General features: G+C 49.8%; 53 protein-coding genes and 1 pseudogene (2 of these 54 cut by a window edge). 53 read left to right on the forward strand and 1 reads right to left on the reverse strand.

Going from position 1 to position 57,671, the window contains the following annotated elements; all coding sequences use genetic code 11:
- On the reverse strand, positions 1-1,393 hold the 5' portion of the coding sequence (locus H6B30_RS08440) for a tetratricopeptide repeat protein (RefSeq protein ID WP_205109542.1). Its footprint begins 287 nt before the window's first position; only the first 1,393 of its 1,680 coding nucleotides appear in the window; its start codon is at positions 1,391-1,393; its stop codon lies beyond the left edge, outside the window.
- 814 nt (positions 1,394-2,207) lie between these two features.
- Between H6B30_RS08440 and H6B30_RS08445 the strand changes: the two genes are divergently transcribed.
- The 53 genes and pseudogenes from H6B30_RS08445 to H6B30_RS08705 form a co-directional block, all read left to right on the forward strand.
- Positions 2,208-2,585, forward strand: coding sequence for a hypothetical protein (locus H6B30_RS08445; RefSeq protein ID WP_205109544.1), 378 nt, complete (start codon positions 2,208-2,210; stop codon positions 2,583-2,585).
- Between the two features lie 185 nt (positions 2,586-2,770).
- Complete coding sequence (locus H6B30_RS08450; RefSeq protein ID WP_205109545.1) at positions 2,771-4,507, forward strand: tetratricopeptide repeat protein; 1,737 nt, start codon at positions 2,771-2,773, stop codon at positions 4,505-4,507.
- Between the two features lie 62 nt (positions 4,508-4,569).
- A complete protein-coding gene (locus H6B30_RS08455) occupies positions 4,570-7,260 on the forward strand; it encodes a hypothetical protein (protein WP_205109547.1) in 2,691 nt (896 codons plus the stop codon).
- Between the two features lie 183 nt (positions 7,261-7,443).
- Positions 7,444-11,256: a carboxypeptidase-like regulatory domain-containing protein gene (locus H6B30_RS08460; RefSeq protein WP_205109549.1), complete on the forward strand. Its 3,813-nt coding sequence runs from the start codon at positions 7,444-7,446 to the stop codon at positions 11,254-11,256.
- Positions 11,257-11,701: 445 nt separating this feature from the next.
- A complete protein-coding gene (locus tag H6B30_RS08465; protein WP_338088965.1) occupies positions 11,702-12,835 on the forward strand; it encodes an O-antigen ligase family protein in 1,134 nt (377 codons plus the stop codon).
- A gap of 242 nt (positions 12,836-13,077) precedes the next feature.
- Entirely contained in the window at positions 13,078-13,659 is a 582-nt protein-coding gene (locus tag H6B30_RS08470) for a hypothetical protein (RefSeq protein ID WP_205109553.1), read from the forward strand.
- Positions 13,660-14,154: 495 nt separating this feature from the next.
- The gene (gene rpsL, locus H6B30_RS08475) at positions 14,155-14,535 is read left to right on the forward strand and encodes a 30S ribosomal protein S12 (RefSeq protein WP_205109555.1); all 381 of its coding nucleotides are present in this window, start codon (positions 14,155-14,157) and stop codon (positions 14,533-14,535) included.
- A 153-nt stretch (positions 14,536-14,688) separates the two neighbouring features.
- A complete protein-coding gene (rpsG, locus tag H6B30_RS08480; protein ID WP_205109556.1) occupies positions 14,689-15,165 on the forward strand; it encodes a 30S ribosomal protein S7 in 477 nt (158 codons plus the stop codon).
- 25 nt (positions 15,166-15,190) lie between these two features.
- Positions 15,191-17,308 carry an elongation factor G gene (gene fusA / locus H6B30_RS08485; protein ID WP_205109558.1) on the forward strand — a complete coding sequence of 706 codons (2,118 nt, stop codon included), beginning with the start codon at positions 15,191-15,193 and terminating at the stop codon, positions 17,306-17,308.
- A 94-nt stretch (positions 17,309-17,402) separates the two neighbouring features.
- Entirely contained in the window at positions 17,403-17,708 is a 306-nt protein-coding gene (gene rpsJ, locus H6B30_RS08490; RefSeq protein WP_072290385.1) for a 30S ribosomal protein S10, read from the forward strand.
- Between the two features lie 23 nt (positions 17,709-17,731).
- Positions 17,732-18,346, forward strand: a complete 615-nt coding sequence (gene rplC, locus H6B30_RS08495; protein WP_205109560.1) for a 50S ribosomal protein L3 — start codon at positions 17,732-17,734, stop codon at positions 18,344-18,346.
- Entirely contained in the window at positions 18,346-18,975 is a 630-nt protein-coding gene (gene rplD / locus H6B30_RS08500) for a 50S ribosomal protein L4 (RefSeq protein ID WP_205109562.1), read from the forward strand. The genes rplC and rplD overlap by 1 nt, the downstream gene beginning before the upstream one ends.
- Positions 18,976-18,990: 15 nt before the next feature.
- The gene (rplW, locus tag H6B30_RS08505) at positions 18,991-19,353 is read left to right on the forward strand and encodes a 50S ribosomal protein L23 (protein WP_205109563.1); all 363 of its coding nucleotides are present in this window, start codon (positions 18,991-18,993) and stop codon (positions 19,351-19,353) included.
- 5 nt (positions 19,354-19,358) lie between these two features.
- Positions 19,359-20,186, forward strand: coding sequence for a 50S ribosomal protein L2 (gene rplB, locus H6B30_RS08510; RefSeq protein WP_205109565.1), 828 nt, complete (start codon positions 19,359-19,361; stop codon positions 20,184-20,186).
- Between the two features lie 22 nt (positions 20,187-20,208).
- Entirely contained in the window at positions 20,209-20,475 is a 267-nt protein-coding gene (gene rpsS, locus H6B30_RS08515; RefSeq protein ID WP_205109567.1) for a 30S ribosomal protein S19, read from the forward strand.
- Between the two features lie 34 nt (positions 20,476-20,509).
- On the forward strand, positions 20,510-20,911 hold the full coding sequence (gene rplV / locus H6B30_RS08520) for a 50S ribosomal protein L22 (protein WP_205109569.1): 402 nt from the start codon (positions 20,510-20,512) through the stop codon (positions 20,909-20,911).
- An 8-nt stretch (positions 20,912-20,919) separates the two neighbouring features.
- The gene (rpsC, locus tag H6B30_RS08525; RefSeq protein WP_205109571.1) at positions 20,920-21,642 is read left to right on the forward strand and encodes a 30S ribosomal protein S3; all 723 of its coding nucleotides are present in this window, start codon (positions 20,920-20,922) and stop codon (positions 21,640-21,642) included.
- Positions 21,643-21,664: 22 nt separating this feature from the next.
- Positions 21,665-22,093, forward strand: a complete 429-nt coding sequence (gene rplP / locus H6B30_RS08530; RefSeq protein ID WP_205109573.1) for a 50S ribosomal protein L16 — start codon at positions 21,665-21,667, stop codon at positions 22,091-22,093.
- Positions 22,094-22,095: 2 nt separating this feature from the next.
- Positions 22,096-22,290: a 50S ribosomal protein L29 gene (rpmC, locus tag H6B30_RS08535; protein ID WP_205109575.1), complete on the forward strand. Its 195-nt coding sequence runs from the start codon at positions 22,096-22,098 to the stop codon at positions 22,288-22,290.
- A gap of 10 nt (positions 22,291-22,300) precedes the next feature.
- Positions 22,301-22,555: a 30S ribosomal protein S17 gene (rpsQ, locus tag H6B30_RS08540; protein ID WP_205109577.1), complete on the forward strand. Its 255-nt coding sequence runs from the start codon at positions 22,301-22,303 to the stop codon at positions 22,553-22,555.
- Positions 22,556-22,557: 2 nt separating this feature from the next.
- Entirely contained in the window at positions 22,558-22,923 is a 366-nt protein-coding gene (rplN, locus tag H6B30_RS08545; RefSeq protein WP_205109579.1) for a 50S ribosomal protein L14, read from the forward strand.
- A gap of 21 nt (positions 22,924-22,944) precedes the next feature.
- On the forward strand, positions 22,945-23,292 hold the full coding sequence (gene rplX / locus H6B30_RS08550; protein ID WP_205109580.1) for a 50S ribosomal protein L24: 348 nt from the start codon (positions 22,945-22,947) through the stop codon (positions 23,290-23,292).
- Entirely contained in the window at positions 23,292-23,846 is a 555-nt protein-coding gene (gene rplE / locus H6B30_RS08555; protein ID WP_205109582.1) for a 50S ribosomal protein L5, read from the forward strand. The genes rplX and rplE overlap by 1 nt, the downstream gene beginning before the upstream one ends.
- Positions 23,847-23,852: 6 nt before the next feature.
- Positions 23,853-24,155, forward strand: coding sequence for a 30S ribosomal protein S14 (rpsN, locus tag H6B30_RS08560; RefSeq protein ID WP_205109584.1), 303 nt, complete (start codon positions 23,853-23,855; stop codon positions 24,153-24,155).
- 68 nt (positions 24,156-24,223) lie between these two features.
- The gene (gene rpsH, locus H6B30_RS08565) at positions 24,224-24,619 is read left to right on the forward strand and encodes a 30S ribosomal protein S8 (RefSeq protein WP_205109586.1); all 396 of its coding nucleotides are present in this window, start codon (positions 24,224-24,226) and stop codon (positions 24,617-24,619) included.
- Positions 24,620-24,633: 14 nt separating this feature from the next.
- Entirely contained in the window at positions 24,634-25,200 is a 567-nt protein-coding gene (rplF, locus tag H6B30_RS08570; protein ID WP_205109588.1) for a 50S ribosomal protein L6, read from the forward strand.
- Positions 25,201-25,218: 18 nt separating this feature from the next.
- Positions 25,219-25,563: a 50S ribosomal protein L18 gene (rplR, locus tag H6B30_RS08575; RefSeq protein WP_205109590.1), complete on the forward strand. Its 345-nt coding sequence runs from the start codon at positions 25,219-25,221 to the stop codon at positions 25,561-25,563.
- A 6-nt stretch (positions 25,564-25,569) separates the two neighbouring features.
- Positions 25,570-26,082, forward strand: a complete 513-nt coding sequence (gene rpsE / locus H6B30_RS08580; protein WP_205109592.1) for a 30S ribosomal protein S5 — start codon at positions 25,570-25,572, stop codon at positions 26,080-26,082.
- A 12-nt stretch (positions 26,083-26,094) separates the two neighbouring features.
- The gene (rpmD, locus tag H6B30_RS08585) at positions 26,095-26,271 is read left to right on the forward strand and encodes a 50S ribosomal protein L30 (protein ID WP_205109594.1); all 177 of its coding nucleotides are present in this window, start codon (positions 26,095-26,097) and stop codon (positions 26,269-26,271) included.
- 28 nt (positions 26,272-26,299) lie between these two features.
- Positions 26,300-26,746 carry a 50S ribosomal protein L15 gene (gene rplO / locus H6B30_RS08590; RefSeq protein WP_205109595.1) on the forward strand — a complete coding sequence of 149 codons (447 nt, stop codon included), beginning with the start codon at positions 26,300-26,302 and terminating at the stop codon, positions 26,744-26,746.
- 4 nt (positions 26,747-26,750) lie between these two features.
- Positions 26,751-28,094, forward strand: coding sequence for a preprotein translocase subunit SecY (gene secY, locus H6B30_RS08595; protein ID WP_205109597.1), 1,344 nt, complete (start codon positions 26,751-26,753; stop codon positions 28,092-28,094).
- A gap of 13 nt (positions 28,095-28,107) precedes the next feature.
- Positions 28,108-28,908 (forward strand): type I methionyl aminopeptidase, encoded by an 801-nt coding sequence (map, locus tag H6B30_RS08600; protein WP_205109599.1) that lies wholly within the window; start codon positions 28,108-28,110, stop codon positions 28,906-28,908.
- A 1-nt stretch (position 28,909) separates the two neighbouring features.
- Positions 28,910-29,128: a translation initiation factor IF-1 gene (gene infA, locus H6B30_RS08605; RefSeq protein WP_004369550.1), complete on the forward strand. Its 219-nt coding sequence runs from the start codon at positions 28,910-28,912 to the stop codon at positions 29,126-29,128.
- Between the two features lie 15 nt (positions 29,129-29,143).
- The gene (rpmJ, locus tag H6B30_RS08610) at positions 29,144-29,260 is read left to right on the forward strand and encodes a 50S ribosomal protein L36 (RefSeq protein WP_006950529.1); all 117 of its coding nucleotides are present in this window, start codon (positions 29,144-29,146) and stop codon (positions 29,258-29,260) included.
- 39 nt (positions 29,261-29,299) lie between these two features.
- Positions 29,300-29,680: a 30S ribosomal protein S13 gene (rpsM, locus tag H6B30_RS08615; RefSeq protein WP_205109601.1), complete on the forward strand. Its 381-nt coding sequence runs from the start codon at positions 29,300-29,302 to the stop codon at positions 29,678-29,680.
- A 30-nt stretch (positions 29,681-29,710) separates the two neighbouring features.
- On the forward strand, positions 29,711-30,100 hold the full coding sequence (gene rpsK / locus H6B30_RS08620; protein ID WP_205109602.1) for a 30S ribosomal protein S11: 390 nt from the start codon (positions 29,711-29,713) through the stop codon (positions 30,098-30,100).
- A 37-nt stretch (positions 30,101-30,137) separates the two neighbouring features.
- Complete coding sequence (gene rpsD / locus H6B30_RS08625) at positions 30,138-30,743, forward strand: 30S ribosomal protein S4 (protein ID WP_205109604.1); 606 nt, start codon at positions 30,138-30,140, stop codon at positions 30,741-30,743.
- Positions 30,744-30,755: 12 nt separating this feature from the next.
- Positions 30,756-31,748 (forward strand): DNA-directed RNA polymerase subunit alpha, encoded by a 993-nt coding sequence (locus H6B30_RS08630; RefSeq protein WP_205109606.1) that lies wholly within the window; start codon positions 30,756-30,758, stop codon positions 31,746-31,748.
- A gap of 64 nt (positions 31,749-31,812) precedes the next feature.
- Positions 31,813-32,343, forward strand: coding sequence for a 50S ribosomal protein L17 (gene rplQ / locus H6B30_RS08635; protein WP_205109608.1), 531 nt, complete (start codon positions 31,813-31,815; stop codon positions 32,341-32,343).
- 858 nt (positions 32,344-33,201) lie between these two features.
- Positions 33,202-34,518, forward strand: a complete 1,317-nt coding sequence (locus H6B30_RS08640; RefSeq protein WP_205109610.1) for a retropepsin-like aspartic protease — start codon at positions 33,202-33,204, stop codon at positions 34,516-34,518.
- Between the two features lie 112 nt (positions 34,519-34,630).
- Positions 34,631-35,569 (forward strand): annotated as a pseudogene (locus H6B30_RS08645) (family 43 glycosylhydrolase); the annotation flags it as partial.
- A gap of 306 nt (positions 35,570-35,875) precedes the next feature.
- Complete coding sequence (locus tag H6B30_RS08650) at positions 35,876-37,141, forward strand: ATP-binding protein (RefSeq protein WP_205109614.1); 1,266 nt, start codon at positions 35,876-35,878, stop codon at positions 37,139-37,141.
- 29 nt (positions 37,142-37,170) lie between these two features.
- The gene (locus H6B30_RS08655; protein WP_205109616.1) at positions 37,171-37,314 is read left to right on the forward strand and encodes a hypothetical protein; all 144 of its coding nucleotides are present in this window, start codon (positions 37,171-37,173) and stop codon (positions 37,312-37,314) included.
- A gap of 21 nt (positions 37,315-37,335) precedes the next feature.
- Positions 37,336-40,053 (forward strand): AraC family transcriptional regulator, encoded by a 2,718-nt coding sequence (locus tag H6B30_RS08660; RefSeq protein WP_205109618.1) that lies wholly within the window; start codon positions 37,336-37,338, stop codon positions 40,051-40,053.
- Between the two features lie 606 nt (positions 40,054-40,659).
- Entirely contained in the window at positions 40,660-41,775 is a 1,116-nt protein-coding gene (locus tag H6B30_RS08665) for a glycoside hydrolase family 5 protein (protein WP_205109620.1), read from the forward strand.
- 29 nt (positions 41,776-41,804) lie between these two features.
- Positions 41,805-44,297 (forward strand): glycoside hydrolase family 94 protein, encoded by a 2,493-nt coding sequence (locus tag H6B30_RS08670; protein ID WP_205109623.1) that lies wholly within the window; start codon positions 41,805-41,807, stop codon positions 44,295-44,297.
- A gap of 34 nt (positions 44,298-44,331) precedes the next feature.
- The gene (locus H6B30_RS08675; RefSeq protein WP_205109625.1) at positions 44,332-45,717 is read left to right on the forward strand and encodes an MFS transporter; all 1,386 of its coding nucleotides are present in this window, start codon (positions 44,332-44,334) and stop codon (positions 45,715-45,717) included.
- Positions 45,718-45,908: 191 nt separating this feature from the next.
- Positions 45,909-47,108, forward strand: coding sequence for a glycoside hydrolase family 5 protein (locus H6B30_RS08680; RefSeq protein ID WP_205109627.1), 1,200 nt, complete (start codon positions 45,909-45,911; stop codon positions 47,106-47,108).
- 282 nt (positions 47,109-47,390) lie between these two features.
- Positions 47,391-50,567, forward strand: a complete 3,177-nt coding sequence (locus H6B30_RS08685) for a SusC/RagA family TonB-linked outer membrane protein (protein WP_205109629.1) — start codon at positions 47,391-47,393, stop codon at positions 50,565-50,567.
- Positions 50,568-50,581: 14 nt separating this feature from the next.
- Positions 50,582-52,333, forward strand: a complete 1,752-nt coding sequence (locus tag H6B30_RS08690; protein ID WP_239483771.1) for a SusD/RagB family nutrient-binding outer membrane lipoprotein — start codon at positions 50,582-50,584, stop codon at positions 52,331-52,333.
- 22 nt (positions 52,334-52,355) lie between these two features.
- Complete coding sequence (locus H6B30_RS08695; RefSeq protein ID WP_205109631.1) at positions 52,356-53,351, forward strand: hypothetical protein; 996 nt, start codon at positions 52,356-52,358, stop codon at positions 53,349-53,351.
- Between the two features lie 119 nt (positions 53,352-53,470).
- On the forward strand, positions 53,471-55,756 hold the full coding sequence (locus tag H6B30_RS08700) for a glycoside hydrolase family 3 C-terminal domain-containing protein (RefSeq protein ID WP_439116964.1): 2,286 nt from the start codon (positions 53,471-53,473) through the stop codon (positions 55,754-55,756).
- A gap of 11 nt (positions 55,757-55,767) precedes the next feature.
- A protein-coding gene (locus tag H6B30_RS08705) for a glycoside hydrolase family 3 N-terminal domain-containing protein (protein WP_205109633.1) crosses the window boundary here: on the forward strand, positions 55,768-57,671 show its 5' portion. It continues 466 nt past the right edge of the window; only the first 1,904 of its 2,370 coding nucleotides appear in the window; the start codon lies at positions 55,768-55,770; the stop codon falls past the right edge of the window.

Consider the following 57,671-nt stretch of genomic DNA (forward strand, 5'->3'; position numbering starts at 1 on the left):
ACATTTCTGCCAGGCATTGCCGGGCTTCGGGGGCTATGCCTTCGGCCCGGTTGGGGGCTTGCGCCATTGTTTCCTGCGGGCGTTCCTCCGGCTGCCCGGCCTTTGGGCCATCTTCGGCGTTGCCCTTGTTACTCTCGGCGGCCGCGTTCAATGTGTTGTACAATATATTTTTGAATTCGCTGTAATTGTCGATTATGGCCTGCAGTTCATGTTTGGCCTTCCTTATCTTTCTCTTAAACAAGGCATTTTGGGTGTACTGTTTCATTATTGATATGGCAATCAATGCAATGGCCACAATGGCTATGCAGATTATGCCATGCTTCAGCTTGGCAATTTGTTGCCTGTCTTTTTGCGCAATGTCGAATGTGGCCTGTATCTCGATGATGCTGTCAGCCTGGTTTCTTCTCGTTATAGAGTTGTTCAGGCTCATCATGCTGTCGCCCAACGCGGCAGCATCTTTGTATCGGCCTTGGCCCTGTTTCTCTTTCCTTATTTCTGCCATCATCATCATCTTATAGTTTGGCGTGGCCGTCTTTATGGCTTGCTTTATCATCGTGTCGGCTGTGGCCATGTCGCCCTTATTCTTGTAAGTTTTTGAGAGTATGTAGTAGGTGTCGTGTTTCGGCCTAAGGTTTATCGACATGTCGCCATACTTCTTTGCCTTTTCGAAGTCGCCTTTCACATTATATATATTGGCCAGCCCGCTGTAAATGTTTGCCTTGCCAAAAGAGTCTGTGTGTTCGATGTAAGGTATGCATTTCTCAATGTACGCTATTGCATTGGCCGTGTCTTTCAGGTTGCCGTATATGTCTGATGCTTGCATGTAGATTCCTGGTATTAGAAAAGCTTTGTCATACTTGATTTTTTCAGCATATATTAGCGCTTGTTTTATATATTTCAGGGCATATCTGTTTTCTCCAAGTCTCTTGTTGAAGTAAGCAAGGCTTGCATATATCTTGGCTTTTAGGGCGTCATCGCCTGTCTCTTTGGCTATGCCTGCGGCCTCGAGCAGGTTTCTTAAGGCATTTTTTGTTTCGTTTCTGTCATATTGTGTGCGTCCTTTGAAATACAATGATCGAGCCAATTTTTGCTTGTCGCCATTCTGCCTGTAGTGCTTTATGCTTATGTCTATCATCGAGTCATTGGGCAACACTTCGCCATTTCGGAAGCAGAGGTTTGTTTTCTGCAGGTTGTAATGGGCAATGTCTTCTTCTGATTTCAGGTCGCTTGGGGCTATTCGGCTCAATTCCGCACGGGCTGAGTCGTAGAGCTTTCTCTCCAAGAGAGAGTCTATTTGTGCCAGGCGCGCCTCGGATGTTCCTTGCGTGCATCCTGCCATTATGGCCAATATGGATATGAATGTGGTTAGTAATATTGTTCTGCCGAATCTCATTGTTTTATGTATTTTATGTTTTAAGTTGTGCAAAGTTAACTTATTTTTGTGTAATAAGCGTCTTTTCATGCAATAAAAATAGGGTAGCATCTTGATTTTCCCGTAGTCGCTTACAGGAGGAGTGCCGCATCTTGCGTTGCAGGGGCCACACATGGTTGCTGCCGACGATGCCGGCACGGTGACGAGGGCATGGTTCTAAGTGGTTTGCCTCGGGCTTTTGCGTAGCCATCTTTCAGTCACCGGCCTTGTTTTTTCAACCCAAATCGGCCATTAGATAACAAAGTGGTTTGATGCCGTTGCCAGGCAGATAGGCTGCCAACGTTGGCGAAAGCGTAGCGGGCTACGACGAGACAAAGCGGTTGGCAAGATGCCGACAAAAGCATTAAGGCACTTGGAAAGCCAAGATAGGATACTGTGACGTATCACTGGCGGCCTGATGGATGATGGGGGTTCAATCATCTTGCACGCTTTTCCGGGTTGTTTTCCAAATCCTCGTTGGTGGTGTGGCCCTTAGCACTCTCTATTCGCGCTTTGAAAAACGTGGCCGTTACTGCGCACAATCCGTTCGCAATCGATTTTCAAAGGCTGCTTATTGTTGATATTATTGATGGGTATGAAAAGTTTTTTTGTGACATTTTATCCTGTTTCTGGGCTTTTATGCCATGCGCCAATCTCTCAAAACCCCCGTAATTGCGGGATTTTTTGGCTGCAGGTGCACTTTTTTTATGTCACACCAAAATTTCTGCCTGTTGCAAAAGTCAGAAAAACGCCTTAACTTTGCATCGACAATTGAAACAAAAAAAACTATAAATTTATGATTACTAAAACAAGAATTTTGTCATTGGGCGTCGCGCTCTTGCCATGGCTGGCAATGCTTGCGTCCGCTGATCTTGAAGTGACCAAGTGGGGAGGTGATAACGATTATGATCGCGACCATGTAGGTGTAGTTCCTCCGGTTGACATAAAGACCGGTGAAGGTAAGTTTACGGTATTCTATAATGGCAGTGCTGATAAATCTCAGGTGGACATTATGGAGTCGGGCCGCGTGGTTTATTCAGATGTTGATAACGTGGCAGGCAAGGCAACCGTCACCTATATGATTCATAATGCTGCGCCCGGAGCTGATTACAGTGTGAGGGTTAAGGTGGGCGGACAGGTACGGGCCGTGGCAGAGCTGCCCGTTAACGAGTGATATGTCTTTACCATGAACATGCATAAATTGATATTATCACTTCTGCTTGCGTTGCCGCTGTGCGCCATGGGGGCGCGTGGCGGCATCGCCCCGGCAGGCGATTTGGGTGATGAGGTAGTGGCCAAAGTGTAGGTGTTTAAAATGAGAGCCTTACGATAATGTTACAGATATTTTACTAAAATAACATGAAGAAATTATTATCGTTGTTTTATCTTACCGTTTCCTTGCTAATGTCTGTACAAGCAAAAGGCATCGTTGGCAAGTGGTATTGCACCAATGCATATCTTGACAGCTTGGGGCTGGCTTATTATTATGGTGATTTGGATGGATATTGCAAGTTTGATAATGACGGTATGTTCACTGTTCGAATTAGCGGTGAGATGGTGTCTAGACGCTCAAGCGAGGCAAGTGCTGTTGGTGCGCTGAAAGCTCCAAAGTGGATGCGGTATAAATCGAAATACCAGACTTTGTTGATAAAGGTGAAAGGAACTTACAGGTTTGATGGCAGTACAATAACAACTGTTGTTGACACTGCTGACGTTCATGTATATATTAATACAGGGCTGGAATATCCGGAAGATCCTGATGCGGGCGCAAGCAGGGCTGAGTTTTATTGGAAGAACACCGAGAGGAATCTGTTTGATAAAGCAGAGAGGCATGCTGCCATTCAGGCTCAAATGATAAGGCGTGAAAAGATGGGGCTATGGACATGGAACAATCTGCCTGTGACGTTAGGAAACGGTGTAATGCAGGTAGGAGACTTAATGCGATTCACCAGAAAAAAGGAGAGGGGCTTTGGTATGGGTGAAGGCTCTGAAGTTGCCGGGCCACACCGTTACTCCACAAAAGAGGTATATGCTTCATCCCGCAGTGCACTGAAGATTCTAGATGATATTGGGAGTTCTGAAAAAGACAGAGCTTGGGCGGTGAAAATCCTAGAAAAGACAGTCGAAAAGGATTCGAGTGCATATTGGATGTTTCATCTTGGGGTGGCTTATGTCTTTGATAATTCAGTAAAACGTGATACAGCGAAGGCCGTAATGCTGTTGAGGAAAGCCGGGCAGACAGGATACGGCAAGGCATATAAAGTTCTTGGCGATATGTACAAGGACGGAAAAGGTGGCGTTTGTCAGGATGTCAGCAAAGCATATTATTATTACAGTCTAGGAGCGGATGTGCATGACAAGAACTGTATGTATTATAAGGGCTATATGCTGACTAAGGGTATTGGTTGCCGACAGAGCTACAGCGATGCCGTGCTTGCATTTTTGCCTGCCGCCAATTGGCCTGATGCAGAATCGCTATATATGCTCGGCGTGTTCCTACGTAACGGGTATGGCGTAGCAAAAGACTCATTGCTGGCAGTTAACAGCCTTCAGCGTGCTGCGCGCATGCATTGCCCTGAGGCTTCCGAGGAGTTGATGCGTCCGCACGAGGAGACGTACATGCACGATGTCTATGCCAATGCCCCCGGGTATTCTTACATCCCCGACAGCCTTCCCGACGTACGCCCTTCTGCAGTGGCCGTTGACTTGCCGGCCGGTGATTATCGGGGTTTCATCGCCACCTACGACTGGAGCGGCAAGTACATCCTTGATGAGCGCCCGTTTGCAATGACGTTAAACGGCGTGACTGGCGGCGGACTTTCTGGAACGTTGACGGTAGGTGACGAGTCGGCCAAGTTCTGCGGTACACTTTCCGGGGGCCGCCTGGTGTTCACCGAAGGTGGGCTGACCATGCCCGACCGCTATGTCCGCGGCGGCAAGCAGTATTACTACTTTGGCGACATGGCGCTCGAAGCCTGTGGCGGCAAGGTGCGTGGCAGGCTGAGCCTCAAGTCCCGTAGCCGGAAAGAGCCCGGCAACCCCATGTATTTCGAGCTTGTCGGCAATGCCTCCGGGGCATCGGCCGGCACGGAGTGATTGTCATTCACAAGCACCTGTATTATCTGTTGAATGTTCATTGAACCGAAAATAAAAATGCGATGAGTAGAGTTTACATTAAGGTTCTGGCCGTAGCCTTGTTTCTTGCAGCGGCGTCCGCAGGCCGTGCGAGTGGCGGTGGCGCAGGCTTGGCCGACAGCCTGCGCGGGCGTGTCGGCAACATCGGTGTGTTCAACCGCCTTTTCCCGCAGGAGAAGGCCTACCTTCACTTCGACAACACGGGCTACTTCCGCGGCGAGACGATGTGGTTCAGTGCCTACGTGGTGCGCACCGACCGCGGGCTCCTGTCGGACATGAGCCGTGTGCTCTACGTAGAGCTGCTCGACCCTACGGGCGAAGTGATAGAGACGCGCAAGGTGAGGCTTGACGGCGGGCGCGGGTCGGGTTCGATAAAGCTCGACAGGCTTCTGACGAGCGGCTTCTACGAGGTGCGTGCCTACACCCGCTACATGCTCAACTGGGATTCCGGGTGGGCCTTCTCGCGCGTCCTGCCAGTGTTCGACGCGCCCAAGGAGCCCGGCGACTACGGCCACCCGTCGATAGCCGTGCCCGACCACCGCAAGCGTCTTCCGAGCGTCAGGCAGGAGGACAGCGTTGGGCGCAGCGCTCTCAATGTCGACTTCTATCCCGAGGGCGGCCGGCTGGTGGCCGGGCTTGGGTCGCGCGTGGCCTTTGCCGTGACCGATGGCTCGGGCCGTCCGATTGACGCCGTTGGCACCCTCGTGCTTCCCGGCGGTCGCCATGTGTCGGTTCATACACTGCGCGAGGGCCGCGGCGTGTTCGACTACACGCCCTCCGCAGAGCCCGCCACGCTGCTCTTGACAGACGGTAAGGGCGCCCGCCACCGCTTCACGCTCCCCGCGGCCGATGCCGAAGGTTGCGTCATGTCGGTGGATGCCGTCGACAGCGACTACGTCTACGTGGACATCCGTCGCACGAGTGGCTTTGCCGTTCCGCTGGCCCTTGTTCTTGTCAACGGCGGCAACGTTGAGGGCAACGACATCATCGGCGGCGGAGAGCAGGCGGCCCGCCGCCGCTTCCCCAAGGCCGACATGTCGCCTGGCGTGAGCCAGCTGGCGCTTCTGCGCCCCGACGGTCGCATCGTGGCCGAGCGCATGGTGTTCGTCCATCCCCGCGGCGGTGTCGACACGGTGTCGGTGAATGCCGTTGGCGCTCTCTCTCCCTGCGGCAAGCTGAGGCTTGAGGCGCGCACTGTTCCCGGGACGACGTTCTCGGTGTCGGTGCGCGACGCAGCCGGCGATGTCAACGGCAGCGCGGGCGACGCGGCCACCTGGCTTCTGCTCACGTCAGACCTTCGCGGCTACATCCACCGCCCGGAATACTATCTCGAGTCCGACGACGAGGCCCACCGCCGCGCCGCCGACCTCCTGATGATGGTCCAGGGTTGGCGCCGCTACGACATCAGTCAGATGGACGGCACAGCCCGCTTCGAGAGGCGCCACCCCATAGAGGACGGCCTTTATCTCTACGGTGGCCTTCACCGCGTGAAGCGTAAGGACCCCCTTGGCGGGGTGCGGCTCACGGCCACTCTCTACAAACGCGACGGCAGCAACATGGGAGGCGTCGCCGTGACCGACAGCGCGGGGCGTTATGCCTTCAGGCTTCCCGACTGCGAGGGTGAGTGGGCCATGCTCCTCAACACGGCCACATCCAAAGGCAAGCCGCGCGACTACCGCGTGGCCATCGACCGCAACTTCTCGCCGGCAGCGCGTGCCCTTTCGCCGCAGGAGATGGATCGGCATGAGCATGTCGGGCGGCGGCCAAACGTACAGGCAGTGCGTGACTTTAGGATACTGGCGGGCGGACTGTCGATTGACGAGCGGGTGCACACGCTGAAGGAGGTGAAGGTGAAAGGTCGCCGCCCGTTTGACAACGCCCGCCCAGCGTGGGAGAATCAGCAGCGTGGCGCATTCAAGTCTTACCTGCGCTATGACTGCGACAAGGCGGCCGACGAGATATACGACCGCGGCGAGGAAACACCCGAGTTCATGGCGTGGCTGGCAGGCAAGAACAGTTTCTTCAGCGGTTCAACAGACTATATGGATGGTTTGAAACCAGAGTTGGAAGCAGATTTCGACGAGCAAAACAAGATAGGCGTGTCTCTTGTCACCAATGCGAAAGTGTATGTCTCTGCTGAACAAGAGCGTGGCAGTTACGATGAAAGGGCCATAGGCCATGTGCTCAACCTCCAGAACATAGGCCTGTCTTACAAGAATCGCCCTGTAGTATGGATACTCAACAACAACTTTTACTGCATATCGAGCGCCCCGGCGTCAATATCCTTGCGCGACATAAGGCACATATTCTATTGCTCTTCGGAGATGATGCCCTATTACCTTGACGAGGCCATGTCGGTGTTCATCTCTGAGGACGATGATATATGGAAGCACTATGTCCGCGTTTCCGGCCTTGAGGGCTACAGCCCGGTGACGGTATTCGTGTATTCCCACCATGTGTTTCCGCAAGGGGCTACCGGCCTGAGGCGCACGTTTTATGAAGGCTACAGCCGTGTTGAAACGTTCAGCATGCCCGACTACAGCGTTATGCCGAAGGAGGCCGACCACCGCCGCACGCTCTACTGGAACCCCGATGTGAAGGCCGACAGCCGCGGGCGTGCCACCATAGAGCTGTACAACAACTCGTCGTGCCGTAGCATAGTAGTGTCGGCGGAGGGCATGACGCCCGACGGGCGTGCCGTGGTGTACAAATGAGTTTGCGATTATGTCGAGATAAAGATGCTGCATAAGCTCTGAAACCTTCTCGCTGAAGGCAATAAGGCTTGCGTTTGATAGTTTTAGTATTAATTGTGTTGATGCCCAAATGTTTTGTGTATGAAGAAGCGAGTTGTTGTTTGTATAGTTTCCTGCCTGTCGTGTATTTTGCTAAATGCGCAGGTGGTACGTACATGTGAGTCTCGTGTGGTTGACGCCAATACCGGCGAGTCTTTGCCCATGGCCGCCGTGCGCTCCTCTGGCGGAGCGTCGACAGTTGCAAATGCCGACGGCTATTTCAAGCTGTCGGCACAATCTGCAGACAGTCTGACAGTGTCGTATGTCGGATATCGTTCTCAGACATTGCCGGTGGTCGGATTGAGTGATGTTGTGCGGCTTGTTCCCGGCAACGTGGTGATTGGGAATGTTGACGTGAGCCCGTTGGGCAAAAAGATGGATGGCATGGTTAAGGCGGCTGTGGAGCGCATGGAGGCCAACGCCGATGCGGCAAGCAACTTCTTTTACAGGCAGACGACGCGGGTGGATGGCAACATGACGAGCATGGTTGAGGCTTTCTTCAACGCCAAGTCTGCCTTCGCCGTGCGTGACTTGATGCTTATAACTGGCCGCTACTCAGACGATGAGGTGAATGGTAGCGTAAGGGGGCATTCGGCTAACCTGCTGGCCTTGTCGGAGCTTTGCATGGTGAGCAACGCCAACCGGCTTGACCTTACGGGCTTCGTCAGTCCTTTGCATTGGAACTACGCCAGGTTCTACGATTTGAGCTACAACATAATAGAGGAGGGTGGGCGCACTGTTTATGCCGTGCGCTTCACGCCAAAGGATGAATACAGCAAGTTGATGGCGTTTGATGGAACAGTTTACATGTCGCCCAGCAACAACGAGCTGTTGAGAGTTGATGGCCGGGTGCATAACGTAACGATATTGAGCAACTTCGGTGAAAGGTACGGCAAGGAAGTGAAGGCTGATGTGTGTATTTATGTTGATTATGACAGCTCGCCTGGCTTCAGCAACGTGAGGACGCTCAGGGTAGAGGCAGAATACAACAACAATGGCGCGACAGTGAACTTCTCTTCACTAATGTATAACGTGGGAAAAATGGCATTGGCCGGCGAGAAGAAAGCCCACCCGGCCACAGACCTGCGACGGCAGATAGACAGGATAGGCTATGACGCCGCCTTTTGGAAACGGACAGAGATAGTGAAGCGTACAAAGGCAGAGGAGTGGTTGGCGCTCCTGAAGAACACGGAGTCCGTAGGGCTGGGTGACGTGGCTGTTGATATGGGCCCGTCGGCAGTGTGCCGACTGAAGGGCTTCGTCAATGACATTGAGGCCTTCAACAGATTGTTCCCGCAGGAGAAAGTCTACCTGCACTTTGACAACACGGCATATTTCCGTGGCGAGACATTGTGGTTCAGCGCATATGTGGTGCGATGTGACAGGCAGAGGCTCACGGACATGAGCCGGGTGCTCTATGTTGAGCTGCTCGACCCTACGGGCGAAGTGATAGAGACGCGCAAGGTGAGGCTTGACGGCGGGCGCGGCTCCGGGTCGATAAAGCTCGACAATCTGCTCACTAGCGGCTTCTACGAGGTACGTGCATACACCCGCTACATGCTCAACTGGGATGCTGCATGGATGTTCTCGCGTGTGCTCCCAGTGTTTGACGCCCCACAAAAAGCGGGCGACTATGGGCATCCGTCTATCGATGAGGCAAGCCACCGCAAGCGCCTGCCAAGCGTCAGGCAGGAAGATAGTGTGGAGCGCATGTCGCTTAATGTCGACTTCTATCCTGAGAGCGGACGTCTTGTGGCCGGGTTGCCAACTCGTGTGGCCTTCGCCGTTACAGACAGAGACGGGCGGCCTATGGACACTGAAGGGGAGTTGTTGCTCGCCGACGGTAAGGTTGTTGCCGTGAATACATTGCGTGAGGGGCGGGGCGTGTTCGACTATACCCCGTCACAAGAACCTGCGACGCTAATATTGTCAGGCAAGGACGGTAGGAGGCGTGAGTTTGTGCTACCAGAAGCGAGCAAAGATGGCTGTGTGATGTCGGTTGACGCTACGGACGGTGATTATATTAATGTGGTGGTCAGGCGAAGCGATGGCTTTGCCGGGCCTTTGGCACTTGTGCTGGTCAGCGGCGGCAATGTTGATGCCACAGACATTATCGCCCCAACGGAGCGCACGGCCCGCCGCCGATTCTCTAAGGCCGACATGGCACCGGGCGTTAGCCAACTGGCAGTAATTTCGGAGGATGGGCATGTCGTGGCCGAGCGCATGGCATTCGTTTATCCACGGCAGGGCCTGGATAGCATATACATGAAGGCGGAAGGTGCGCTGTCGCCTTTCGGCAAGTTGACAATCGACATGATGACGCAGCCCGGGGCGACGTTCTCGGTGTCGGTGCGCGACGCGGCCGGCGATGTCAACGGCAGCGCGGGCGACGCGGCCACCTGGCTTCTGCTCACGTCAGACCTTCGCGGCTACATCCACCGCCCGGAATACTATCTCGAGTCCGACGACGAGGCCCACCGCCGCGCCGCCGACCTCCTGATGATGGTCCAGGGTTGGCGCCGCTACGACATCAGTCAGATGGACGGCACGGCCCGTTTCGAGAGGCGCCACCCCATAGAGGACGGACTCTATCTCAGCGGCAGGTTGTATCATTCGAAAACGCATGGCGGCGTGAACGGGGCGGAGCTTACGGCAACGCTCTATAACCGGGCAGGTGACTCTATGGATGGTACTGCCAGGACAGACTCGGCCGGAGACTACGTGTTCAGGCTTCCCGACTGCGACGGCGAGTGGACCCTGTTGATGAACGCGAAATATAATGGCGAGTCATCCGGGTGTCGTATAGGCATAGACCGGAATTTCTCGCCGTCGGCCCGATTGTTGTCACCGTTGGAGACTATGCGCTCTGAGGCATATTCGCTGGGGCTGTTGACGTCCATTCCAGGCTTTATGGACTCCTCGCTGGTAAGCCTGCCAATGGATGAGCGCACGCACATATTGAGGACTGTGGAGGTGGAAGGCAAACGGTTGTTTGAGGATGCCCGTGCCGCTTGGGAGAATGAGCAGCGAGGTGCATTCTGGTCTAACATCAGGTATGACTGTGGCAAGGCAGCCGACGAAATCTATGACCGAGGTGGAGAGATGCCCACGGTATTTGAGTGGCTGGCCGGAAAAAACAGTTTCTTTGCTGGGTCGGTCAGTGATATGGAGGGTATCACAACAGATGTCCCTGACTCATTGGAAAACGACCACGACCGTCGGGTGCGTGAAAAAAGTAAGAACTGGATCCCGTCTTCTTTGCTCCTTGACAATATCTCCGACCGCAGGCCCGGCGACGCAATATATTTTCAGGGAGATCGGTTTATAAAGGGGCCCAAGTACGTGGAACTGTTCTATAAGGAGAGAGACCTTGGGCATCAGCTTTTTGCGCAGACAAGTGGGCTGTCATATAAGAACAGGCCTGTGGTATGGATACTCAACAACGCGTTTTATACGGTGACGCAAACGTCAAAGTCTCTTGTCTATGAGGATTTCGACGTGGAGAATATTAATAGTCTTAACCACGAGATAATGCCTCAGTCACTTGAAGACTTCAAGTCTGTGTATATATCAGAAGATGACAATGTATGGAGGAAATACATCACGATACGTGACTTTGGCCGTCATTCGCCAGTGACGGTCTTTCTGTACAGCCGACATACGTTTCCAGTTAAGCACAAGGGGCAGCGTTGCACGTATTTTGAAGGCTACAGCCGTGTTGAAACGTTCAGCATGCCCGACTACAGCGTTATGCCGAAGGAGGCCGACCACCGCCGCACGCTCTACTGGAACCCCGATGTGAAGGCCGACAGCAGCGGGCGTGCCACCATAGAGTTGTACAACAACTCGTCGTGCCGTAGCATAGTAGTGTCGGCGGAGGGCATGACGCCCGACGGGCGTGCCGTGGTGTACAAATGAGTTTGCGATTATGTCGAGATTTGGATATATAGTTTCATTCGTCTGTTGTGCTCTTGTATTGGGCGCATCTGTGTTCACCGTCTGTGCAGAGTTTCCTGACGCGATGATAGAGCCTAAATGGTATGCGACGGGTGTTGCATTTATATTCGTAGGCATCGTTTGGGCTGTAGTGGGTATGGTGAGGCCATCGGTTGTTCGTTTTGAACAAGTGTGGAGTGGCTTCGAGGCAGCCTGTGTTGTCGTATGTGCTTTGCAGGCAGTGATGTACCTGATGCAGACAGCTGGGTTGATTGTGTCTTATGGCCGTTTTTCAGCGGGGAGTTTCGACAATGTAGCTGGACTGGCATCGTGCCTGGGCATAAGTCTGCCGATAGGGATGAGGTGGCTTATGGATGTTCGGCGTTCAAAGAGATTGGCGGTGATGGTATGTAAGGCGCTTTGTGTCATGGCGATAGTGGTGTCGGAATCCCGTACCGGTTTAATGTGTATAGCTGTTTGGGCTTTGCTTGAATTGCCGTGTCGTCGAGGGCAGAAAGTGATTGGAGGCGTTGCAGCAATGGCTTTGTTCATTGTGCTTGCGGTGTTTGTAAAGACAGATTCGAGTATAGGCCGGTGGTTCATAGCCGGGCGTACAATGGATTTGATAGCAGGGAGCCCGTGGCTTGGTCACGGCAGTGGTGGCTTTGATGCCCGCTATATGGACGTACAGGCTGATTGGCTGGCTGCCAACCCGGGCAGCCGGTATGCCGTGTTGGCCGACAATGTAAGGCATCCGCTCAACGAGTGGTTGCTGTTGGCCGTTGATTACGGAGTTCTTGGGGTATGTGTGGCTATAGGCGCCGTTGTCCTGACGGTTGCTTATGCCCGTAGGCATCCATCGGCAAGCAGTGGCACAGGACTTAATGTGATAGCTTGTGCGGGAGTGTTCTCATTGTTTTCATATCCGTTGCTTTATCCTTTTACGTGGCTGTTGCTCATGATGGCTGTGGTGGTTGTGTTCGGCCATGCATTGTCGCATCATGCGAGGGCGTTGTATGTAATGTTGCTGATTGTGCTTCCGGTGTGTGGAGTCGGCCTTTGCCGGAACTTGGAACTTGCACTGGAGCTGCGTGAAGTGCAAGGCAAAGCCATGCTTGGCCTTTCAGAACGCATGATGCCGAGGTATGAAAGACTTTATCAGAAACTGAAAGGCGACGCCCGCTTCCTGTACAATTATGCCGTAGAGCAATACGAGGCGGGGCGATACCGGCCTGCGTTGAACACGGCTCGCGAGTGTGGCAGCCTTGTATCATGCTATGATTTGTGCCTGCTGGAAGGCGACATCCGTAGCGCGTTGAAAGACTATGGCGGTGCCGATTCATGTTACAACCGTGCCCATTGGATGGTCCCGTCTCGTTTTGTCCCGCTTTATGAGCGGTTCAATGTTGCAATTGAGCGTGGCGACACGGTTTCGGCGCATTGTTTGGCCGGTGAGATATTGGCTAAGCCGGTTAAGGTTCGTTCTCTTGAGACAGATGAAATAATCGACGACGTAGGCAAGCGTGCTCTCGGCAGGGCTGACATAATGCAAGGGGAGTAGGAGGCTAACGGCTTTCTGCTTGTTCGGCGATGTTAATTTGCCGAGGGGTAAACAATAAATATTATTTAAGGTTTTACCGGGTAAATATAAACTCCTAAATTTGTTGACAACCAATAACTGATAAAGGTTTGGGTTGTCGGCAGGATTATAAAGAGGCAGCAATGACTTTTCTGACATCTGCCAATGACCGCGATGCCAATTCATTGTATATGCTTGGGCTTTGTAGCAGAAACGGGTATGGATTGGCAAAGGATTCTGCTGCCGCACTCTTTTGCCTTCAGCGTGCTGCGCGCATGCATTGCCCTGAGGCTTCCGAGGAGTTGATGCGTCCGCACGAGGAGATGTACATGCACGATGTCTATGCCAATGCCCCCGGGTATTCTTACACCCCCGACAGCCTTCCCGACGTACGCCCTTCTGCAGTGGCCGTTGACTTGCCGGCCGGTGATTATCGGGGTTTCATCGTCACCTACGACTGGAGCGGCAAGTACATCCTTGATGAGCGCCCGTTTGCAATGACGTTAAACGGCGTGACGGGCGGCGGACTTTCGGGAATGCTGACGGTAGGTGACGAGTCGGCCAAGTTCTGCGGTACACTTTCCAGGGGCCGCCTGGTGTTCACCGAAGGTGGCCTGACCATGCCCGACCGCTATGTCCGCGGCGGCAAGCAGTATTACTACTTTGGCGACATGGCGCTCGAAGCCTGTGGCGGCAAGGTGCGTGGCAGGCTGAGCCTCAAGTCCCGTAGCCGGAAAGAGCCCGGTAACCCCATGTATTTCGAGCTTGTCGGCAATGCTTCCGGGACATCGGCCGGCACGGAGTGATTGTCATTCACAAGCACCTGTATTGTCTGTTGAATGTTCATTGAACCGAAATAATGCGAAGATTATAGTTCATGTGTTAAAGATTTGGCGTTAACAATCACCTACTAGACAGTTGCTTGCTAACTGTTTGTCATTCAGCGGGTTGCCAAATGTGCCGTTCTTATCTGGCGGTTGCAATCAGCCTTTTCGGTTCTCTTCTGCCAATGGGATTACAGCAGCCTTGTTCTTCCCGATGCCGTCCATGGTGTCCGTAAAGTCGTGTTTCGGTGTCTTAAACCCAGAAGTTCAACGAATATATTGATGCTTTGAACAATGCTGATAGTTAAAAAATATTATTTATGTATAAAATCGTAAAGATTGCTCGCCTGTTAATTGATGTATATTAGGCAGTTTGGAAAAAAGTTAGTATCTTTGCACCCCAAAAAGGGCAAACAGCCCATATTTCAAAACGTTGACAATAATAACAATACATATAATATTTAAAAAACAACAACAATGCCTACAATTCAACAATTGGTAAGAAAAGGCAGGAATGTGCTTGCAGACAAGAGCAAGTCGCCGGCTTTGGACTCATGTCCTCAGCGCCGTGGCGTTTGCGTCCGTGTCTACACCACAACTCCCAAGAAGCCTAATTCGGCAATGCGTAAGGTTGCCCGTGTGCGTTTGACCAACCAGAAAGAAGTTAACTCCTACATCCCCGGCGAAGGGCACAACCTGCAGGAGCACTCTATCGTACTCGTTCGTGGCGGTCGTGTGAAGGACCTTCCCGGTGTTCGCTATCACATTGTGCGTGGTACGCTTGATACCGCAGGTGTAGCCAACCGAACACAGCGCCGTTCAAAGTATGGTGCAAAACGTCCTAAGGCAAAGAAATAACCGGTGCGTAACCGCTGAAGGAAAAAGGACAAAGACATTTTTTTAGATTAGTTTTGCTGGAGAATTGTTATTAAAGGTTGAGTAAATGCCCGAGAGCGGGCGTTGAAGAACAAAGAAACAGCCCCATGCAGAATAAATTTCGTTAAAAACAAAATGAGAAAAGCAAAACCAAAGAAGCGTGTGATCCTGCCGGATCCCGTTTACAATGACCAGAAGGTCTCTAAGTTTGTGAATCATCTGATGTATGACGGCAAGAAGAATACCTCATACCAGATTTTCTATCATGCACTTGATGTCGTAAAGGCAAAGATGAGCAACGAGGAGAAGTCGGCACTCGAGATTTGGAAGAGCGCCCTGGACAACATCACCCCGCAGGTGGAGGTGAAGAGCCGCCGCATCGGTGGTGCCACGTTCCAGGTGCCCACGGAAATCCGTCCCGAGCGCAAGGAGAGCATCTCCATGAAGAACATGATTGCCTTTGCACGCAAGCGCAGTGGAAAGTCGATGGCCGAGAAGCTCGCCGCAGAGATAATGGACGCTTTCAACAGTCAGGGCGGAGCCTTCAAGCGCAAGGAAGACATGCACCGTATGGCAGAGGCTAACCGCGCATTCGCTCACTTCAGATTCTAAACAATAGCATAAAGGTAAAAAGACAATGGCAAACCGCGATTTACATTTGACGCGCAACATCGGCATCATGGCGCATATTGATGCCGGAAAGACCACGACGTCGGAGCGCATCCTGTTCTACACCGGCAAGACCCACAAGATTGGTGAGGTGCATGACGGTGCCGCTACGATGGACTGGATGGCCCAGGAGCAGGAGCGTGGTATAACTATTACCTCTGCTGCTACCACCTGCAATTGGAAGTGGGGTGGCAATGAGTATAAGATCAACCTCATCGACACTCCGGGACACGTTGACTTCACCGCAGAGGTTGAGCGCTCGCTCCGTGTGCTCGACGGTGCTGTGGCCACTTATTCTGCTGCCGATGGCGTGCAGCCCCAGTCGGAGACTGTGTGGCGCCAGGCTGACAAGTATAATGTGCCGCGTATCGGTTATGTAAACAAGATGGACCGCTCTGGAGCCGATTTCTTCGAGACTGTTCAGCAGATGAAGGATATCCTCGGAGCCAATCCTGTTGTTATGCAGGTGCCTATTGGTGCTGAAGAGAACTTCAAAGGCGTTGTAGACCTGATCAAGATGAAGGCCATCCTGTGGCACGACGAGACCATGGGCGCAGAGTATTCCATCGAGGAGATACCTGCCGACCTTAAGGACGAGTGCGACGAGTGGCGCAACAAGCTCCTTGAGGCTGCTGCCGAGTATGACGAGGCCATCATGGAGAAGTATTTCGACGACCCCAACACAATCACCGAGGACGAGATCATCGCTGCCATACGCAAGGGTACTGTATCGATGGCCTGCACCCCGATGATATGCGGTTCTTCATACAAGAACAAGGGCGTTCAGCCGTTGCTCGACTATGTTTGCGCTTTCCTGCCGTCGCCCCTCGACACCGAGAACATCGTGGGCACCAATCCTGAGACAGGTGAGGAAGAGGATCGCAAGCCTTCTGAGGACGCTCCTACTGCAGCCCTCGCATTCAAGATTGCCACCGACCCCTACATGGGACGCCTCGTGTTCTTCCGCGTTTATTCCGGCAAGGTGTGCGCAGGCTCATACGTGCTGAACACACGTTCCGGCAAGAAGGAGCGCGTGAGCCGCCTGTTCCAGATGAACTCCAACAAGGAAATACCCATGGAGTCTATCGATGCCGGCGACATTGGTGCAGGAGTTGGATTCAAGGACATACGTACAGGCGACACCTTGTGCGAAGAGGCTCACCCCATCGTGCTGGAGTCTATGACCTTCCCCGACACTGTGATATCCATCGCAGTGGAGCCCAAGAGCCAGGCAGACATCGCCAAGCTCGACAACGGCCTTGCCAAGCTGGCCGAGGAGGATCCTACGTTCACCGTGCGTACCGACGAGCAGAGTGGCCAGACCATCATCTCGGGTATGGGTGAGCTTCACCTCGACATCATCATCGACCGTCTGAAGCGTGAGTTCAAGGTAGAGTGCAACCAGGGTAAGCCCCAGGTTAACTACAAGGAAGCCATCACCAAGACTGTCAACCTGCGTGAGGTTTACAAGAAGCAGAGCGGCGGTCGTGGTAAGTTTGCCGATATCATTGTCAACATCGGCCCGGTAGACGAGGACTTCAAGGAGGGCGGATTGCAGTTCGTCAACGAGGTTAAGGGTGGTAATATTCCCAAGGAATTCATCCCCTCGGTGCAGAAGGGCTTCGAGAACGCCATGAAGAACGGTGTGCTTGGCGGCTATCCGATGGACAGCATGAAGGTGACGCTGCTCGACGGTTCGTTCCACCCGGTAGACTCAGACCAGCTTTCGTTTGAGCTCGCAGCAATCAATGCCTACAAGAATGGTTGCGTAAAGGCAGGCCCTGTGCTCATGGAGCCCATCATGAAGCTCGAGGTAATCACTCCCGAGGAGAACATGGGTGACGTGATCGGCGACCTCAACAAGCGCCGTGGCCAGGTTGAAGGCATGGACGAGGCTCGCAGTGGCGCACGCGTGGTAAAGGCAATGGTGCCCCTGTCAGAGATGTTCGGATACGTGACAGCTCTGCGTACCATCACCTCCGGTCGCGCAACCAGCTCGATGGAGTACGACCATCATGCGCCTCTCTCAAGCTCTATTGCAAAGGCTGTGCTTGAAGAAGTGAAGGGACGCGCCGACCTGGTGTAATTATATAGACATAACTGAGAGTGCAGGGCTGTTTAGCGAATGACTCTTAAGCAGCTCGGCACTCTCACTACACAAACATAACAAACAAACAATAATGAGTCAGAAAATCAGAATCAAGCTGAAGTCGTACGACCACAAGCTCGTAGACAAGTCAGCAGAGAAAATTGTGAAGGCAGTAAAGGCCACAGGGGCAATCATCAGCGGCCCTATTCCATTGCCTACCCACAAGCGCATTTACACTGTCAACCGCAGTACGTTCGTTAACAAGAAGTCACGCGAGCAGTTCCAGCTCTCAGACTACAAGCGTCTGATTGACATCTACAGCTCTACTGCAAAGACTGTTGACGCGTTGATGAAGCTGGAGTTGCCCAGCGGTGTTGAGGTAGAAATCAAAGTATAGTACTGTTTTAATATTAAATTGAAATGCCAGGATTAATTGGAAGAAAAATCGGAATGACATCCGTTTTCAGTGCCGACGGCAAGAATGTGCCGTGCACTGTTATCGAAGCTGGTCCTTGTGTTGTTACTCAAGTGAAGACCGTTGAGAAAGACGGTTACAAGGCTGTTCAGTTGGGCTTCGCCGAGGCAAAGGAGAAGAATACCTCCAAGCCTATGATGGGCGTGTTCAAGAAGGCCGGTACAACACCTAAGCGCCACTTGGCCGAGTTCAAGTTTGACGAGGAGTATAACCTCGGTGACACCATTACGGTTGACATCTTCAACGACGTACAGTTCGTTGATGTTGTCGGGACATCAAAGGGTAAAGGTTTCCAGGGCGTAATCAAGCGCCACGGCTTTGGCGGTGTAGGCCAGAGCACCCACGGTCAGGACGACCGCGCCCGCAAGCCGGGTTCTATCGGAGCCTGCTCTTATCCCGCAAAGGTGTTCAAGGGCTTGCGCATGGCCGGACACATGGGTAACGAGAGGGTGACCACCCAGAATCTGAGAGTTTTGAAAGTGATACCGGAACATAACCTTATCCTTGTAAAGGGTAGTGTTGCTGGTTATAATGGTTCAACCGTATTAATTGAGAAATAATGGAAATTAACGTATTAAATATCAATGGCCAGGAGACCGGGAGAAAGGTTACGTTAAACGAGGGCATCTTCGGAATTGAACCTAATGACCATGTCATTTATCTGGATGTGAAGCAATATCTTGCCAACCAGCGCCAGGGCACGGCCAAGTCAAAGGAGAGGAGCGAGGTTTCCGGCTCAACCCGCAAGCTCGGTCGCCAGAAAGGTGGCGGCGGTGCACGTCGTGGTGACATCAACTCTCCGCTGCTCGTTGGTGGTGGTCGTGTGTTCGGTCCGAAGCCCCGTGACTACGGTTTCAAGCTGAATAAAAAAGTAAAGAATCTTGCTCGCAAGAGTGCTCTGTCTTACAAGGCACAAGAGAATGCAATATTGGTAGTAGAGGATTTCCAAATGGAAGCCCCTAAGACTAAAGAGTTTATAAATATTGCTAAAAATCTCAAAGTTGACGGTAAGAAAGCCCTTTATCTTTTGCCGGATGTGAATAAAAACGTATATTTGTCAGCTCGCAACTTGCAGCGCGTCGAAGTTATGCTTGCCGCATCACTCAATACGTATAAAGTTTTGAACGCAGATGTGCTGGTTATCACCGAGAATTCGCTCAAGGAGATTGACGGTATCTTAAACAAATAAAGGAGACAACGGAATATGGCATTTATTATAAAACCTTTGGTCACTGAGAAGATGACCAAGATTACAGACAAGTCTTCTGTGGATAGAACTTATACTCCGAAGGCGGGCAAGAACAAGGGCCAGCAGGTGACCAAGAAGGCCACCCCCAAGTATGGCTTCATCGTTAAGCCTGAGGCCAGCAAGATTGACATACAGAAAGAAATCGAGGCCCTGTATAACGTTACCGTAATTGGCGTGAACACAATGCGCTATTCAGGTAAGCGTTCTGCACGTTATACGAAGGCTGGTCTTGTGAAAGGCCAGCGCAATGCGTATAAGAAGGCAATCGTCACTCTGAAGGAGGGTGATACCATAGATTTTTATAGCAATATACAATAATACAAATGGCAGTACGTAAGTTTAAACCGGTTACTCCGGGTCAAAGACACAAGATTATTGGCACGTTCGAGGAAATTACTGCATCCGTGCCAGAGAAGTCTCTCGTTTACGGTAAGCGTTCTACCGGCGGTCGAAACAACACCGGTAAGATGACCATGCGCTACAGAGGTGGCGGTCACAAGAGGAAGTTCCGTTTCATCGACTTCAAGCGGGAGAAGGATGGTGTTCCAGCAGTTGTAAAGACAATAGAGTACGATCCGAACCGCTCGGCTCGCATCGCCCTGTTGTACTACGCTGATGGTGAAAAGCGTTATATTATTGCTCCTAATGGACTGCAAGTCGGAACGACAGTGATGTCGGGTGCAGAGGCAGCGCCAGAGATTGGCAACTGTCTCCCGCTCGCAAACATTCCTGTGGGTACTGTGATCCACAACATCGAGCTTCGCCCTGGCCAGGGTGCCCTGCTCGTGCGTTCCGCAGGAAATTTCGCTCAGTTGACTTCACGTGATGGCAGCTACTGCGTAGTTAAGCTGCCTTCTGGCGAGACTCGCCTGATTCTTAGCGCTTGCAAGGCTACTGTGGGTAGCGTCGGCAATTCTGACCACGCCCTCGAGCAGTCTGGCAAGGCAGGCCGCTCTCGCTGGCTTGGCCGTCGTCCTCACAACCGTGGTGTTGTGATGAATCCTCATGATCACCCGATGGGTGGTGGTGAAGGCCGTCAGTCAGGAGGACACCCGCGCTCACGCAAGGGCTTGTATGCTAAGGGTCTTAAGACACGCTCGCCCAAGAAGCTTTCTAATAAGTACATTATCGAAAGAGCCAATAAGAAGTAATCACGTTAACTAAGTGTAAATTATGAGTCGTTCATTAAAAAAAGGTCCGTATATCAACGTTGCACTCGAGAAGAAGATTCTTGCCATGAACGAGAGTGGCAAGAAGAGTGTCGTTAAGACGTGGGCCAGGGCTTCAATGATTTCCCCCGATTTCGTGGGGCATACCGTTGCAGTCCACAACGGAAATAAATTCATTCCTGTTTACATTACCGAGAACATGGTTGGCCACAAGCTGGGCGAATTCTCACCCACACGTCGCTTCGGTGGTCATGCTGGTAATAAGAAATAGCAGGTTATCCACAAGAAAATAAAAGAAAACAATAATGGGAGCAAGAAAACATATTAAGGCTGAAGAAAGAAAGGCAGCCCTTAAAACACAGTATTTTGCAAAGCTGAAAGGCGTTCCCTCCTCTCCCCGCAAGATGCGCTACGTGGTAGACCTTGTGCGTGGCATGGAGGTTAACCGCGCCTTAGGCGTACTCAGGTTCACCAAGAAGGCCGCAGCTGCTGACGTTGAGAAACTTCTCCGTTCTGCCATTGCCAACTGGGAGGCCAAAAACGACCGTAAGGCTGAGGATGGTGAGCTTTTCATTACTAAGATCTTCGTTGACGAAGGTGTTACCTTGAAGCGCATGAGACCGGCACCTCAGGGCCGTGGTTACAGGATTCGCAAGCGTTCCAATCATGTGACTCTGTATGTAGACTCTAAAACTAATGATAAATAACAAGTAGAATGGGACAGAAAGTTAATCCGATAAGCAACCGTCTCGGTATAGTTAGAGGTTGGGATTCAAATTGGTTTGGAGGCAAGGACTTCGGAGACAACCTCGTGGAGGACATGAAAATCCGCAAGTACCTTAACGAGCGCCTTGCCAAGGCAAGCGTGTCTCGCATTGTCATCGAACGCACACTTAAGCTGGTGACCATTACTATTTGCACTGCCCGCCCGGGTATTGTCATTGGTAAGGGAGGACAGGATGTTGACAAGCTCAAGGAAGAGCTCAAGAAGCTTTATGACAAGGAGATTCAAATCAACATCTTTGAGGTTAAGAAACCCGAGCTCGATGCAACAATCGTAGCAAACAACATAGCCCGTCAGGTGGAGGGTAAGATTGCTTACCGCCGTGCCATCAAGATGGCCATTGCCAATACGATGCGTGCCGGAGCAGAGGGTATCAAGGTTCAGATTACCGGACGTCTTAACGGTGCAGAGATGGCACGCAAGGAGATGTACAAGGAGGGTCGCACCCCGTTGCACACATTCCGTGCCGATATCGATTTCTGCCAGGCCGAGGCCCTTACTAAGGTTGGCCTCTTAGGCATTAAGGTTTGGATTTGCCGTGGCGAGCTTTACGGCAAGCAGGATGTTTCGCCCAACTTCACGCAGGAGAAAGGCAACAGCCGCTCAAACGGTAGCAATGGTGGCAGGAAGTTCCGTAATAAGAAGAGTAAGTAATTGTTAAAAGTTAGAAGCTATCATGTTACAACCTAAGAGAGTAAAATATAGAAGACCCCAAGATGGCCGTGGCAACAAAGGCAACGCCCACAGGGGTACACAGCTGGCTTTCGGCTCTTTCGGCATCAAGACCCTTGAGGCCAAGTGGCTCGACAGCCGCCAGATAGAGGCAGCCCGTGTTGCTGTCAACCGCTACATGCAGCGTGAAGGTCAGGTTTGGATTCGCATATTCCCGGACAAACCTATCACTCGCAAGCCTGCAGATGTGCGTATGGGTAAGGGAAAGGGAGACCCCGCAGGATGGGTTGCCCCTGTAACTCCCGGTCGTATCCTCTTTGAAGTCGAGGGCGTTTCTTTTGAAGTTGCCAAGGAGGCCCTGCGCCTCGCAGCCCAGAAGTTGCCTGTAAAGACGAAGTTTGTTGTTAGACGTGATTACGATAAAAACGCTTGATTATGAAGGTTAAAGAAGTAAGAGAGTTGGAGACCAAAGACCTGGCCGAAAGATTGGAGACAGAAATTGCCAAGTACAATCAGATGAAGTTGAATCATTCAATCAGCCCGCTTGAGAATCCATCAGAGATTAAGATGACACGTCGTAACATCGCGCGCATGAAGACCATTCTGCGCGAAAGAGAACTCAACAAATAATTAGGGCCAGATGGAAAGAAATTTAAGAAAGACAAGACAGGGTGTAGTGATAAGCGCCAAGATGCAGAAGACTATCGTTATCGCATCTAAATTCAAGGAGAAGCACCCTATTTATGGTAAGTTCGTCCAGAAGACAAAGAAGTATCACGTGCATGACGAGAACAGCGAGGCCAATGTCGGCGATACCGTACTCATCATGGAGACCCGTCCTCTGAGCAAGACGAAGAGATGGAGATTAGTTCAAATAGTAGAAAAAGCTAAGTAATTATGATACAGGCAGAAACAAGACTTACAGTGTGTGACAATAGCGGTGCCCGTGAAGCTCTTTGCATCCGCGTGCTCGGTGGAACTGGCCGCCGTTATGCCAGTGTGGGCGACGTTATCGTTGTAGCTGTCAAGAATGTCATTCCTTCAAGTGAACTGAAAAAGGGTGCAGTATCTAAGGCTTTGGTAGTACGCACAAAGAAAGAGATTCGTCGTGCAGACGGGTCATACATCCGCTTCGACGACAATGCTTGTGTGTTGCTCAACAATGCAGGCGAAATCCGCGGAAGCCGTATCTTTGGCCCTGTAGCCCGCGAATTGCGTGCCGTCAACATGAAAGTCGTTTCTTTGGCACCAGAGGTTCTTTAACAATAAAAATTGCGACAAGAGATGAATAAGTTTAAAATAAAGAAAAACGATATGGTGCTTGTCTTGTCGGGCAACGACAAGGATGTCAAGGGCTCTAACGGCAAGTACCCCGCTCCTCACAAGGTGCTTAAGGTGCTCGTAAAGGAGCAGCGGGCCATTGTTGAGGGCGTGAACATGGTATCAAAGAGCACGAAGCCTTCAGCAAAGCACCCTCAGGGTGGCATTATCAAGCAGGAGGCTCCGATACATATCTCAAACCTCAGCTTGGTTGACCCCAAGAGCGGTGAGCCCACTCGCGTGGCCATCAAGAGGACAGAGGATGGTAAGAAAGTCCGTATCGCAAAAAAGTCTGGGGAGGAAATTAAGTAATGAATACAGCACAACTAAAGAAAACCTATATAGAGGAGATAGCCCCTGCTCTCAAGAAGCAGTTCAGCTATTCTTCCACTATGCAGATTCCTGTATTGAAGAAGATTGTCATCAACCAGGGATTGGGAGATGCAACTCAGGACAAGAAAATCATCGAAGTGGCAGTAAACGAGATTACCGCCATCACCGGACAGAAGGCTGTAGCAACATATTCTAAGAAGGATATCGCCAACTTCAAGCTCCGCAAGAAGATGCCTATCGGTGTCATGGTTACTCTCCGCCGCGAGCGCATGTACGAGTTCCTCGAGAAGCTCGTAAGGGTGGCTCTGCCCCGTATCCGCGACTTCAAGGGCATTGACAGCAAGTTCGATGGCCGTGGCAATTACACCCTCGGAATCCAGGAGCAGATTATTTTCCCGGAGATAAACATTGATGCAGTAGATCGCCTTCAGGGTATGAACATCACTTTCGTTACCTCTGCAAAGACAGACGAAGAGGGGTATGCTCTGCTCAAGGCTTTTGGCCTGCCGTTCAAGAACGCTAAAAACGATTAAAAAGATATGGCAAAAGAATCAATGAAAGCCCGCGAGGTTAAGCGTGCCAAGCTCGTTGCCCGTTATGCAGAGAAGCGCGCTGCCCTCAAGAAAATCATTGCGACAACCGATGATGCAGCTGAGGCATACGAGGCAGCTCGCAAGTTGCAGAGCATCCCAAAGAACGCTAACCCTATCCGTTTGCACAACCGTTGCAAGATAACGGGCCGTCCGAAGGGATACATGCGCCAGTTCGGCCTCTCTCGTATACAATTCCGTGAGATGGCTTCCAAGGGCTTGATACCCGGTGTGAAGAAGGCCAGCTGGTAAATATGGCAGACTACAGATTTTAGTTTTTAATATTGTCGGGGAAGGCCCGATTAATTAAACAAACATTTATGACAGATCCAATAGCAGATTATCTGACGAGGTTGAGAAACGCAATCATGGCTCACCACCGTGTTGTTGAAGTACCGGCTTCAAACTTGAAGAAGGAAATCACCAAGATCCTCTTCGAGAAGGGTTACATCTTGAACTACAAGTTTATTGAGGATGGCCCACAGGGAACAATCAAGGTTGCCTTGAAGTATGACCCCACAACGAAGGCAAGCGCCATCAAGTGCCTTAAGAGGGTGTCGACACCGGGTTTGCGCAAGTACACCGGTTACAAGGAAATGCCGAGAGTTATTAATGGATTAGGTATAGCTATCTTATCTACATCCAAGGGTGTAATGACAGACAAGGAGGCTTCCACTCTCAAGATTGGCGGCGAGGTTCTTTGTTATGTATATTAATTGGAGGATTGAATATGTCAAGAATAGGTAAATTGCCAATTAGCATCCCTGCGGGTGTTACAGTAACCCTCAACAACGGGGTTGTCAACGTGAAGGGCCCGAAGGGCGAGCTTTCGCAGAAGGTAGACTCTTCTATAATCGTGAAGGTTGCCGATGGCCACGTGACTTTTGAGATTGACGAGAACAATCCTGTCAACTACAAGCAGAAGCAGGCGTTCCACGGCCTCTATCGTGCACTTGTCAACAACATGGTTGTAGGTGTGAGCGAGGGCTACAAGAAGGTGCTCGAGCTCGTAGGTGTTGGTTATCGTGTTTCAAACCAAGGTAACATCATAGAGTTCTCTCTCGGTTACACCCACCCCATCTTCATTCAGCTCCCCAATGAGGTGAAGGTTGAGACTAAGTCAGAAAGAAACCAGAATCCTATCGTCATTCTTGAGTCTTGCGACAAAGCGTTGCTGGGTCTTATCTGTGCAAAAATTCGTTCTTTCCGTATGCCTGAGCCTTACAAAGGAAAAGGTGTTCTGTTCCAGGGTGAAGTTATCCGCAGGAAGTCTGGCAAGACTGCTGCCGCTAAGTAACTTTAATTAATTACGATTATGACAACAAAGAAGATAGAAAGACGAATTAAGATCAAGTACAGAATTCGCAAAAAGGTATTTGGCACCGATGAGCGTCCTCGCTTGAGCGTTTTCCGCAGCAACAAGCAGATATACGCTCAGGTAATCAACGACAACGAAGGCAAGACCATCGTCGCAGCCTCTTCGTTGGGCCTTGAGGCAATGCCAAAGATTCAGCAGGCAGAGAAGGTTGGTGAGCTCATTGCAAAGAAGGCAATCGAGGCTGGTGTTACAGCAGTTGTCTTCGACCGTAATGGCTACCTCTATCATGGGCGTGTAAAGCAACTTGCTGATGCAGCGCGTAAAGGTGGACTTAATTTTTAAACGATTATGGCAATGAACAAAGTTAAAGTAAATAGTGACGTTGAGTTAAAAGACAGGTTGGTTGCTATTAACCGTGTCACCAAGGTGACAAAGGGTGGTCGCACCTTTACTTTCGCAGCCATTGTCGTTGTTGGTGACGGCAACGGCATCATCGGATGTGGCCTTGGAAAGGCTGGTGAGGTAACCGCAGCCATTGCCAAGGGCGTTGAGGCAGCCAAGAAGAACCTCGTTAAGGTGACATTGCTTAGGGGCACCATCCCTCATGAGATAGATGCACGTTTCGGTGGTGCTGATGTGTTCTTGCGTCCGGCAGCAGCCGGTACCGGTCTTGTGGCCGGAGGTGCCATGCGCGCCGTTCTTGAGAGCGTAGGCGTAAAGGACGTGCTTGCCAAGTCTAAGGGGTCTTCCAATCCCCACAACTTGGTCAAGGCAACGATTCTTGCCCTGAGCCAGCTTAGGGATGCATATACCATCGCAGGTACACGTGGCATTAGCATGGAGAAAGTATTTAGAGGATAAGGAGATTTTTGTATGGCAACAATTAAGATAAAGCAGATTAAAAGCAAAATTGGTGCTCCTGCAGACCAGAAGAGAACACTTGCTGCATTAGGCTTGCACAAGATTTCGCAGGTGGTTGAAAAGGAAGACTCTCCTTCGCTCCGCGGAATGATACGCAAGGTTCATCACTTGGTGACCGTTATTGACTAATTTTTCAAACTTAAAAAACGATTCGAAAATGAAGCTACATAATTTAACGCCGGCAGCTGGTTCCACTCATTCCCGTCGCAGGATTGGCCGTGGACCGGGCTCTGGCCTGGGTGGCACCTCTACCCGTGGCCACAAGGGAGCGAAAGCACGCTCTGGCTACAAGAGGAAGATTGGTTTCGAAGGTGGTCAGATGCCTTTGCAGCGTCGTGTGCCTAAGTTCGGATTCAAGAACATCAATCACAAGGAGTACCTCGCTGTAAACCTCCAGACACTCCAGCAGTTGGCAGAGGAGAAATCTCTCACCAAGATTGGGCTGGCTGAACTCGTAGAGGCAGGCATCACCAACGGCAAGAAACTTGTCAAGATCCTTGGCAAAGGCGAACTGACTGCTAAAATAGACGTTGAAGCAAATGCATTCTCAAAAACAGCTGAGGAAGCAATAAAAGCAGTAGGTGGTAACGCAACAATAATCTGAGGAAATGAAGAAGTTAATTGAGACACTACAGAACATTTGGAAGATTGAGGACTTGCGTCAGCGCATTCTCATCACTCTTCTCTTTACGGCTATTTACCGTTTCGGCTCATTCGTTGTACTTCCAGGTATAAACCCGGCCATGTTGGATAAACTACAGTCGCAAACCCAGGGGGGCTTGATGTCGCTTCTGGATATGTTCTCTGGTGGTGCATTTTCCAATGCTTCAATCTTTGCGTTGGGAATAATGCCTTACATCTCAGCTTCTATCGTTATGCAGCTTCTTGCTGTCGCTGTGCCTTATTTCCAAAAGATGCAGCGTGAGGGAGAAAGTGGTCGCAAGAAGATCAGTATGTACACTCGGTGGCTTACGGTGGCAATATTGCTATTCCAAGCCCCGAGTTACCTCATAAATCTTAAGATGCAGGCTGGAAGTGCCCTTGCTACGGGCATTTCCTGGTCTGTTTTCATCATCCCGGCCACTATTATCCTCGCTGCGGGAAGTATGTTCATCCTTTGGTTGGGTGAGCGCATTACAGATAAGGGTATAGGCAATGGTATCTCCCTGATAATCATGATAGGTATCATAGCGCGTTTGCCCCAGGCTTTCATCCAGGAAGTCAGCTCGCGCTTCACTGCCATCACCGGTGGCGGCCTTGTCATGTTCCTCATTGAGATACTCATTCTCTATGCAGTTGTTTGCGCATCTATTGTCTTGGTGCAGGGAACTCGCAAGATCCCTGTACAGTATGCAAAGCGTATTGTTGGCAACAAGCAGTATGGTGGTGCCCGTCAGTACATTCCCCTGAAGTTGTTCGCAGCCAATGTGATGCCTATCATTTTTGCTCAGGCTCTGATGTTCATTCCGTTGGCAATCGTGCAATACTCGACGCCCGAGAACTCCAGTTGGTTTGTGCGTTCCTTGATGGATCACCGCAGCTTGCTGTACAACGTGGTTTTTGCGGTGCTCATCATCGCTTTTACCTATTTCTACACGGCTATTACCTTGAATCCTACACAGATGGCTGAAGACATGAAGCGCAACAATGGCTTCATACCCGGCGTTAAGCCCGGTAAGGACACTGCCGAGTATATCGACACGGTGATGTCTCGCATCACCTTCCCCGGTTCGCTGTTCATCGCTTTCATTGCCATCATGCCGGCACTCGCAGGATTGCTTAATGTGCAGGATGCATTCTCGCAGTTCTTTGGCGGTACTTCTCTATTGATTCTCATAGGCGTTGTTCTCGACACCTTGCAGCAGATAGAGAGCCATTTGCTCATGCGCCACTACGACGGCCTGCTCAACTCGGGCCGCATCCATGGCCGTGGCGGTGTTTCCGCATATTGATAAGGACTTCGTGATGAATATATTTCTGAAGACTGAGGATGAAATAGAGCTTATGCGCCAAGCGAACCTGCTCGTGGGCAGGACGCTTGGCGAATTGGCGAAGCATATCAAGCCCGGTGTTTCAACACTGCAGCTGGACAAGGTAGCCAACGAGTTCATTTGCGACAATGGTGCTGTGCCTACGTTCAAGGGGTTTCCCAATCCGTTTGGCCCGCCATTTCCGGCCAGCATCTGCACATCTGTCAACGATGTCGTGGTTCATGGCATTCCCGACGCCGCCACAGTTTTGAAGGATGGTGACATCATTTCAATAGACTGTGGAGTGTTGCTCAACGGTTTCAACGGCGACTCTTGCTATACCTTCTGTGTAGGCGAGGTTGCCCCCGAGGTAAGGCAGTTGCTGAAGGTCACGAAAGAGTCTCTTTACATAGGTATCGAGGCTGCAATGGCCGGGAGGCATGTGGGCGACATTGGATGTGCAATCCAAGACTATTGCCAGAGCTTCGGTTACGGAATAGTCAGAGAGCTCACCGGCCATGGGATAGGCCGCGAGATGCACGAAGACCCAAAGATACCCAATTACGGTGGAAGGGGTCGAGGCATCATGCTGAAGTCGGGGATGTGCATAGCCATCGAGCCGATGGTGACGATGGGAAACAGGGCCATAGGCATCATGCCCGACAAGTGGACAATAAAGACGCTTGACGGACGCCCAGCCGCCCACTTTGAGCATACAATAGCCATACGCAAAGGCAAGGCAGACATTTTATCATCATTCGAAGAAGTAGAACGTTTAGAAGGCAAATTATATTGATATGGCAAAACAATCCGCTATAGAACAAGACGGGACAATCATCGAGTCGCTCTCTAATGCAATGTTCCGTGTTGAATTGGAGAATGGGGTGCAGATAATTGCCCACATCTCGGGCAAGATGCGAATGCACTACATCAAGATTCTTCCCGGCGACAAAGTAAAGGTAGAGATGAGCCCTTACGATTTGACAAAAGGCAGAATCGTATTCAGATACAAATAATCATTAGGCATAAATATGAAGACAAGAGCATCATTGAAGAAGCGCACCCCCGACTGCAAGATTGTGCGTCGCAAGGGTCGCCTGTTCGTTATCAACAAGAAAAACCCCAAGTACAAGTTGCGTCAGGGTTAATTAAGACATCAAACATTTATCTATTTTATTTATTAACAAATGGCAATAAGAATTGTTGGAGTAGATTTGCCCCAGGACAAGCGTGGCGAAATCGCATTGACTTATATCTACGGTATAGGTCGAAGTAGTTCAGCAAAGATATTGGATAAGGCAGGCGTCAGCCGCGACCTGAAGGTCAGCGAGTGGACAGACGACCAGGCAGCCAAAATCCGTGAAATCATCGGCGCTGAGTACAAAGTGGAAGGTGATCTCCGTTCAGAGATCCAGTTGAACATCAAGCGTCTGATGGACATTGGTTGCTACAGGGGAATCCGTCACCGTCTCGGTCTTCCTGTTCGCGGTCAGAGCACTAAGAATAATGCTCGTACCCGTAAGGGAAAGAAGAAGACTGTTGCAAACAAGAAGAAGGCCACTAAATAATTAATAGTAAGTAATTAAGAATTTGGAATCATGGCAAAGAAAACAGTCACTTCAAAGAAAAGGAACGTAAAGGTTGACGCGATAGGTCAGCTTCATGTACATAGCTCGTTCAACAACATCATCGTCTCTTTGGCCAACAGCGAGGGCCAGGTTATCTCATGGTCTTCAGCCGGAAAGATGGGCTTCCGCGGTTCAAAGAAGAACACCCCGTATGCAGCCCAGATGGCAGCTGAGGATTGTGCCAAGGTTGCCTACGACCTCGGTCTGCGCAAGGTAAAGGCTTATGTCAAGGGTCCGGGTAACGGCCGTGAGTCAGCCATCCGTGCCATCCACGGTGCCGGCATAGAGGTGATGGAGATAGTAGATGTTACTCCGCTGCCGCACAATGGCTGCCGTCCTCCGAAGAGAAGAAGAGTATAGTCAACGAGCAATGTAGAACTTATTAGCATTAGATATTATGGCAAGATATATTGGACCGAAATCAAGGATTGCGCGTCGTTTTGGAGAGCCCATCTTCGGCGCAGACAAAGTTTTGTCTAGGAGAAACTTCCCTCCTGGACAGCATGGCAACAGCCGTCGCAGGAAGACTTCCGAGTATGGCGTCATGCTGGCAGAGAAGCAGAAAGCCAAGTATACATACGGAGTGCTTGAGCGCCAGTTCCGCAATATGTTTGAGAAGGCTGCCCGTGCTGAGGGCATCACCGGTGAGGTGTTGCTCCAGAACCTGGAGAGCCGTCTCGACAACATTGTGTTCCGTCTGGGCATTGCCCCGACTCGCGCTGCTGCACGCCAGCTCGTTGGCCACAAGCACATAACGGTAGACGGACAGGTTGTCAACATACCTTCTTACTCCGTTAAGCCCGGCCAGATTGTGGCTGTTCGCGAGAAGTCAAAGTCACTCGAGGTCATCGAGGCTGCCCTTGCCGGTTTTAACCACAGCAAGTACCCCTGGCTCGAATGGGATGAGAACATCAAGGGAGGCAAGTATCTGCACAAGCCCGACCGTGCCGACATCCCCGAGAACATTAAGGAGCAGTTAATCGTTGAGTTGTACTCTAAATAAATCATTGAATTAATGGCGATATTAGCATTTCAAAAACCTGATAAAGTCGTAATGCTGGAGGCTACGGACAAGTTCGGCAAGTTCGAATTCCGTCCATTGGAGCCCGGCTTCGGCGTGACCATAGGTAACGCCCTGCGCCGCATTCTTCTTTCATCGCTTGAGGGCTATGCTGTCAACACTGTCCGCATTGCGGGGGTGGAGCACGAGTTCTCGTCAGTGCCCGGTGTCAAGGAAGACGTGACCAACATTATCTTGAATCTCAAGCAAGTGAGGTTCAAGCAAGTAGTAGAAGAATTCGAGAACGAAAAAGTTAGCATCACGGTTGAGAATTCCACCGAGTTTAAGGCCGGCGATATAGGCAAGTATCTGACTGGATTTGAAGTGTTAAACCCAGATTTGGTGATTTGTCATTTAGACTCAAAAGCTTCAATGCAGATTGACCTTACCATTAACAAAGGTCGTGGATATGTGCCCGCCGACGAGAACCGGGAGTTCTGCACCGATGTGAACGTAATTCCAATCGATTCTATTTACACCCCGATCCGTAACGTCAAGTATTCCGTTGAGCCCTATCGTGTCGAGCAGAAGACCGACTACGACAAGCTCATCCTTGAAGTGTCTACGGATGGTTCCATTCACCCGAAGGATGCCCTTAAGGAGGCCGCAAAGATTCTCATCTATCACTTCATGCTCTTCTCCGACGAGAAGATAACGTTGGAGAACACCGACGTTGACGGCAATCAGGAGTTTGATGAGGAAGTGCTGCACATGCGCCAGTTGCTCAAGACGCGCCTTGTTGACATGAACCTCAGCGTGCGCGCGCTCAACTGCCTCAAGGCAGCCGATGTCGAGACGCTCGGCGACCTTGTGCAGTACAACAAGACCGACCTGCTCAAGTTCCGCAACTTCGGCAAGAAATCGCTCACCGAGCTTGATGATTTGCTCGAGAGTCTGAATCTGTCGTTTGGAACCGATATTTCCAAGTATAAGTTAGACAAGGAATGACAGTCGTCCGGGTGACTTCCAAGGTGCCCGACACTGCTTCCACTTGAAAAAGTAAACAAACAAAATGAGACATAACAAGAAATTCAATCATTTGAGTCGTACTGCAGACCACCGTCATGCCATGCTTGCAAACATGACTATTTCGCTGATCATGCACAAAAGAATCACTACGACTCTCGCCAAGGCTAAGGCTCTGAAGAAGTATGCCGAGCCCCTTATCACTCGTTGCAAGGACGACTCAACCCATTCGCGCCGCGTGGTGTTCAGCCACCTGCAGAACAAGGAAGCTCTCAAGGAGCTCTTTGGGCCGGTTGCCGCTAAGGTTGGCGACCGTCCGGGAGGATACACCCGTATCATCAAGCTTGGGTTCCGTAAGGGTGATGGAGCCGAAATATGCTTCATCGAGCTTGTAGACTTCGATGAGAACATGGCTAAGACAGCCGGCAAGAAGAAGGCTACCCGCCGTTCTCGTCGCTCTGCCAAGGCTGAGGCACCTGCTGCCGAGGCTGCAGCCGAGACTGTTGAGGCAACAGAGGCTCCTGCCGCCGAGACTGCCGAGGCTCCTGCCAAGGACGAGGCTCCCAAGGCTGAATAACTTGAGGCTTACAACTCACAATAGCACCCGGGCAATTTCATTTGTCCGGGTGTTTTTGTTTGCTTAATGAATTGTTGTTGTTTATGGTCAGTCTCAAAATCCGGCTGCAAATTCCGGGACACCCGATAAACATAGGGGGCTTAAGCGTACTGGGAGTTAGGAAGTTAAGAATTAAGAATTAAAAAAGGGCTACGCTATGATAGCCAATGCTATTGTCCTCTAACTCCTTGTAACACCTTCTAACTTCCTCTAACTCCATTGTACACAAAGACTATTGTCTTAACTCCTTTATTCCCTAACTCCTTTATTCCCTAACTCCTTTACTCCTTTTACTCCCTAACTCCTTAACTCCCTAACTCCTTAACTCCTAAATAGCCACCTGGATTTATCCGGTGAGCCCAAATTCCCCTTTTGCAAACAGTTTTGGAGGCATTAATCGCGAGTTTCTCCATCTCATTAAATCATCTTGCCTGTTTCGTTTCTTTAAAGAGCGCATGCCGCGCTATGGCTACAAATATCTCTAAACCGAAGACGATGACTGCAACTATTATCAGACACTTGGCTTGAACCTCATCCACAAAGGATTTTTCGGGCAATACAATTATGGACTGCCGATGAAAGACTTGAATGTCTGATACATGATTTAGAATTAAGGAGGGGATTTTTCCTCTCCTCTTCTCATTATATACTGATAAATCATGGATTTACAAGAAAAAACACTATCTTTGCGAAAGTAATCAAGCGTTCTGTAACATATACGGTGGAAACATCTCACAAGTGGAGCATTCCAGACACAGGTGCTTTGACAATTTTATGCGGCATTTCCTGAGATTTTGTACGAATCAAATTTTTCCGAGTATGAAGAAAATAGCTTTTATTTTAATATTAGTCTTGTCATGTATTGCTACAAAAGCCCAAACCATAGATGAGCGTATAGGTGCGGCGATTAATTCGTCGGCCAATTTCGGTCTATACGACATATATTACAATGCTCAGAAAGATTCGATAGATCCTTTTCTGGAAGTGTTTTCACGGTGTTTGATTGGCAACCGTTTCAATCGCCCTGACATTTCCATTCCGGCCTTTGATGAACTCCTGAAAAAACAATCAGATCGTCTTGACCTGAACTTGCTTCTTCAAAGTTCTGTTATGTATTCAATGGATTTGAGCCGTGTAGGTAAGAATGAAGAAGCATACAACCTGATGTCCGCTGTCTTGTCTTCTGCTTACCAAATGGTAGATTCTGTGAGTCTTTCTCCGTATGCAGATATGATGGATCGATACAAAGCTCTTACAAAGTATTCGCCATATAGTATTTCTATTTCCGGTGAAAAAGGTATTGCTCCGTTTGATACTATTCGTGCGGGGAAGCCTGACAGCAAACAATATCTGATGCAAATTACCGAAGCCGCAATAAACGGCCATCCTGCGAATATAACATTTGATACCGGAGCCGGAGTTAATGTTATAACCGATTCGTTGGCAAATGCCTATGGCTTGGAATTGCTTGATGCCAATGTTGCGGCAACTGGAGTTGCATCGTCTGCCGGACGATATGCTGTTGCCAAAGAATTGAAGTTGGGGAACATTACAGTCAAAGATATGCCGTTTTATGTTATCGACATACGCAGCCACCATGAAGAAGCAGACAGGTACATAAATGTTTTTGAATTGATTGTAGGCAGCGAACTGATGCTTCAACTAAAAGATGTTACACTAGACTTCTCGGCAAAAGAAATACAGGTTCCTCTTATCACATCCGCCCCCTCCAACGTGAGGCCTAATATGAGCTTTTCGTCGGACATGAACCTTCTTACTGCTGCCGAGACCAACCAACAGCCCATGCTAATAAAACTTGACAGCGGCGATTCTTCATACGGACGGCTTAATAAGGCGTTTTTTGAAGCTAACAAGGATTATCTCACATCACAATGTCAGAGCGACACAGTAAATCAGGCTGGTGTCGGGGGCGTGTGGTCGGTACTTTGCTATAAATTGCAGGATGCGATACTGACTATTGGTGGTAATACGGTTAAATTGCCGTCGATTCAAGTGCAGACCGAACAACAAGAAAATCATTATATGGATGACAACAACCTCGGCCTGATGAGTATGATGCTATTCCGTAAAGTACGCTTTAATCTTGTTGATATGGTTTTCTCGACCGAATTGTGAATAAGTCCATATTTCTTGTTTGATTGCCAGTTTTCTAATTTGAGCGGATTTGCTACATCCACCAATGGGAAACTGATGGAAATACATAAATCCTCACTTTATATTATTGGTAATGAAAAAGCTGGCTATTGTTTTTCTTCTTTCTGTTTTCATGCTTCCGTTGCGCGGCAGCGACTCCATTGGCGGTTTCCCCCGTGCCATATTGCCGGGCGACTTTGCAGACCCGACGATTGTTCGCGATGGTGAAGACTATTACATGACTCATTCGGCGTTCAGTTATGCCCCGGGATTACTCGTTTGGCATTCGCGCGACCTGCTGTCTTGGGAGCCTGTCTGCCGTGTGCCCGGCTCGGGCTATGCCCCCGACCTCATAAAGTACGATGGCAAGTTCTATATCTATTACCCTGCCCATGGCACCAACTATGTGACTTGGGCCACCGACATAAAGGGCCCTTGGAGCAAGCCCATTGACTTGAAGGTGGGTGACATCGCCCCCGGTCATGTAGTCGACAGCCTCGGCAACCGTTACCTCCACCTCTCCGGCGGCACCATGGTCGAGCTGTCTCGCGACGGCCTTTCCACCATTGGCGAGCGCCACAAGGTTTACGAAGGATGGCAGTATCCGGAAGACTGGGAAGTGGAATGCTTCTGCCTCGAGTCGCCCAAGCTCACATTTCAAAACGGATATTTCTATATGACAAGTGCCGAAGGCGGCACCGCAGGGCCCACCACGAGCCACATGGCCGTGTCGGCGCGCTCACGTTCGGCTGTAGGCCCGTGGGAAAACTCGCCTTACAATCCCGTTGTGCATACCTACAGTGCCTCCGAACGGTGGTGGTCGAAGGGGCATGCATCCATCATCGACGACGTTAACGGCAACTGGTGGATAGTGTACCATGCTTACCAGAAAGGACTTCACACCCTCGGGCGCAGCACACTCATAGAGCCAATAGAATGGACTGCCGACGGATGGTTTCGCACCAAGCCTTCAGCCAAGCCCATATCCCGGAATCAGCCCGTTGTGTTCTCCACGCCGTCCGACACCTTCAAAGCCTTGTTCAGTATTCCTGACAGTTGTATATCCTGATTTTTTATGGATATTGTTCGTTTCCGCCTTTCTGAGGATGCGTATATTTCTCTTTGTATCTTGCTTGCAGTACAAGACGGTAGATGTTCCTCTCAACTGGGGCAATTCAGAAAAGACATATTACAGTTTTCCACCTCTTTACAACGGATATATGCGGAGGCATTTCTCAATGATATTGTACTGTAGCTGCATTCAACTGATAAACTTTTCCAATATTTGTTTGGTTTTATTCCAAAAATACTGTACTTTTGCAGTAAAGCAGGAATAAAAATGGACAAGAATAAATACATTAAACGTGAGTCATATCTCAACAAATTGGTTATCAGACGAGATAACGGAGAGGTCAAAATAATAACCGGTCCTCGAAGATGCGGAAAATCATGGCTTCTGAGCCACATATACAAGGATTATCTATTAGAGCAAGGGGTATCTCCCGACAATATCATCATGTTAGACTTTGACAGGGATGATGACAAATATGATTTCAACATACTTGATTCAAGGGCAGTAAAAGAGCATATCTACTCTCGGATAAAAAATGAGAACGAGAATTACTACATCTTTCTTGATGAGATTCAAGAACTTGATAACTTTGAGCGGCTTGTAAACGGTTTAAACAGCCATGACAATATAGATGTCTATGTGACGGGTAGCAATTCTCGTTTCCTGTCTCATGATATACGTACGATATTTCGTGGCAGAGGCAATGAGATAAGGGTGTTTCCTTTGTCTTTCAGGGAATACTGCCAAGAGATAACGGATATTCGCGAGGCATGGATGATGTATTCCACATTCGGGGGTATGCCACAGCTTCTCCATTACAACGACAACGAGCAGAGAATAAACTATCTTCAGAACTTGTGGGAAAAAACATATCTCGACGATGTAGTGGAACGTAACAATGTAAGAAACGAACTTGCGATTTCCCGGCTTGCTACCTCATTATGCAGTTCTATTGGTTCACTCACAAATCCTGCACGGATTGCCAATACGCTTGAATCGGTACAGAAAATGAAGATAGATTCAAAAACTGTATCATCCTATATTGACTATCTTGAAAATGCCTTCTTGTTTGAAAGTGCTGAGAGGTACGATGTAAAGGGACGGCGTTATTACGAAACCAATAAAAAATATTACTGCATTGACATTGGTCTTAGAAACGCACGCCTGAATTTCCGGCAACAGGAACCGACACACATCATGGAGAATGTGCTGTATAACCACCTTCGTATACTTGGCTATCTTGTGGATGTCGGGATTGTGGAATCACGTGAAATGAAAAACGGAAAGGCATCTTACTCGCAACGCGAAATTGACTTTGTTGCCAACAAAGGCAGTCAACGATATTATATCCAGTCGGCATATTCAATTTTTTCAGAAGAAAAGCGAGAACAGGAACTTGCGTCGCTATTGAAAGTTTCCGATTCATTCAAAAAGATTGTCGTTGTCGGTGATGAGATAATGCCTTATTCCGATGACAATGGGATATATTTTACAGGGTTATTTGATTTTCTGTTAAAAGATGATTGGCAGTAATCAGGCTGACATAACAACTCGAAACAAGCATGAAAATAGTGAACTTATTTAAAAAGATCAGGACACTTCCAGTTAGAGATGATACAATTACTTTTTATGATAAGCTACATCCATGCGGTTGGAGCAGGCTTTTGGCTGCGAAAGTACTCCTTATATTAATAATAATGTCGTAGCAACCGGTCATTGCAGCAGCTTTGCGTGTAGGCGACTTTACGTTCTCTCATCTGGGTCTGGCGGATGGATTAAACAGCCAACGCATCTATTCGCTTAAACAGACGGAGGATGGAGCCGTGTGGTTGACGACACAAAGTTTTGTGGCCCGATACAACGGGGTCAGCATAGAGAACTTTAATTTGGAGGGTAATACCGGTGAGTATAACTGTTTTGTCCAATCGGCCGACAACAGTGTGTTGCAAGTGTTTGATGCCGGTGGATGCATATATGAATATAATCCGGTGCAAAACCATTTTGATGTTGTAGCTGACGTTGCTGCTTTTTTCAAGAATGACAACCAGCTCAATGATGTGTATAGGGACGGCGACACTTATTGGTTGGCAATGAGCGGAGGCGTTTATATGCTTCGCAATGGGAAGATTGTCACGGTAGGTTCCAATGTATATGCAAGTTGTATCATCCGCGGGTCGAAAGGCATTTTACTCTTTGGCACACGTCAGGGTGTAAAGTCATTGAGCCGTAATCACAAGGCTCTTATTTCTTATTTGCCGTATGACGTCGTAAGTGGGCACTATGACGCGGACACCAAACAACTTTGGCTTGGCACATACGAGCAGGGGCTTATAATTGCAGACGGAAAAGGTGTGTGTACATCAATGGACGGAATACCTCATAATCCCGTTCGCAGCATTGTCGACTATGACAGTAATACGATGCTGGTGGGGGTTGACGGCTTCGGCGTGTATCAGGCTTCACGCTTACCCTCAGCTAAAAATAAAGCCTCACTGCTGTTCAATGCCAATGAGGGAGAGCATGGCGTGCTTCACGGCAATGGCATTTACGCAGTGCTTGTTGATGCCTGGAAAGACATATTCATAGGTTCTTATTCGGGAGGCATAGACATTGCGCGGCCCGTCGGTAACGCCGTTACCGTTTATATGCATCAGCCGAATAAGCCGACATTGGTTAACGACCATGTCAACTGTGTGGCACAGCTGTCACCATCGACTTTGGCGATGGGTACTGACGGCGGTATCAGTGTATTAAACACCACCACAGGTGAGTGGCGTCATATTGCGCGGAACATCGTAGTGCTTTCGTTGTGTCCCAAGCAGGACAGCGGAGGGCTTTTGGCTGCAACTTATGGCAACGGCATGTGTGAAATCAGCACCAACGGAGAGGTAAGGGAGTTGTATGGTACTAACGTTCTGGAAGACAGCCATATCCAGGATTTGTTGTTTGACAGGAATGGCCATCTTTGGATTGGTTGCCAAGATACACGACTTGTTGAAGTAGTACAAGGAAAATTCCTATATTACCCTGTGGAAAACGTGGAGTCTCTTGCCCTCTTGCCCGACGGCCGTATAGCGGCGGGTACAATAAACGGGCTCTTTATTGTGACTCCGGGTCAGAAAGCGGTAAAGGAACTGCCTTATTCCCCGTCATCAACCGACCAAGTTAACCGTTATGTGCTTGACCTCTTTATTTATGATGAACGCTACATAAATATCGCCACTAATGGCGGAGGACTGTATGTGTATGACCTCCGCACGGGGAAATGCCGGCAGTTTACCATGAAAAACGGCCTGCCTTCAAACGTCGTCACAAGCGTCACGCAAGACGAACTCGGACGCCTGTGGTTCGCTACTGACAGGGGATTGTCGTTCTCATACCCTGGCAGTCTTGACAAAATCATTTCAGTAAACTATCATTATGGAGCCCAACGCGAGTATTCACAGGGCGCAGCCTTCAATTTACAAGACGGAAAACTCCTTTTCGGGAGCGTAGAAGGTGCTGTCGTCATAGACCCGCACTACGTGCAGGAACACAATTACACGGCCAAATTGCGTTTCAAGGGAATTAGTTGCAATGATGATTCTGTAGAGTTCAACGGGCAAGTGGCCAAAATGTTGGGTGAAAGGAAACTGAAACTGTCATACCAACAGCGTACATTTGAGTTGTATATTGAAAGCATAAACTTGCGCTGCCAATTTGATATTGCTTATCAATACAAGGTCGGGGATGGCAGTTGGAGCCAGCTCTCGACACAGCAATACATCAGGTTCGTCAATCTTGAGCCTGGCACACACCCTCTTACTGTCCGCGCGGTAAGCAAAGCCAACCGAATTGTACTTGATGAACAGAAGCTTACAATCATTATCGGCAGGCCTTGGTGGAATTCGTGGTGGATGTGGTGTGTCTACATCGCTTTAATCGCATTGCTGTTCTACGGGGCTTTATGGACATACGGCCTGCACACCCGGTATATGCGCCTTGTGGTAAACTCTGTGGGCAGCGGCAATGAAAAAGATTTGCAGGCTTCACTGCCTGAGCAAAAACAAGATAAGGCCGTGCAGCTTATTTCTGCAAATAAGGAGCTGCAACTTGACGGAAACAAAGACGACACCGCCGCAACTGCCGAGAAAGAAAATACGGCTTTCGTTGACATTGTGACAAAACTTATTCTCGACAACATCTCTGATTCAGGCTTCACTATTGACCGCTTGTGCAAGGAAATGGCGATGAGCCGCACGATGTTTTATGTGAAACTGAAGTCATACACTGGCAAATCACCTCAGGAATTTATCCGTATAGTGCGTCTTGAGCGTGCCGCAGTCTTGCTGCGCTCTGGACACTACGTCAGTAAAGTAGCCGATGAAGTTGGTTTCGACAACGCCAAGTATTTCAGCACTGCGTTCAAAAAATATTTCGGTGTCTCTCCGTCAAAATATAAGTAAAACATTTTTTGATTAAAAGGCGGATACTTGCCCACCCGCCCATATAGCCATACGCTTACAGCGACTAATCTCTCTGGCTTTCCGTTTTGTGCCTTTTCAGGGCACAAAACGATACGTATTGCGCTCTAACAGGTGCCCTTTCATGGCGTAATACGGCATCTTTTACAACTCGCACGTTAACATACGGACAATCAAAGGATATTTGAAGCGCCTTTCATCAGTATGTATGCAAGCATGGGCGGAACGCTGACATCTCTTAAATTCAACAACCGCATTGCCCTGTCTCTTGCGGGAAAAGGTTTGATTTCTCGTGAAATAAGGTTTGTTTTCTGACGAAAAACACCTATTAAACTTTTATCAAGAGATAGCGAACCCGCTTTTATGTAACATTTTACTTACTTTGCAACATATCTAAAACAGCTGATTAAATAACCATGAGAACAAATTTTGAGGCTTTACCGGCTGTCGCCGCTGGTGTTTGCCGTAACGTCGTGCCACGCCCGGCACGGCAGTCCGCCAGACGGCAAAGCCGCATCAGCAATCCTTCCGCGGCAGGACAGGGCTGGAACAGAATAATGGAATTTTATGAACCAAACAATTATAATTATGCGAAAGACAATAATTCTCGCAGCCGCAGTCCTGGCTATGGCATTTTCTTCTATTGCCTCGACTGCGCAGACTGTAAACAACTTTACCATTAAACGCGGTACAAACATCAGCCACTGGCTCTCGCAAACTCCCGAGCGCGGAGAGGCACGCCGCCAGCACATCAAGGAAGAGGATTTTGCACGCCTTGAGGAACTCGGATTCGACTTTGTGCGCATTCCAATCGACGAGGAGCAGTTCTGGGACGAGCAGGGCAACAAGCTGCCCGAAGCGTGGCAACTGCTCACGCAAGCCCTGAATTGGGCCGGGAAGCACCACTTGCGTACCATAGTGGACATGCACATCATCCGATTTCATGATTTCAATGCTGTCAACGAGGGCAGAACCAACGTACTCTTCACGTCAGACAAGGCCCAGCAGGATCTTATAAATATGTGGTACCAGTTGTCCGACGCGCTCAAGGCTTACAGCGTTGACTCCGTGGCCTACGAGCTGATGAACGAGCCGGTGGCCGATGAGCATGAGCAGTGGAACAAGCTGATTTTCAAGGCACATAAAGCTCTCAGAGAGCGTGAGCCGCAGCGCACGCTGGTCATCGGCTCAAACATGTGGCAGGCCACGTGGACATTCAAGTACCTGCGCATACCCGAGGGAGACAAGAACATCGTTCTTTCGTTCCATTATTATGAGCCGCAGGCACTTACACACTATGGCGCGCCCTGGACGCCGGTAGGCGGCTACCGAGGCAAACTCACTTATCCGGGACGCCTCATCTCGCAGGCCGATTATGACGCCGCTCCTGACAGCCTGAAGCCCGTACTGAAAAAATACACCGGCGTATGGAACCGCGAGCGCATAGCCCAGGACTTCCGTGACGCCATAGCCGTGGCAAAAAAATACGGCGTGCAGCTCTATTGCGGAGAATGGGGCGTCTATGAACCGGTTGACCGTGAGCTGGCTTATAAGTGGACAAAAGATATGCTGTGGGTGTTCGACAAGTACAACATTGCATGGGCATCATGGTGTTACGACAACGACTTCGGCTTCTGGGACCAGAAAACCCAATCGTTCAAGGACCGCCCGCTTGTGGAACTCCTGACGGGAAAAAAGAAATAACTTAACCAACTTTCTTACAAAACAGAACAATGAAAAAGACATACGGACATTTCGACGACAAAAACCGTGAATATGTAATCACCGACCCGGCAACTCCATTCCCCTGGATTAACTACCTGGGCAATGAGGATTTCTTCAGCCTCATATCCAATACGGCGGGAGGTTACTCTTTCTATAAGGATGCCAAATTCCGCCGCATCACGCGCTACCGCTACAATGACGTACCGATGGACAACGGCGGCCGATACTTTTATATTAAGGACGGAGACGTTGTGTGGAGTCCCGGTTGGAAGCCGTGCAAGACCCCACTCGACAGTTATGAGTGCCGCCATGGGCTGAACTACACCCGCATAACGGGAAGCAAGAACGGCATAGAGGTCTCGGAGCTTTTCTTCGTGCCATTGAACACATGGGCCGAAGTGCAGAAGGTGACCATCCGCAACACCACTGACACGAAGAAGACCGTGAAACTCTTTTCGTTTGCCGAGTGGTGTCTGTGGAACGCAGCCACCGACATGGAGAACTTCCAGCGCAACCTGAGCACTGGTGAGGTGGAGATAGAGCAGGGAGAATCCTCTACGGTCATTTACCATAAAACGGAGTACAAGGAGCGCCGTAACCACTATGCTTATTACGCCTTGGCAAATGCACGGGCCGACGGTTTCGATACCGACCGTGAGTCGTTTGTCGGCCTTTACAATGAACTGGCCAATCCCCAGTGCGTCATGGCTGGCAAGCCGTCCGGTTCCGTGGCACACGGTTGGAGTCCGATAGCTTCACATTATATAGAGGTAAGCCTTATGCCGGGCGAACAGAGAGACTTTATCTTCCTGCTTGGCTATGTCGAAAATGCACAAGAAGAGAAATACGCCGACCCACACGCCGACCCTACGCTCATCACTTCGCTAGGCGCCCTCGATCGCACCATCGTGAATAAGGAAAAGGCTCACGCAACAATCGAAAGATTCAGCACAGTTGAGGCTGTGGACAAGGCTTTTGACGAACTGCACGCCATGTGGAACGGACTGCTCGACAAATTCCAGGTTTCTACGGGCGACGACCGTCTTGACCGAATGGTGAACATCTGGAATCAGTACCAATGCATGATCACGTTCAACTTCTCACGTTCAGCCAGTTTCTTCGAGAGTGGCATAGGCCGTGGAATGGGATTCCGTGATTCCAACCAAGATCTTGTTGGCTTTGTGCATCAAGTGCCTGAGCGTGCCCGCCAGCGTATTATTGACATTGCTTCAACGCAGTTCCCCGACGGTGGCTGCTATCATCAATACCAACCCCTCACCAAGCGTGGCAATAACGACATTGGTGGTGGGTTCAATGACGACCCCATGTGGCTCATCTTCGGCACGGTTGCATACGTGAGAGAGACGGGCGACTTCGGCATCCTTGACGAGAAAGTGCCTTGGGACAACAAGCCGGGGTCGGAAGTGTCGCTCATGGAGCATCTTCGTATTTCGTTCAACCATGTGGTGGAGAATCTCGGTCCCCATAAGTTGCCTCTTATCGGTCGCGCGGACTGGAACGACTGTCTCAACCTTAACTGTTTCTCTTGGGATCCAAACGAGTCGTTCCAAACTACGGAGAACGTTTCCGAGGGTTCAAAGGCGGAATCTCTGATGATAGCGGGACTCTTTGTCTTCTGCGGTCGTCAGTATGCCGAATTGTGCAAGGTTTGTGGCATGGAGACTGAGGCAAAACGCGCTACAGGCTGTGTTGATGACATGGTAGAGGCGGTAAAGAAGTACGGATGGGATGGAGAGTGGTATCTCCGTGCCTATGACTTCTACGGCAACAAGATTGGTTCCCATGAAAACGAGGAAGGCAAGATTTTCATCGAGTCGCAAGGTTTCTGCACTATGGCCGGCATAGGAATGGAGGAAGGCATGGTAAGCAAGGCTCTCGACTCTTGCAAGCGTTACCTTGACAGCGAACACGGCATGGTGCTCAACAACCCCGCCTTCACCACCTACCACGTGGAGATGGGCGAAATATCTTCTTATCCGGCAGGTTACAAGGAGAATGCCGGTATCTTCTGCCACAACAACCCTTGGGTTATTATCGGCGAGACTGTAGCCGGACGTGGCGATGACGCCTGGGATCACTACACCAAGATATGTCCGGCGTGGATAAAGGATCAGACACTCCATAAGGTAGAACCTTATGTTTATTGCCAGATGGTGGCAGGCAAGGACGCCGCACGTCCGGGAGAGGGAAAGAACTCTTGGCTCACGGGTACAGCCGCATGGAACTGGCTCGCCATTACCCAGTACATACTTGGCATACGCCCCACCTATGACGGACTGGAAATAGACCCCTGCCTGCCTGAGACTATGAATGAGTACACCGTAAAGCGCAAACTGCGTGACAGTGAGTTTACCATCACCGTGAAGAACCCTAACGGCAAGCAGAAAGGCGTAAGCCGGATAACCGTTGACGGAAAGCCCGTTGACAGCAACGTTGTGAAAGCTCTTCCGGGCAAGCATGTTGTAGTGGTGGAGATGTAAAGTAAAAAACGAAGTTCATAGAAATCTGCTTATAATGGCCAGACTGATTGAAAAGATAGGATATGGCATGGGAGACATGGCGTCTTCCATGTTCTGGAAGATATTTTCTTATTATCTTCCCATTTTTTACAGTGATATATTCAACCTGTCACTCACCCATACCGCCACTCTGATGTTTGTGACGCGTGTATGGGATGCTGTGTCCGACCCTATGATGGGTATCATTTGTGATCGTACCAACACCCGGTGGGGCAAGTACCGTCCTTACCTGTTGTGGTTCTCGCTGCCCTTTGCTATCTGTGGGGTATTGTTGTTCACCACACCAGATTTTGACGAACAGGGACGTCTCATCTATGCTTACATTACATACATTCTGATGATGACGGTTTACACCTGCATTAATGTGCCTTACGCCTCGATGCTTGGCGTGATGACATCCGACAGCTATGAGAAGACAGTGTTTTCAAGCTACCGCATGTTCTTCGCCTACGGCGGCTCGTTCATTGCCCTGTATGCATGGGAACCATTGTGCAAGTTGTTTTCCGACAACAATCTGTCTTTTCTCAATGTCGGAGGCATGGCGGGCGCATGGCAGGGCGCAATGATAGTCATCGCCACGGTATGTTTCCTGCTTTTCATAGGCAGTTTCCTATTGACCCGGGAGCACGTAAAGGGTGTCAAGGGAGACAAACTGATGAACGATTTTCGCTCTTTGGTGAGGAATTTCCCTTGGTGGATGATTACCTGCACAGCTCTCTGCACCAACCTGTTCAACACGGTGCGTGGCGCTACTGTGGCCTATTACTTCAAATATTACATTGGGAATGACAATATCGTGGACTTTGGTTTCTTCTCATTCATTTTCTTTGCAGGCGTATTTCTTGCCATCGGCGAAGTATGCAACATGATAGGGGTGGTGTGCGCCATGCCTTTGAGCAAGCGGCTGGGCAAGAAAACCACGTTCATAGTCTCTGCCGTGGCAATGGGTGCACTCAGCATTCTGTTTTTCTATATGCCGTTAAGCAATGAAGGATTCATTGGCATATTGTTGCTTCAGGTGCTTATCAGCATTTTCACCGGAGTGGTAAGTCCGCTGGTATGGAGCATGTACGCCGATGTGGCCGACTATTCCTACTACAAACACGGCACTGCCTCAACAGCCCTCATTTTCTCTTCCGGTTCCATGGCCCAGAAGTTCGGAGGCGCCATCGCCGGTTCGGCCGTGTTGCTTTTGTTCAGCTTTTTCGGCCTTCAGCCTAATGCCGCCACGCAAACGCCGGGCGCCATCTTTGGCTTGAAGTTGGCGATAAGCTACATTCCGGCGGCCATCTCGCTGCTGATAATAGGCCTGATGGTGCTGTATCCGCTTACCACCAAGCGCATCGCGGAGTTCAAGAATTCAGGTATGGAAAGGCAATGATAAACTATTTCAAGATAAGGTATCATCATGGCAAATAATATCTGCATATAACGGAGGTAAGGTTTTATTCCTCGTGAAATAAGGTTTGTTTTCAGACAAAAGACATTCATCAAACCTTTATCAATAGATAGTGAACCAGCTTTTATGGAAAATTTTAATTATTTTGCGACATATTTGAAAAATTAAAAATCATGAAAACAAATTTAAGGATTTATTGGCTGTTGACACTGATGTTTGCCGTAATGCTGTGTCACGCCCAAAATACAGCCCGGCAATGGAACAGCGAAGTCACTGCCGGATGGAACCTTGGTAACCAGTTTGAATGTTCTGCCCCGGGACAAGACGGTGAGTCTATGGACATAGGCGAACCCGACGGGGCCGACAATGCGGAAACGGCATGGGGAAACCCTGTAGTCACGAAGAAAACCATCAAGGCCGTGCACGATGCCGGATTCAATGCCATACGCATACCTGTAAGATGGCAATGCCACATCACCAACCCTGCGGCCATGAGCATCAGCAAGACGTGGATGGACAGAATAAAGGAGGTGATAGACTGGTGTCTGGAATATGACATGAAAGTCATCGTCAACGTACACCACGAGAAATGGCTTGAGAGCCGCCCCTTTTATGCGGACAAGGAAGAAAACTGCCGGAAGCTGGCTTTGCTGTGGATGAACATTGCCAATGAGCTTGGCAAATATGATTACCGCGTGGCTTTTGCAGGCACCAACGAGGTTCATGTACCCGACAACTGGGGAAAGCCTACCGCTGAAAACCTTGATGTGCAGAATGCCTACAACCAGACATTCATCGACATTGTGCGAGCTACAGGCGGAAACAACACGAAACGCCACTTGATTGTGCAGACATATGTGTGCAATGCCGATTTCGGCCTGTACAACGGTGATTTCATAATCCCTAAAGACATAGACGGCAACGGCAATGATTATATGAGCGTAGAGCTGCATTTTTATAACCCGTGGGAATATGCCGGCAGTGGTGAATGTTACTACTGGGGCGAGCCGTACAAGCAGTATGGGAAAGCGTCACAGAGCGATGAGACCACGATGATCAATTACTTCGACAAACTGGCGAATGAATGGGGTTCTAAAGGATTAGGCATAGTGATTGGAGAATGGGGGCTCACCGACCATTACAAAGGTTCCGAAGCCGACCGTATGCACGAGAATATGACTTATTACTGCAAGACATTGGTGTCAGAGGCACGCAAACGCGGATTTTCAACTTTCATCTGGGACAACAACCGGTTCGGCAACGGCGCTGACATGTTCGGCATCTTTGACCGTAATAAAAACATGGAGATAAAAGCAGACTGGATAATCAAAGGCATTAAAGAAGGGATTGCAGAGAGTGCAAAACCCATGTGAACAATAAAAGACACGCGTTAGCGGAGTTATTTGGGGTGCCACGGCGACGGTTACAGTTGCAATCTGTGTCCTTCCGGCCTGCACCACACGGCTTCTCTCCTTTCAAAAAGGTATCCCTTCACACTATAAGACAATTCTTGCAGTTCTACCGGAAGCAAGCTAAAAACCGCAAGCAAAAGCTGCTGAAATGCAGCATACCATAAGTGTCTGCAATTGAAAGATAAAGAATAATTCCGCCAACGAATAAAAAAATGGAATACATTCCTAAAATAAAATATTATTATGATTAAACGATTTAACTTAGTGTTATGTATGCTTGGGGCGAGCCTGATTGCGCCAGCGGTCATGGCAACTACGCCAAGAAAAGCAGACGTAGGCATAACGGCGACCCAGACGGGGATTACAGTAAAGGGCAACGTCTCTGACGCGGCAGGCCCGTTAATCGGCGTATCAGTGAAGGTGGTAGGAACATCAAAGGGTGTTATTACCGACCTTGACGGTAACTTTACTTTACAGTGCAACGCCGGTGACGAGCTTGAGATTTCTTACGTAGGATACAAATCCGTACGTGTGAAGGCTCAGAACATTTTGAAAATCAAACTTGAGCAAAGCTCGGAGACGCTGGACGAAGTGGTTGTTACCGCACTTGGCATAAAGCGTGACCGCAAGGCTCTCGGCTATGGCCTGTCCGAAATAAAAGGCGCCGAACTGACCAAAGCAAAGGAGACCAATGTCATAAACTCGCTTGCCGGTAAGGTGGCAGGTCTTGTTGTCAGCAATACGGCGGGTGGCGCAGCCGGATCAACGAGAGTCATGCTCCGCGGTACGACCGAACTGACGGGCAACAACCAGCCTCTTTACGTAATTGACGGCGTACCCTTGGACAACACCAACTTCGGAAGTGCCGGCGAGCAGGGAGGTTACGACCTTGGTGACGGTATATCTGCCATCAACCCTGACGATATAGAGACGATGACCGTGCTTAAAGGCCCGGCCGCTTCCGCCCTCTACGGTTCACGTGCGTCGCACGGTGTAATTCTCATCACCACGAAAAAGGCTGGCAAGGAGAAGGTTTCTGTTGAGTATAACGGCTCGCTGACCATCGACACGCAGCTCGCGAAGTGGGACGACGTGCAGGAGATATACGGTATGGGCGACAACGGGCAGTACCAGCTTGACGCCTCGTCGGGTACGAACTCGAGCTGGGGCGTGAAGGCGGACATGATAGACAAGACCTATTTTGACGGCTCTGTGCGTCCGTTCCTCATGTATCCGAATAACACATCTTCATTCTTCCGCACCGGTCTTACAGCCCAGAATACAGCTATATTGAGTGTCAACACAGGCAAGACGGGTATCCGCTTCTCTTTTACCGATATGCGTAACAAGGACATCCTTCCCAATTCACACATGAGCCGTGACAATTTCAACCTGCGCGTTACAACCTCCGCAGGCCCTGTAGATTTCGACTTTACGGCCAACTATGTGCGTGAGAACGTGAAGAACCGTCCGGCACTCTCCACCTCACAAAGTAACGTGGGCAAGAACCTCATGACCTTGGCGGGTACATATAATGTTGAATGGCTCAAGAACTACCAGAATGCAGACGGCACTTATGCCAACTGGAATGGTAACGACCAGTATAACATAAACCCGTATTGGGACCTCTACAAGAACAACAACACATCTGCGAAAGACGTGTTCCGCTTGACAGCGAAAGCCATTTACAACGTGAACAAGCATTTGAAAATCCAGGGAACGATTGGTACGGACATCAACAACATGAACTTCGATGAGTTCATCGCCCGCACCACCCCGGGTGTTCTTTCCGGTAAGCTCACAAACTCGATTTTCAATAACCGGACACTGAATGCGGAAATTCTTGCCCTCTATAACAACAACTGGGGCAACTTCGATTTCAATGCCACTGTGGGCGGGAACATATTTAAGGTGGACAACAAGACGACCGTCATCACCGGCACTGAACAGCAGATGGACGACGTGGTGTCAATCATGAATTATGCGGAGCAGAACGTGCAGCCGGCCACTTACAAGAAGCAGATAAACTCCCTTTATGCAAGTGCAAGCCTTGGCTATCTCTCTACATACTATCTTGAAGGAACTGTCCGCGGCGACCGTTCATCCACGCTTCCGGCGGCAAACAACACATATATTTATCCTTCTGTATCAGGAAGCATAATATTTTCTAACTTTTTCAAGAACCATAAAATATTAAGTTTTGGTAAAGTACGTGCTTCATGGGCGAAAGTAGGTTCAGACACTGACCCGTATCAGCTCTCTCTGATCTATTCGACAGGTAAATATAAATATCCAGGTTATACCATAGGTATGATAAATAATAACACACAACCGAACAGTAACCTTAAGCCGACAATGACCAGTTCTTACGAACTCGGCCTTGAGCTTAAGTTCTTCAACGGGCGCTTAGGAGTTGACTTTACATACTATGACCAGATTTCAACGGATCAGATTATAGCACTTGCTTCTTCTTCGGCTTCCGGGTATCCCAACCGTCTTGTCAATGCCGGAAAGATTCAGAACAAGGGTATCGAGTTAGCCGTCAACGGCCGTGTGCTCCAAGTCAAGGATTTTGCATGGGACGCAGGTATCAACTTCTCAAAGAACTCGAACAAAGTTCTCGCTCTTGTCGAAGGCATGGATTACCTCCAGCTGGCTGACGCGAGCTGGGCCGGTGTCTCGGTGGGTGCTGAGGTAGGAAAGAACTACGGCTCTATTCTCGGTACAGATTTCAAGCGCAATGAGAATGGTGACATCCTCATAGACAAGAATACGGGTCTTCCCCTTTATGACGAGAATCTCAAGACTCTCGGCAACTCCACTTGGGACTGGACCGGTGGCTTCTACACGACTTTCACTTACAAAAACTTCCATCTTACTGCTGCATTCGATGTGAAAGTGGGAGCTGATCTCTATTCATTCTCGATGCGTTCAGCCTACCTCACGGGTAAGGCCAATGGCACGCTCGCAGGGCGTGAAGAGTGGTACCGCTCGGAAGAGGCCCGTAAGGCTGCCGGCATGACAGAGGCAGAGTGGCGTGCAGCCGGCAAGTGTGAGGGACTTATTGTAGACGGCGTGATAGACAACGGCGACGGCACATACAGCAAGAACACATACCCCGTGAACCCGCAGAACTATTGGAAGAGCGTTGCCGAAAAGGCTCCTGCATTGTTCATCTACGACAATTCTTACATCAAGTGCCGCGAAATCACGTTCGGATACACTTTCCCCGAAAAGATGTTGGGCAAGTTCGTAAAGTCACTCTCTGTCTCGTTCGTTGCTCGCAACCCGTTCATTGTATGGAAGAACATACCGAACATCGATCCTGACTCTAACTATAACACATCAGGCATGGGACTTGAGTACGGCTCGCTCCCGTCACGCCGTAGCTACGGTTTTAATGTAAATGTGAAATTCTAATAGACATTGTGATTATGAAAAAACATATTTTTAATATAGCATCGTTCATGATGCTTCTGACGCTTGTCGTGGGGCTTTCTTCTTGCTCGGACTCTTATCTGGAGGATGTCAACACCGACGATTCAAAGGCGGAAACCATCGCCCCGAACGCACAGCTCACCACGACTCTGCTGCAAACATACGGCGACTTTTCACTGATGGACACTTACCGCAGTTACATCACCGGCTTTACGCAGTATTATGCCGGAGGATGGAATGTTTCCAACTATGCCGGAGCGGTTTATCCGAAAGACTCGGAGATGACTTATCCGTGGAACCGTTATTATCAGATAAGCATAAAGAACCTTGTAGATGCCATCCATCGCACTGGAGATATGCCGAACACCAATGCCGCGCTGCGCATCCACCGTGCTTACATGATGGCCGTACTCTCTGACATCTATGGCGACATTCCTTGCACGGAGGCGGGAATGTCGTTCATCGACGGCAATGCCACACCGAAGTACGATACACAGGAAGAAGTCTACGACTTCATTTTCTCTGAGCTAAAAGCGTGTGCCGAGCAACTCGGTACGGGCACTGACGCTATCGCCGGAGATGTCACTTCTTTAGGAGGCGATCCGGAAGCATGGAAGAGGTATGCCAATACTCTTCGCCTGCGTTATGCAATGCGTATTTCCGATGTCGCCCCGGAAAGAGCACGTACCGAATTTGAGTCTGCATTAAATGCTGACGGCGGCATTATCTCATCGGCCGACGAAGATGCTTACATAAAATACATCGATGCTCCGTTCACGCTTTATGACGGCGCCTCCGACCTTGATTTCAGGGCCAACGCACTTAGCGAGATGATATACGGGCAAGATCCGCAGTCACCTTCGTTTGTCTGCTCCACCTTATTTAATTATATGAAAAAGATGCACGACCCGCGTCTTTACCGCATCGCCCGGTGCTATATCCACACCACACGCAGCCAGACAGATACGTCAGGCAACTTTGACGTTACCGACGAGGTGCTGGCTTGGGGCGAGCGCGGAGGTGAAGGTATCGTTCCGTGCAATGTAGGCGACGCCTGGTGGAGCGAGTGGGTGAGTGCCCCTGCCAACAGCGACATTCCCACCTTGGATTCACTTGCAACGCTTTATCCTGACAAAGGATATGACAAGAACAACTATCCGGCTCGTATGATTAGGCCTACCATAGCTGTAGCATTCTGCAACGCCGACTGTCCCGGCATTCTCATAACCTCTGCCGAAGTTGAATTCCTGCTTGCCGAAGCCGCTTCAAAAGGCTGGAATGTCCAAGGCGACGCAGAAAGCCATTATAAAGCAGGCATTCGCGCATCAATGCAGATGCTTAACAACTACTACGATATTGTCTCAAAGATTTCCGACGAAGAGATAGAGGAATACATAGAGGAAAACCCGTTAGGCGATAATCCTCGCGAGTCGATCAACACCCAAGCTTGGATCCTTCATCTTACAAATCCAAACGAAGGCTGGGCGAACCTCCGCCGTTCAGACTATCCTGCGTTGGCTGACCGTACTTTGCTTCCTGTCCGCGGCGACTTCCCGCACGAAGACCCGAATATGCAAACACCTGTACGCTTGCGCTATCCGCTGCTTGAGGGTAGGTACAACATCGTAAATTACGAGGAAGCTGTTGACCGTTTGGGTGGAACCGACGATTGGCACACCCGTGTATGGTGGGATGTCAACGAACAGCATTTCATGGACATTGAAAAGTTTAGCGAATCAATTGAATAATAGATTAACAGATTGAATAAAAATGAAAAAGACATTATATAAATTGATAACGGCAATAGTTGTTCTCTCAATGGGAATGCTTTGCTCCTGTTCAGAAGATAACGAAGGGTTTATCTCGGCTACCGAGGATGATTTCCCGCAAATACTCCTTCCGTGGTTCGGCGATTGGGAGAACGGTGAGCCGGCTGTTTACAAGACTATTTCCCGCGATGCGGAATTGATTGATTCAACCGTAGTGACTCCTGCCCTCTACACCACTGTCGAGTGGTTCATTGACGACGAAAAAGTATGTGAGGGAACTAAGATTCAGCTTGCGCCGCTTTATGCCGGAGAATATATCTTAAAGATTGTCGCTACCACGACGAAGGGGAAACAAACGTCCAGAATGGGTAAGCTTGTCGTTTTGCCGCTTGATGGCGACCCGACTCCCACTGATGCTGCAAGCGACCGTCTGGTTGTTCCGGGAATGCAGGCGAAGTTACACGGCACAAATATGGACAAAGTGGTGAAAATAACCATAGGTAATAAGGAGGCTGCTGCCACTTTTGTTTCCAATAACGGCAATGACTATATTGAATACACCGTGCCAAGCGACCTCGCTCTCGGCATTTACCGCATAACTCTTACAGATAGCGACGGCAATGTTTATGGCGGCGATAAAATTGAAGTCAGCGATGAACTTCCAGTCTCGGAAGAAACAACTCTTTGGGAAGGCTCGTTCGATGTAACATGGGATACGCCGTTCACTGCCCTCCAGACGCAGTTTAAGGATTTGGTACAGAGCGGCGATATAGTCCGTGCGTATGTTACCGGTGATGGACAGGGCACTATGACTACCGCTTGGTGGAATAACATTCTTACAGGAAAAGGAGATCCCGAGCGTGGTGATATTACGATTAACGGTTCCATGGTTCTGGAGTTTGCGCTTACCGACTACTCAATAGAGCTGATGAACGAACAAGACGGAGCCATTTTTGTTGGTGATGGTTATACCATTACTAAGATCACTAAGGAATAATACAGCGCCGTTTTGTTAGATTTGTCATATTCTATTTCTATGTGTGATTACAAGCCGTTGCCGATTATGAAGTGCAACGGCTTGCTTTTCTCGCGTATGTTGATTACAAATTGAAAATCATGAGAAAAATTCTTTTCTTTTTTTTAATGTTAGGTGCGCTGACCTCAAGTGCTGCCGACAACGATGATATTGAGTCAATGGTGGAAACGCTTTTGAGCAAGATGACCCTTGAAGAGAAAATCCGCCTAAGCTACGCACAGTCAAAATTCTCAAGTCCGGGTGTGGCGCGTTTAGGCGTCCCTGAACTTTATTGCAGCGACGGTCCTCATGGTGTGCGTATGGAAATCTGCTGGAACAGCTGGGACCATGCCGACTGGACCAATGATTCGTGTACGGCTTTTCCCGCCCTGACTTGTCTTGCTGCCACATGGCAACCTGAGTTGGCTTACCTTTACGGGCGGATGGTAGGTGAAGAGGCCCGTTACCGCAAAAAAAATGTTTTGTTGGGTCCCGGCGTGAACCTGTACCGCACGCCACTTAACGGACGCAACTTTGAATATATGGGCGAAGACCCGTATCTTACTTCGCGGATGTGTGTGCCTTATATACAAGGGCTTCAATCCAATGGCGTGGCTTGTTGCTTAAAACATTACGCGCTTAACGAGCAGGAAACCTTCCGCGACCATGTGGATGTGCGGGTTTCCGACCGTGCCTTATACGAACTTTACCTGCGCCCGTTCCATGCAGCGGTAGTTGAAGGAGGTGCGTGGAGCGTGATGGGCAGTTACAATCAATATCTCAATCAGCACGCAACTCATAACGCCCGCTTGATTAACGATATCCTTAAGAAAGAGTGGGGATTTGACGGAGCGGTGATTACTGACTGGGGAGCAGCGCATAACACGGATGAAGCCATTTTTAATGGCCTCGACCTTGAATTTGGCAGTTTCACTGATGGCCTTTCCACTGAAGCTCCGATAAACTCGTATGATGACTACTATCTTGGAAGAGCTTATCTTGAGAAATGCCGCAGGGGCGAAGTGCCTGATTCGATAATCAATGACAAGGCCCGGCGTATGCTCCGCCTTATAGTGCGCACGGCCATGTCCGGCAATCACGGCTTTGGTTCAATGAACACTCGCGAGCACGTAGCCGCCGCCCGTAAAATCGCGCAGGAAGGCATAGTGCTGTTGAAGAACAACGGCATTCTTCCTCTTGTACCCAAGGACAATATGAAAATTTTGGTGGTGGGCGAAAATGCCACTCGCAGCTTATGTGCGGGCGGAGGTTCAAGCGAGCTAAAGCCGCGCGACGAGGTGTCGCCACTGCGTGGCATCAAGGAGCGGTTTGGCGACAAATGCACCATTGAGTATGCGAAAGGCTATGCTTCCGGACGCACGATGTATGGCAAAGTAGATGTTTTGCCACAAGTTCTTTATGATTCACTCCGAAATGAAGCCGTTGAAAAAGCAAAAACTGCTGATTACGTCATCTATGTCGGTGGCCTGAACAAAAATCATAATCAAGACTGCGAGGGCGGTGACCGCGAATCTTATCAACTTCCTTTCGGGCAGGACAGGCTCATTACGGAATTGCTTGCAGCCAACAGCAACACTGTATTGGTGATCGTGAGCGGAAACGCATACGACATGCCTTGGCTTGACAAGGCGCAGGCATTGGTCCAGTCTTGGTATCTTGGAAGCGAAGCCGGACACGCTTTGGCTGACATTATTTCAGGAGACGTGTGCCCATCCGGGAAACTTCCGTTTTCATTTGCTTACAAACTCAATGATTATCCAGCCCACAAGATTGGTGCAGTAGGTTATCCCGGGGTGTCGCCTGACAAGTTGCCTCAGCCTTTTGGCGGTGAAGAGGGGAAACCGTTGAATTCCGCCCGGTTGCTGAAAGCTGCCGTGAATGGCTGGAAAGGTATTGACTTCTGTGCTTTGCCCGGGGATGGGACAAAGAAGGATGAAACGGAAATATATGGCGAAGACATCCTTTTGGGCTATCGCTGGTTTGACTATTTCAAAACGAAGGTGCGCTTCCCCTTTGGCTTCGGCTTGAGTTATACCACATTCAGTTACGGTAAACCGACGATTAACGGGCGCACTGTATCGGTGCCGGTGCGTAACAGCGGAAATGTGGCTGGGCAGGAAGTAGTGCAATTCTATGTCGGTGACGACAAGGCCTCGGTAATCCGCCCAGTAATGGAACTCAGGCATTTCGAGAAAGTCGCGCTTGAGCCGGGAGAGACAAAACAGGTCTCCTATACTATTGGCGACGATGATTTGAAATATTTCGATGAAGAAAGGCATGAATGGGTGGCAGAACGTGGTTCTTTCACTGTTTATGTCGGAGCATCGGCAGCTGACATTCGTGGCAAGGTGAAATATAACTACTAATCGCACAGCTAATGAAACCTATCAAAACTTTATTTGTTGCCATGACTTGTATGTCCATGACTGCGTGCAGCTCACCGACATTGGAGCAGCGTGTAGATCAGCTTTATGACGGCATGAGCCGTGCAGAACGAGTGGCTCAGCTGAGAAGCATTTACATATCGGCGTTGCTTACGCCGGAAGGTAAAATTGACGAGGCGAAATGCAAAGAACTGATTCCCGACGGCATCGGACATATATCCCAATTCGCCATGGATTTGGGAATGTCGCCCGATGAGCAGCGCGACAGGGTAGCCCGGTTGCAGAAATGGCTTATTGAAAACACGCCTAATCATATTCCGGCTCTCGTTCATGAGGAAGCACTCTCCGGGGTGAACGCCTTGGATGCCACTGTTTATCCCCAGCAAATCGGTATGGCGTGTACATGGAACACGGAGCTGGCAGAAAAGAAAGCCCGGCTTTCGGCCACGGCATTGCGTGCCATAGGCGGAACGCTCGCCCTCTCCCCGATGGTGGATGTGGTCCGCGACCCATCGTTCAACCGTCTGGAGGAATCTTACGGAGAAGATGGCTATTTATCGGCGGCAATGGGAGTCGCCTTTGTAAACGGCATTCAGCACAGAGGAAATCTGCATGAAGGTGTCGCTGCCTGCACAAAACATTTCCTTGGCTATGGCGGTGGGGCTGACGCTCCCGAAACAGAGCTTATGGAGGATATTCTGCTGCCTCACGAAGCTATCATCCGTCTGGTGGGCAGCCAGGTGGTGATGACCGGCTACCATACGTTTAACGGTACTAAATGTGTGGCTAACAAGTGGCTTCAACAGGATTTGTTGCGCAAGTATGTGGGGTTCAATGGACTCATTGTCAGTGATTACGGTTCTATTCCACAGATTGACGAGGCTCTTTCGCCATTAGAGTTGTGCGTTGCGGCGATGAATGCCGGCAACGAAGTGGATTTCCCTACGGGAGACATCTATGCTAATATTCCTGAAGCGTTGGAGAAAGGCCTTATCAGTGAAGACGTGTTGGAAAAGGCCGTCAAGCACGTGCTGATGTTAAAGGCAAAGCTCGGTTTGCTCGACAATACCGCGCGTCTATACAGCAATGGACACATAGAGTTTGACACTGACGAAGAGCGTGCCACATCCTATCGGCTTGCCACTCAATCCATCGTATTGTTGAAGAACGGCAATATAGAGGGTGATGATAAACCCATTCTGCCGCTTACAGCCGAAACGCTTTCAAGGCTTGGAGGCCGCGTGTTCCTGACAGGTCCTAATGCAAATTCAATGTGGGCACTTGCCGGCGACTATACATTCCAAGCCATGCGTTATTTTTGGAAAGGTAAAGAGGAAAGTCCTTTGCATCCCAAATATGTGTTTTTGAAAGAAGGCATGGAGCAAAAGATGCCCCAAGGAGGTTCGCTGCTCTATTCGCGCGGGTGCGACTGGACTGACGTGCCGGAAACTGTGATGGAAAAAGGTGGCGACCCAAGGGTGGCTGAACAAAAGATAATCGACAACCGTATGGTAGACAGCCATGAACCGGCTGATTGGGATGAAGCGCTGCGGATGGCTCGCCAGTGTGACGTAATCATTGCGGCGATGGGTGAAAACGTGATGCTTAGTGGGGAAAACCGCGACCGTACCAAACTCACACTCCCCGGACGGCAGGAAGAATATGTAAATGCGCTTGTCGCTACGGGTAAGCCGGTGGTACTTATCGCGTTTGGCGGACGGGCGCAGGTAATCAGCGGCTTGGCAAAGAAATGTGCTGCCGTACTTCAAGCGTGGTATCCAGGTGAGGAAGGAGGCAATGCGGTAGCCGATATCCTTTTCGGAAATGTGTCGCCGTCAGGCAAGCTCTGTGTCAGCTATCCTGCCGTTGAAATTCATGAACCGGTTTGTTATAATTA

Source organism: Marseilla massiliensis, from assembly GCF_016899955.1.
GTDB lineage: Bacteria > Bacteroidota > Bacteroidia > Bacteroidales > Bacteroidaceae > Prevotella > Prevotella intestinigallinarum.

Coding starts and splice junctions, on each gene's coding strand:
- H6B30_RS08445 (WP_205109544.1), top strand. CDS start 2,208: ATGATTACTAAAACAAGAATTTTGTCATTGGGCGTCGCGCTCTTGCCA.
- H6B30_RS08450 (WP_205109545.1), top strand. CDS start 2,771: ATGAAGAAATTATTATCGTTGTTTTATCTTACCGTTTCCTTGCTAATG.
- H6B30_RS08455 (WP_205109547.1), top strand. CDS start 4,570: ATGAGTAGAGTTTACATTAAGGTTCTGGCCGTAGCCTTGTTTCTTGCA.
- H6B30_RS08465 (WP_338088965.1), top strand. CDS start 11,702: ATGGCGATAGTGGTGTCGGAATCCCGTACCGGTTTAATGTGTATAGCT.
- rpsL (WP_205109555.1), top strand. CDS start 14,155: ATGCCTACAATTCAACAATTGGTAAGAAAAGGCAGGAATGTGCTTGCA.
- rpsG (WP_205109556.1), top strand. CDS start 14,689: ATGAGAAAAGCAAAACCAAAGAAGCGTGTGATCCTGCCGGATCCCGTT.
- fusA (WP_205109558.1), top strand. CDS start 15,191: ATGGCAAACCGCGATTTACATTTGACGCGCAACATCGGCATCATGGCG.
- rpsJ (WP_072290385.1), top strand. CDS start 17,403: ATGAGTCAGAAAATCAGAATCAAGCTGAAGTCGTACGACCACAAGCTC.
- rplC (WP_205109560.1), top strand. CDS start 17,732: ATGCCAGGATTAATTGGAAGAAAAATCGGAATGACATCCGTTTTCAGT.
- rplD (WP_205109562.1), top strand. CDS start 18,346: ATGGAAATTAACGTATTAAATATCAATGGCCAGGAGACCGGGAGAAAG.
- rplW (WP_205109563.1), top strand. CDS start 18,991: ATGGCATTTATTATAAAACCTTTGGTCACTGAGAAGATGACCAAGATT.
- rplB (WP_205109565.1), top strand. CDS start 19,359: ATGGCAGTACGTAAGTTTAAACCGGTTACTCCGGGTCAAAGACACAAG.
- rpsS (WP_205109567.1), top strand. CDS start 20,209: ATGAGTCGTTCATTAAAAAAAGGTCCGTATATCAACGTTGCACTCGAG.
- rplV (WP_205109569.1), top strand. CDS start 20,510: ATGGGAGCAAGAAAACATATTAAGGCTGAAGAAAGAAAGGCAGCCCTT.
- rpsC (WP_205109571.1), top strand. CDS start 20,920: ATGGGACAGAAAGTTAATCCGATAAGCAACCGTCTCGGTATAGTTAGA.
- rplP (WP_205109573.1), top strand. CDS start 21,665: ATGTTACAACCTAAGAGAGTAAAATATAGAAGACCCCAAGATGGCCGT.
- rpmC (WP_205109575.1), top strand. CDS start 22,096: ATGAAGGTTAAAGAAGTAAGAGAGTTGGAGACCAAAGACCTGGCCGAA.
- rpsQ (WP_205109577.1), top strand. CDS start 22,301: ATGGAAAGAAATTTAAGAAAGACAAGACAGGGTGTAGTGATAAGCGCC.
- rplN (WP_205109579.1), top strand. CDS start 22,558: ATGATACAGGCAGAAACAAGACTTACAGTGTGTGACAATAGCGGTGCC.
- rplX (WP_205109580.1), top strand. CDS start 22,945: ATGAATAAGTTTAAAATAAAGAAAAACGATATGGTGCTTGTCTTGTCG.
- rplE (WP_205109582.1), top strand. CDS start 23,292: ATGAATACAGCACAACTAAAGAAAACCTATATAGAGGAGATAGCCCCT.
- rpsN (WP_205109584.1), top strand. CDS start 23,853: ATGGCAAAAGAATCAATGAAAGCCCGCGAGGTTAAGCGTGCCAAGCTC.
- rpsH (WP_205109586.1), top strand. CDS start 24,224: ATGACAGATCCAATAGCAGATTATCTGACGAGGTTGAGAAACGCAATC.
- rplF (WP_205109588.1), top strand. CDS start 24,634: ATGTCAAGAATAGGTAAATTGCCAATTAGCATCCCTGCGGGTGTTACA.
- rplR (WP_205109590.1), top strand. CDS start 25,219: ATGACAACAAAGAAGATAGAAAGACGAATTAAGATCAAGTACAGAATT.
- rpsE (WP_205109592.1), top strand. CDS start 25,570: ATGGCAATGAACAAAGTTAAAGTAAATAGTGACGTTGAGTTAAAAGAC.
- rpmD (WP_205109594.1), top strand. CDS start 26,095: ATGGCAACAATTAAGATAAAGCAGATTAAAAGCAAAATTGGTGCTCCT.
- rplO (WP_205109595.1), top strand. CDS start 26,300: ATGAAGCTACATAATTTAACGCCGGCAGCTGGTTCCACTCATTCCCGT.
- secY (WP_205109597.1), top strand. CDS start 26,751: ATGAAGAAGTTAATTGAGACACTACAGAACATTTGGAAGATTGAGGAC.
- map (WP_205109599.1), top strand. CDS start 28,108: ATGAATATATTTCTGAAGACTGAGGATGAAATAGAGCTTATGCGCCAA.
- infA (WP_004369550.1), top strand. CDS start 28,910: ATGGCAAAACAATCCGCTATAGAACAAGACGGGACAATCATCGAGTCG.
- rpmJ (WP_006950529.1), top strand. CDS start 29,144: ATGAAGACAAGAGCATCATTGAAGAAGCGCACCCCCGACTGCAAGATT.
- rpsM (WP_205109601.1), top strand. CDS start 29,300: ATGGCAATAAGAATTGTTGGAGTAGATTTGCCCCAGGACAAGCGTGGC.
- rpsK (WP_205109602.1), top strand. CDS start 29,711: ATGGCAAAGAAAACAGTCACTTCAAAGAAAAGGAACGTAAAGGTTGAC.
- rpsD (WP_205109604.1), top strand. CDS start 30,138: ATGGCAAGATATATTGGACCGAAATCAAGGATTGCGCGTCGTTTTGGA.
- H6B30_RS08630 (WP_205109606.1), top strand. CDS start 30,756: ATGGCGATATTAGCATTTCAAAAACCTGATAAAGTCGTAATGCTGGAG.
- rplQ (WP_205109608.1), top strand. CDS start 31,813: ATGAGACATAACAAGAAATTCAATCATTTGAGTCGTACTGCAGACCAC.
- H6B30_RS08640 (WP_205109610.1), top strand. CDS start 33,202: ATGAAGAAAATAGCTTTTATTTTAATATTAGTCTTGTCATGTATTGCT.
- H6B30_RS08650 (WP_205109614.1), top strand. CDS start 35,876: ATGGACAAGAATAAATACATTAAACGTGAGTCATATCTCAACAAATTG.
- H6B30_RS08655 (WP_205109616.1), top strand. CDS start 37,171: ATGAAAATAGTGAACTTATTTAAAAAGATCAGGACACTTCCAGTTAGA.
- H6B30_RS08665 (WP_205109620.1), top strand. CDS start 40,660: ATGCGAAAGACAATAATTCTCGCAGCCGCAGTCCTGGCTATGGCATTT.
- H6B30_RS08670 (WP_205109623.1), top strand. CDS start 41,805: ATGAAAAAGACATACGGACATTTCGACGACAAAAACCGTGAATATGTA.
- H6B30_RS08675 (WP_205109625.1), top strand. CDS start 44,332: ATGGCCAGACTGATTGAAAAGATAGGATATGGCATGGGAGACATGGCG.
- H6B30_RS08680 (WP_205109627.1), top strand. CDS start 45,909: ATGAAAACAAATTTAAGGATTTATTGGCTGTTGACACTGATGTTTGCC.
- H6B30_RS08685 (WP_205109629.1), top strand. CDS start 47,391: ATGATTAAACGATTTAACTTAGTGTTATGTATGCTTGGGGCGAGCCTG.
- H6B30_RS08690 (WP_239483771.1), top strand. CDS start 50,582: ATGAAAAAACATATTTTTAATATAGCATCGTTCATGATGCTTCTGACG.
- H6B30_RS08695 (WP_205109631.1), top strand. CDS start 52,356: ATGAAAAAGACATTATATAAATTGATAACGGCAATAGTTGTTCTCTCA.
- H6B30_RS08700 (WP_439116964.1), top strand. CDS start 53,471: ATGAGAAAAATTCTTTTCTTTTTTTTAATGTTAGGTGCGCTGACCTCA.